The following is a 57,671-nucleotide window of genomic DNA, read 5'->3' as shown; positions in this document are numbered from 1 at the left end:
GGCCGCAACGACCGTGCCCTCGACGATCTCGTCGGTATGTTCGTCAACACTCTCGTCCTTCGCACCCAGGCCGAACTCGATCGGCCTTTCACCGACCTGCTCGCCGACACACGCGAGCGGGACCTCACGGCGTTCGCACACGCAGACGTGCCGTTCGAACAGCTGGTGGAAGTACTCAATCCTTCACGTACCACGGCTCACTCGCCACTCTTTCAAGTGTTCTTCGCCTTCCAGAACATCGAGCGGGCGTCGCTGGAGTTACCCGGACTGAGTGTCGAGCCTCTGATTCCCGGCGTCCGACCCGCGATGTTCGACCTCAGCCTGGTCCTCGTCGAACGCTTCTCGCCAGACGGCTCGCCTGCGGGCATCGAGGGCGAGTTCTCCTACGCCACCGATCTGTTCGACTCGACGACGGTGGCCTCGTTCGTGGATCGATTCACCCGGATTCTCGACGTTGTGACGGCGGATTCGGCAACAGCTGTGGGAGACGTCGAGATTCTCGACACCTCCGAGAGATTGTTGGTGCTCGACGGCTGGAATCAGACCCCGCATCCCCTGGACGTGGATGCGGGTGCGTCGTTGGTGTCGTTGATCGATGCACAGGTCGCACGGACGCCCGACCGTATTGCGGTTCTGTCCGAGAACCATTCTCGGACATTCCGGCAGCTCGATGCGAGAGTGAATCGTCTGGCACGCAAGCTCATCAGCACCGGTGTAGGACCCGAGTCATCGGTGGGTATCGGAATTCGCCGCAGCATGGATCTCGTTGTCGCGGTGTGTGCCGTGGTGAAAGCGGGCGGGACGTATGTGCCGATCGATCCGGATCAGCCCGCCGAGCGCAATGCGTATGTCCTCGACACAGCGGCAGTGGAGTGTGTACTGACGACCGAACGCGATGGTTTCCGGGTTGCGGGAAACCATTCCGTCGTGTGCGTGGACACGGTCGATGTATCGGGGTTCGATGAGTCTCCGGTATCGGATTCCGATCGGTTGTCTTCGGTGCATCCGGGCAATGCGGCGTACGTCGTCTTCACGTCGGGTTCGACCGGGCGTCCGAAGGGTGTGGCCGTATCGCATTCCTCGCTGGTCAATCAGCTGTTGTGGCTGACGGACAGGTTCGCGTTGTCCCGCGATGACGTGGTGTTGCTGAAGACACCACTCACGTTCGACGTGTCGGTATGGGAGTTGTTCTGTCCCTTGATCACAGGTGCGCGTGTGGTGGTCGCAGACGCCGACGGTCATCGCAATCCGGAATATCTGGCCCGAGTCATCGACGAGGAGGGTGTGTCATTGGTATCGTTCGTGCCCTCGATGTTGTCTGTGTTCGTCGACGGTCTCGTGGCCGGAAGTTGTGGTTCGTTACGGGCGGTCCTCGTCGCGGGTGAGGAGTTGCCGGTACACACGATGGAACGGGTGCGCATCGGGTTGCCGGGCGTGTCGGTGCACAACCTGTACGGTCCGACCGAGTTCACGGTCCATGCGACCGAGTGCGCGATCGATGGCGAGTTCGATTCTGCGGTGCCGATCGGCCGGCCCGTGTGGAACGCGTCGGCATACGTGCTCGATTCGCGGCTACGACCGGTGCCGGTGGGTGTCCCGGGCGAGTTGCATCTGGCAGGTGTCCAGACGGCACGGGGGTATGTCGGCCGTCCGGAGTTGACCGCGGACCGGTTCGTGGCCAACCCCTATGGCGCGGAGGGCGACCGGATGTATCGAACGGGTGACCTCGTCTCCTGGCGTGCCGACGGTCAGTTGGCGTACCTCGGGCGCACAGACTTCCAGGTGAAGGTCCGCGGGCAGCGAATCGAGTTGGGTGAGATCGAGTCGGCGTTGTCGTCCGGTGTGTCGGTTGCCCGGGTGGTCGTGGTGGTACACCGCGACGAGCACGCCGGCGACCGACTGGTGGCGTACGTGGTGCCGGTCGCGGGTGAAGTGATCGACGTCGACACCGTCAGGGATGCCGTGGCACGAGACGTGCCGAGCTACATGGTGCCGTCCGCATTCGTAGTGCTCGACGAGTTGCCGGTGACAGCGAACGGCAAGTTGGATCGGAAAGCGTTGCCTGCTCCGGTGTTCGGGATGCGGAAGTTCCGTAGACCGTCGACCGCGCTGGAGGAAGTCGTCGCGAACGGGTTCGCGAAGGTACTCGGTGTGGACCGGGTCGGTGCGGGGGACAGCTTCTTCGAGTTGGGGGGAACCTCTCTCCTGGCGACTCGTGCGGTGTCGGAACTGAACAGTCACTCCGGTCTGGAAGTGCAGTTGCAGTGGATGTTCGCCGATCCGACCCCTGCCGCCATCGCGCGTCGGGTCGAAGCCCGCACTGCCGGCGAATCGGCGTCGGGCTTCGAGGTTGTAGTTCCACTGCGCGCCGCGGGATCCGAACCGCCCCTCTTCGGTATTCATCCGGCGGGAGGATTGGCGTGGTTCTACGGCGGCCTCGTCTCCAGCCTGGACACGAATCGTCCCCTCTACGGGGTGCAGGACCCGCATGTGGTCGCCGGAGAGCCCAGCGCGGAGTCGGTGGAAGAACTCGCGGCGCGGTACGTCGCCGAGATCCGCCGGATTCAACCGCACGGCCCCTATCACCTTCTCGGATGGTCCCTCGGCGGCGACATCGCCCATGCGATCGCGGTTCGACTGCAGGACGCCGGAGACGATGTCGGACTCCTCGCGATCCTCGACAGCGCCATCGGTTCGGCCGAAGATCTGGAAGTGCTCATCCCTCGCGAGGCGGACAGCGGACATCCGGTGACCGACCTACTCGGCGGTTGGCGCGAGTTACTCGACCTCGGGGCCGATGCGAGAGCGACCACTCGCGAGGACGTCACCGCATCGATTCGCACTCAGCTGATCGCCTCCGGGATGGTCACTGCCGAACGGGTCGACAAGATCATGGACAGCTTCCTCACCTCGGAGCGGCTCGCCTTCGCGTACCGCCCACGGGTGTTCAGCGGCGACATCGCCTTCTTCACGGCCGGGAGGGGCCGGGTCGACAAGGACGCAGCGGCGAGGACGTGGGAAAAGTATGCGTCTGGCGTCGTGACCAACACCGTCGTCGACGTCGGCCACCTCGAGATGACGCACCCGGAAGCTTTCGCCGTGATCGGTCCTGCTCTCAACCAGCTGCTCCACCCGTGAGTGGGAAAGGAGTCTGTGGACTCGTCAACCACTCACGGGCGGGAGGCCTGGTGGACCGCGTCGAGCACGCGGTCCAGGTAACCGAGGGCCGCCCGCACAGCGGCCTCCTCGTCGCGGGCGGCGATCGCGTCGACGACGACACGGTGGTCGTCCGTGGTCAGCGACGGGGGGTGGATCCCCTCGGTGTAGTCGTAGGTGGCCCGGGTGGGTTCGAGGATGCCGGCGAACAGGTCGGACAGCACCGGATTGTGCGCGGCCTCCACGACCCCGAGGTGGAACGCGAGGTCGGCGTCCGCGAACCGGGACGGCTGATCCGTCGTCCGTTCCCGCTCTTCGAGTAGCGCGGACAGGGACCGCAGGTCGTCGTCCGTGCGGCGCGCGCACGCCAGCCGGACGGCCTCGGTTTCGAGGGCCCGCCGGACCTCGAACACGTTCAGCATCTCTGCGACCGCGACCTGCCGGCCGAGCAACCCGCCGATGTCGGTGCGTGCCCGCACGAACGTCCCCGACCCCCTCCGGATCTCGAGGATGCCCGTGGACGTGAGCGTCTTGATGGCCTCGCGCACGGTGTTGCGTCCGACCCCGAGCAACGCCATGAGCTCGGGTTCGGTCGGGATGCGCTCGCCCACGGTCCAGTCGCCCTGGGCGATCCGGCCACGCATCCAGTCCAGGGACTGCTGATACGCGGACTCGCGGCGAACCACTGTCATGTACTCATCCTCACACCTCGCCGGCTCGCGCCTCACGACCGGCCCGCCTAATATACGTAGGACGTCCCATGTATTCGGACAGCCCGAGGAGGCGACCCCCACGTCCACCGCTCACGCCGACACCGCCCCGCCCGCAATCCCCCGCACGACCAGCCGACACTTCCACGGCCTGAACTACCTCCTCGCCGTCCTGCTCCTCGGCGCCAACATCCCCACCGCGCTGTACGGCCTCTACCGGTCTGAATTCGGCTTCACCCCGATGGTCCAGACGCTGATCTTCGCCGTCTACGTCGCCGGACTGCTGCCCGCGCTGTTGTTCTTCGGACCACTGTCGGATGCGCTCGGACGGCGCTTCGTCCTGCTCGTGGCGATTGCGTTCAGCTTTCTCGGTGCGGTGATCCTGGCGTTCGCGGATGCGACGGTCTGGTTGTTCCTGGGTCGGATCGCGCACGGCGTCGCAGTCGGTGCATGCTCCGCAGCGGCGTCCGCGGCCCTGCTCGAGCACGAACCGTCCCGCAACTTCCGGCGGGCCGGACTGGCCGCCACCCTCACGACCGCCCTCGGCGCGGCCATCGGACCCCTCTTCGGCGGGGCGATCGCGCAGTACCTGCCGCACCCGCTGACGTTGCCCTACGTCGTGTTCGCGGTGCTCCTCGTTCCGGCACTGATCATGACGCTCCTCCTCCCGACCTCCGCGCCGCGCGGTGCCCGGCCCACACAGCTGTTCCAGATCCCCCACGTTCCGGCGCCGATCCGGCGGGTGTTCTGGCTGTCGTCCCTCGGCGTCGCTCTCGCGTGGGGCGCCGTCGGCCTCTTCCAGTCGGTGGTCCCGACGTGGATCGTCAGCCTGCTCGGCGTGAGCAACCTCGTGGTCGCGGGCGGTGCGGCGGCGTTGACCATGATCGCCTCCGTGACCGCGCAGCTCCTCGCGAACCGGCTCGCCGCGTCGACGTCGCTGTGGTGGGGTGTCGGGGCGGTCGGCGTCGGCATGCTCGGACTGCTGGTCGTCGACTTCCTCCCGTCGCTCGCGCTGCTCTGCGTGGTCGCGGCGGTGATCGGCGCCGGGCACGGGCTGTCGTTCGCCGGGGCCATGCGCGCGGTGAACGCCGCGGCCACCGAACATGCCCCCGACGCGCACGGCGGCACCCTCGCCGCGTTCTTCACCGTCAATTACGTCGGGCTGGCGGTGCCGTCGATCTGCGCCGGCATCGCCATCACCGTCCAGGGCATGCACGTCGCGCTCGTCGAGTTGTCGATCGTGGGGGCGGTGCTGTGCGCGGTCCTCGGCGTTCTCGGCACCCGCCGGGCACGGCGTCAGCCCTGACGCAGTGAAGTTTCTCGGCCGGTCGTTGTTCCACCAGATCCCGTCGATCGTCTGCGCCGCACTCGCGCAGAGGTATTCGACGCGTGATCGCGAGAAGTCGGCCAGTACTGTGGGGTGAGGACGTGAACGCCCCATGCCTGAGTCACTTCGCCGCTGCGAGTTCCGCTTCTACGAGGAGCTGAACGACTTCCTGCCGCCTCTGCGACGCAAGCGGACCTTCGAGCACGAGTTCGACGGCACACCGTCGGTGAAGGACCGCATCGAGGCGCTGGGCGTCCCGCACACCGAGGTGGATCTGATCCTCGTCGACGAGGTGTCGGTCGATTTCGGTCATCTCCTCCGCGGCGGCGAACGGGTCGCCGTGTACCCGACGTTCGAACGTCTCGATCTGACCGGGGTCACGAAACTGCGTCCGAGGCCGCTGCGGGAACCGATGTTCGTCCTCGACGTGCATCTCGGCCGCCTCGCCGGCTACCTGCGACTGCTCGGCTTCGACACCCGCTACCGCAACGACTTCGCCGACCTCGAACTGGTGGACATCTCCCTGGCGGAGCATCGCATCGTCCTGACCCGGGACAGGGGTGTGCTCAAACGGTCGGCGCTGACGCACGGCGCGTTCCTCCACGAAACGGACCCACGCAGGCAGTTGCGGGAAGTGCTGGACCGCTTCGACCTTCGGTCGCGGATCGCGCCGTTCACGCGGTGCTCGCGCTGCAACGGGCTTCTCGCTCCGGTGCCCCGGGACGAGGCGCTCGCCGAGGTTCCGCCGGGCGTCGCGCGGCACGAGCACGAATTCAGTCGGTGCCGGGAGTGTGCGCAGCTGTACTGGCCGGGAAGCCATCTGCCGAAGTTACGCCGGCGCCTGTCGGAGGTCGGGGTGATGCTCGAGGTGGATTCTCAGGACGCGTGACGCAACTGCAGGCCGAACTCCGCCGAGCACGAGCAGTCGCCGAGTTCGTCGCAGTCGATGATCAGGGCGTGCCGTACCTCGGACAACTCGGTGCACGACTCGTCCGTGCATTCGGCTGCGTAGAGCGTGTGCACGATCAATGTTCCGTGACAGGTGTCGATCACGTGTGCTGTCCTCCTCACTTCTCGTTCCCCACCTCTGTTGATACCACCCGTCCCCGACAGTCCCGGGAGGTGCGCGGGGTGTGTCGGCAGGGGTGTGTCGGCTAGTTGCGCTCGACGTCGATCGGGTGGGTGGCGAGCAGGGCGAGCGGGAGCGGCTGACGGCGCAGCACCTGTGCCCATACGTCGATGCGGGCGGGAGCGACGACGTCCGAGGCGAGGGCGGAGATGACGATCCAGTCGTCGCGCTGGAGTTCCGAGTCGAGCTGACCGTACGTCCAGCCCGAGTAGCCGGCGAAGATCCGGACGCCTTCGACGAGCGGGGCGATGACCTCGGGGTCGGAATCGAGATCCACCATCACGACGCGACCGTGGACGCGGCGCAGACCCGCCACGCCGTCGGCCTGCGCGCCCGTGCGCAGCGTCGCGAGGCACAGTGCGGCGTCACGCTTGACCGGTCCGCCGACGTACAGCGCGGACGGGCGGGCGGCGAGCGGCGCCCACTGGGGCAGCACGTCGTGCACCGCGGTTTCGCTGGGACGGTTGATGACCACGCCGAGGCTGCCGGCGTCGTTGTGCTCGATCACATAGATCACTGTGCGACGGAATGCGGGTTCGACGAGATCTGTGGACGAGACCAACAGGCTGCCGGGGCGGACCACCGGTTCCGTCGACGCCGTTCGATCCTCGGGTTCTTCTGCGTGCGCCACCAGAACATCATCCCACCGCGGCGGACGCGATGTGACGGAGGACGCGACCTGCGTCCGGTTCGCCGGTTTACGCCGCGGGGAGGCCCGCCGTGTCGGCCATAACCGCGAGCTGGTGCTCGAACAATGCCGCGGGTGTGGTGAACGTGTCGGCGCCGTACTGCCCGAACACCTCGAAGTTCACCGCCCCGAACAGCGCCGACCAGACCAGCACGCCGCGCGCCAGCAGATGGTCTGGGGTGGCGAGCCCGAATTCGGCGCGGATGCGGTCGAGGTCTGCCGCGAGTTCGTCGTCGATCGGCGCCGCCGGGTCGGCCTCGAGCTTGCCCGCCCGATACGCGTTGTCGAGGATCCCGACGAGTGCGTAGATCACCCGCGTTCCCGGAGAGGTGGTCTGCTCGCCGGGCGCGTCGTAGCCGGGAACCGGGCTGCCGAACAGCAATCCGTAGCGGGCGGGTTCGCGCAACGCCCATTCACGCACCGCGCGTCCGAGCGCCAGGAATTGTTCCCGCGGATCGCCGGTGGACGCCACCGCCGCCTCTGCCGCGTCGCCGAGTTCGTTGTAGCCGTCGACGAGGAGAAGCGTCAGCAGTTCGTCGCGGCTCTTGACGTACCGGTACACGGCCGACGACACCACGCCGAGATCCCGCGCGACGGCCCTCAGCGACAGCGCTGCCGCCCCCACCGCGGCCAGCTGCTCGCGACCGATCCGGGTGATGTCCTGCAACGTCTGCTCTCGGGCGCGTTCTCGTGGTGTTCCTGGCATGGGTCCAAGGGTGGCAATTTCAGAGAGCGGTGTCAACAAACGAGAGCACTGCTCTTGACAATGGACGCAGAGGGGAGCATTCTCGAATCACACAGAGAGCAGTGCTCTCGGATAAAGGAAATCGACTCACACCCAGCGGGAGCAGAAATGTCGAACATCGAAATCGTCACCGGAGCAGGACCCGTCGGCTGGAATGTCGCCCGGCAGCTCGCCCAGCAGGGACGCCAGGTCCGGGTCCTCACACGGTCGGGCAGCGGCCCCGACCACCCGCTGATCGAGCGGCGGAAGGTCGACGTCTCCGACGCCGCCGCGCTGCGAGACGCATTCGACGGAGCCACCGCCGTCTACCACTGCATCCATGCGGCCTACAACGCCGACGCCTGGGAGCGCGAACTCCCCGCCGCCGAGCAGACCGTCCTCGAGGCCGCCGGACACGTCGGCGCGGTCGTCGTCTTCCCCGAGAGCCTCTACTCGTACGACACCTCGCAGCAGCCGATGACCGAGCACACCCCCCGTTCCGCCGACTCCGGCAAGCGCGGCGTCCGCACCCGGCTACTGAAGGCCAGGGCCGAGTCCCCGACACCCACCGTGAGCGTCGTCGCGTCGGACTTCTTCGGACCGCAGGTGCTGAACGCGCACGCAGGCGAGCGCATGGTGCCCGTCGTTCTCGCCGGCAAGACGATGCGCGTGCTCGGCTCCGCCGACCTGCCCCACTCGTTCACGTACGTTCCCGACTTCGCGGCCGCGATGATCGCCGCCGCCCACGACCCCGCACTGTGGAACACGGTGCTGCACGCACCGACCGTCCCGGCCGTCACCCAGCGGCAGATGGTCGAGGCCTACGCGCACGCCGCCGGGGTGCCCGTCCCCAAGGTGAGCACCCTGCCCGGCTGGGTGATCCGCGGCGGCGGGCTCGTGCACCAGGGCAGCCGCGAACTCGCGGAGATGCTGTACCAGTTCGAGGAACCGTTCGTCATGGACTCGTCCGAGAGCGAGGCCCGGCTCGGCCTGACCCCGACGCCGCTGGATCAGGCCGCCGAGGAGACCGTCCGGTGGTGGCAGGAGAGGACGGTCGCCGCCGCCGGATAGGGTCCTGTGAATGGCGAAACAGCTCGGGGACCGGCGCGAGGCGTGGCGCAGAACGGCGTACACCCTCCGGCGGTCACCCGGGCTGGCCCGTCTCGCGACGGTCCGGTTCGCCAGCCAGCTGGGCGACGGCATGTTCCAGGCCGCGCTCGGCGGCGCGATCCTGTTCAACCCGGAACGAGAGACGGATCCCCTCGCGATCGCCGCCGGTTTCGCGGTACTGCTGCTCCCGTACTCGGTGATCGGCCCCTACGCCGGCGCGCTCCTCGACCGCTGGGACCGCCGCACCGTGCTGCTGTGGGCGAATGTGCTGCGCGGACTGCTCATTCTGGTGACCGCCCTGCTGCTGGCGATCGGGACCGGTGAGTCGGCGCTCCTCCTGCTCGCCCTCGCCGCCATCGGCGTGAGCCGCTTCGTGCTCGCGGGAGTCTCGGCCGCACTGCCGCGGGTGGTGCACCGGTCCTGGCTGGTGGCCACCAATTCGGTGCTCGCCACCACCGGATCCGTCGTCGCCGCACTCGGGGCCGCGACGTCCGTCGCCATCATCTCCTTCGTGGGCGCCGGCGACCGCGGTTCCGGAATCGCCGTGGCCACTTCCGCCTGTGGTTCCGCGGTGGCGGCGTTCGCGGCGTCGCGGTTCCACCACCGGCTCCTCGGTCCGCATGCCGACGAGAAACCCGAATACGGTGCGGTCCGCGCCGTCGCCGCCGGACTGCGGAACGGGACGGTCGCCGTGTGGCATTCGCCCGGTGTCACGACCGCGATGATCGGGATAGGAACGCACCGCATCGTTTTCGGCGTCAACACGCTGATCATGGTTCTGGTGCTACGCGACACCGCCACCGTCAGCGCACTGCCGGGCGGTCTGGCCGGCTTCGGCGTCGCTGTCGGAGCCACCGCCGCGGGCATGCTGATGGCGGCGATCTCGACGCCGTTCCTGATCCCGCGGATCGGACGGTCCCGCACCATCCTCGGCGGCCTGATCCTCGCACTCGTCGTGCAGTGCACGCTCGTCGCCACGCTCACCCAGGTGTCGCTGCTGTGCGGCGCGCTGCTCCTCGGATTCGCTGGGCAGTCCATCAAACTCAGCGGCGACGCGGCAATGCAGATCGAGATCGAGGACGATCGCCGGGGCCAAGTGTTCGCGCTGCAGGACACGGTGTTCAACGTGGCCTTCATTGCGTCCATCGCCGCGGCGTCCCTCGTGATCGCCCCCGACGGCCGGTCACTCGGGCTGGTGCTCACCGGCGGCGCGGTCTACGGTCTCGGGCTGGCCGGCGTCCTGCTCAACTCCCGACGCCGACCTGCCTGAGAACCCGGACTATTTCGCATCCGGCAGCGGAACGTTCTGCAGGCGGACCTGGCCACGCGCCACTTCCTTGCCGGTGTCGGCCGCAGTGATCACCACCGACCACAGCTGCTGCACCCGACCCTGCTGGAGGGGCACCGCGACCACGTCGACCCGGCCCTCGGTGCGGGCCCGCAGGAAGTCGGTGCCGTTGTGCACTCCCACCGCAAACTGACCGCGGTCGGCGACCGCCGTGCTCGCGCCGATGCTCGCGGCCGACTCGACCGCCGTCGTGTACACGCCGCCGTGCACCACACCCCACGGTGTGTGGTGGTCGGCGGACAGGTCGATGTGGCCGACCACCTTCGTGCCCGACACCTCGTCGAGTTCCAGTCCGGCAGCGGCGACGAAGGCGCTTGCCGCCGCTCGGGTCAGATCAGTCATGGCGCGTTCTCCTCGTCGAACACTCGGTTAGTTTGAAAACCCAACCCACCTTGCCCGGCTTCGGCCCTGACGTCAATGGTCCCGGCGGTGCCGATCATCGGATCGGGGCGCCACGTGTGCACCGCCGCGATCACCGGTGGCTCCGCCATCGTCATCTCGACATCCCAGATTCCACACCCGGACGGATCGGTGAAATAGCGCGCCTCACCGTCGGCGTCGTAGTCGAGCACCGAACGATCGGCCACACCGTCACCGTCCGAATCCCACATCGCGTCGTCCAGGAGGCCGTCGCCGTCGAAGTCCAGGCGCACCGCGTCGACGTCGCCGGACGCTCCCAGGTCGAGATCGGCGGGCGACGTCCACGCCGTCGGAGCGTCGGCGCCGGTTCCGAACGAATACTCGAGAGGATCCATATGAAGGTAGGACGCACCGCGGCCGAATCCGGTTCCACCGGAGCCGAAAATTCTCGAATTCCTCTGCGACCGTGAGACCGCACTGTGACCGGACCGCGACCGGACGGGCCGGGCACGTTCACTGAGAGCACCGTCCCCGGGTGTTATCTTCAACCCGAGCATGCAGGTCGGTCCACCATCACTCCGACCACCGATGTGGAGGGGTCCCGTGGTCGAGAAGTCATGGTCTGTGGCTGGAGTGCCGCTGTGCGTCGCCGCCGTCGTGGCCGCGACGATCGGCTTCACCGCCGCCCCGGCGGCAGCCGACACCACGCCCTGGCTGCCGGTGAACGCCTGCGACGAGACCGGATACAACCCGGCTAAGGAGCCTCCAGGCCCGGCCGGTCCACTGCTGCCGCCGGTCCCGCCGACGGTGAGCATCCCGATCCCGTACCCCGACTTCGTGCCCGTCCCCGTTCCCGGACCTCGCGTCGAGCAGACCCGCGTCGCCCAGGACCTTCCCGCCGACCCGTGCTCGGATCCGTGCCCCGACCTCACCGACGAGGTCGACGAGCCCGAGGCCGAGCCGGGATCCACCGGTTCTGCGGGCTCGTCAGGGTCTTCGGGTTCGGCAGGGTCTGCGGGCTCGTCAGGGTCTTCGGGTTCGGCAGGGTCTTCGGGTTCGGCAGGCTCGTCGGGTTCGGCAGGCTCGAGTGCGCTGCCCATCCCGAAGATCTCGATCGATCCGCGGCCCGAGACCATTCCGATTCCCATACCCGGCGGTCCCGGGCCCGAACCGCAGCCCGCGCCCCCGGTCGAGGTCAATCCGGCCGAGCGCGGTTCCCTCACCGCGTCGATGGAAAAGCCCCGCGTCGGCGACGTCCGGCTGGTGTCGCAGTTGACGGGACACGGGTCGGAGAACCGCACCGACAAGCGCTGGCAGGTGGACGGCACCGACCTCGGTATCACGTGGGAGACGAAGCCCGGCGAGGTGGCAGTCGCGTTCGGTGACACGTTCGGCAAGGACTGGGCCCCGCCGGGTGCGTTCGGCGAGGACTGGCGGAGCAACGTTCTCGGCCACAGCACCGACACCGACCTGTCCGACGGCATGACCATCGACAGCATGGTCCAGGACAGCCGGTGCCACGCCGCCGAGATCATCGACAGCAGGCACATCAACAACTTCGAGACGACCACCATCCCGACGTCGGGGTTCGCGATCGGTGACCGTCAGTACCTCAGCTACATGTCGGTGAAGCGCTGGAGCATGATCCCCGGCATGTGGTACACGAACTACGGTGGCATCGCCTACTCCGACGACAACGGGCAGACCTGGACCAAGGACCAGCACGCCAAGTGGGACAACATCTTCGGCGCCCGGTTCCAGGTGTCGGCGATGGTGCCGCAGGGTGACTACGTGTACATGTTCGGCACCCCCAACGGCAGGATCGGCACCATCGGCCTGGCCCGCGTCCCCGTCGACCAGGTGCTCAACACCACGTCGTACCAGTACTGGTCGGACGGCACGTGGACCCCGGTATCCCGGCACCTCGCGACCCCCATCGTCGGCGGTGTCGCCAGCGAGTTGTCGGTGCGCTACGACCAGGCCGCGGACAAGTGGCAGATGAGCTACCTCGAGCCCGTCGGCGGTTCGATCGTCCTGCGGCAGTCGTCGAGTCCACAGGGTGTGTGGTCGGAGGACGCGACTCTCGTCGACACGGCCGACTACCCGAAGGCGTACGGCGGCTTCATCCATCCGTGGTCGACGGACCAGGATCTGTATTTCACGATCTCGGAGTGGGACAGCTACAACGTCTACCTGATGCACGCGTCCCTGCACCCGTGAGTACTTATTAACCGCGGGCGGTTAACAAGTACGCACGGCGTGGAGGGCGACCTCGGTGGCCTTGACGACGAAGAACACGTCCAGGCCAGGCACGAGATCGAGTTCTGCGACGGACGCCGCTGTCACGTCCGCGCTCAGTTCGAGCCTGCCGCCCGCCTCGGCCGCGCGCACCCGGACCGTCGGCCCCCGCACCTCGATCTCGGAGATCGAGACCTGGAAGACGTTGCGGGGACTACCTTCCGGCGACCGGCGGTGGACGGCCACCGAGTGCGGTGCGAACACCGCGACCGCCGGGGCGCCCGGCACGAAGTCGGCGTCGGGCAGGCCGTGCATCCGGACGCCGGTCTCGGTCTCGAAGCCGTCCTGTGCACCGAACACGGGTACGAGGTTGAGTCCGGCGATCCGCGCGGCGAATGCGCTGCGCGGACGCGTCAACACGTCTCGCACCGAACCGGATTCGACGACTTGACCGCCCTCGACGACGATCACCCGGTCGGCCAAGGCCAGTGCGTCGAGGACGTCGTGGGTGACCACGACCGCGGTCCGGTCGCCGTCCCGCAGCACCTGCCTGAGCAGCACCCGCAGGGCAGGGGCCGCGGCCACGTCGAGGGCCGACATGGGTTCGTCGAGCAGGAGTGCCTGCGGTTCCGCGGCGAGTGCGCGAGCGACCGCGACCCGCTGCGACTGCCCACCGGACAACTCGTGCGGACGACGGTCGGCGAACTGGGTCGCGTCGACCGCGTCGAGCCACTTCTCGGCGATCGCCCGCGCTTCCCGGCGTCCGCGACCGGAACTGCGCGGCGCGAACGCCACATTGGCGGCCACCGTCAGGTGCGGGAACAACAGCGCCTGCTGCGCGAGCAACGCGATGCCGCGCCGGTGCGGCGGCAGCGCGATGCCGCGGTCGGTGTCGGTGAGCACCCGCCCGTTCAGTTCGACCCGTCCGGCGTCGGGGCGCACCAATCCCGCCACCACTGAGAGCGCCGTCGACTTGCCGGCGCCGTTCGGTCCGAGGACGGCCAGCACCTCACCCTCGGCTAGGTCGAATCCCACCTCGACGCCGCGGGCATCGACCCTCGCCTCGACGCTCAGGCCGGTCACAGCGCGGCCCTCGACGCCCAGCCCCGCGAACCCACCACGATGACGACGGCGACCACGACGAGCACCAGCGACAGCGCCACGGCCGCATCGGCATCGGTCTCGCGCTGCAGGTAGATCTCGAGCGGCAGGGTCCGCGTGACGCCCTGCAGACTGCCCGCGAACGTCAGCGTGGCCCCGAACTCGCCGAGCGCCCGGGCGAACGCCAGCACCGCGCCGGACACGAGTCCGGGCAGCACCAGCGGAAGCGTCACCCGCCGGAACACGGTGGTGGGACTCGCACCGAGTGTCGCGGCGACGTGCTCGTACCGCCGGCCCGCGGTCCGCAGCGCCCCCTCGAGGCTCACCACCAGGAACGGCAGCGCGACGAACGTCTGTGCGAGCACCACGGCCGTGGTGGTGAAGGCGATGTGGATGCCCGCGACCTCGAGGTGCTGCCCGATGAGACCCCTCCGGCCGAACGTGTAGAGCAGGGCGATACCCCCGACCACCGGCGGGAGCACCAACGGCAGTAGCACCAGCGACCGCAACACGTTCAGGCCACGAAAACTACTGCGGGACAGTACTACTGCCATGGGAACACCCAGCAGGATGCACAGTGCGGTACTCGCGGCGGCGGTGCGCAGACTCAGTTCCAGCGCCGCGAGTGAGGATTCCGACGTGACCAGTTCGAAGAAGCGCGACCAGTCGACGCTCGCCAGCATCGCGAACAGCGGCAGGACGACGAACAGGCCGCCCAGCGCTGCCGGCACGAAGATCCAGCCCGGCAGGCCGGACGGAACTCTGACGCGCGCCGCTCGGATCACGGCTGGGCGAATCCTGCCTTCGCCAGCACTGCCTGACCTTCGGGTCCGGTGACGAGGTCGATGAAGCCCTGCGCCGCTTCCGGATTCTTCGAGGCGGACAGCGCGGCAATCGGATACGTGTTCACGGCCTGTGCGGCCTCCGGGAACGCCACGGCCGTCACCTTGTCGCCCGCGCCAGCCGCATCGGTGACGTACACGAGTCCGGCGTCGGCCTGACCGGCCGTCACCTTGTTCAGTACGTCGGTGACCGACGACTCCTCGCTGACGGGGGTGAGGTCGACACCCGTTGCGGTCTCGACCTTCTGCGTCGCAGAACCACACGGAACCTGCGGGGCGCACGTGACCACCAGCGTTCCCTCGCGGTTCAGATCCGCGAAAGAGGCGATGCCCTTGGGGTTTCCGGGTGCTGTCACGATGGTCAGCGTGTTGGTGGCGAAGTCCACGGGACTGCCCGCGACGAGGCCGGCGTCGACCACCTTCGTCATGTTGTTCGTGTCGGCGGACGCGAACACGTCGGCCGTGGCACCCTGGTCGAGTTGCGCGGCGAGGTCGGAGGAACCCGCGAAGCTGAACTCCACGTGGGATCCGGGGTGCGCGGTCTGGTACATCCCGCCGAGTTCGGTGAAGGTGTTCTTCAGCGACGCCGCGGCGAACACCGTGATGTCGCCGCCCTCCGCGGATGCCGACGTGGACTCCGCGGAGCCGGACTCGGAGTTGTCGTCGTTCGAACCGCAACCGGTGATCAGGGCGAGACCGAGTGCGGCCGCGGCCACTCCGGTCGCGCCCCTGCGCCAGGACATCTTCATGAATCTCCTCCAGGTGTTTCGACGATCACCGTGGTCGACTTGACGACGGCTACCGCGACCTTGCCGGGCTCGAGCCCCAGGTCGCGGACGGCTTCACTGCTCATGAGCGACACGATGCGGAAGGGCCCGCACTGCATCTCGACCTGGGCCATCACCTTGTCCATCACGACCGCCGTGACGATGCCGGTGAACCGGTTGCGCGCCGAGGACTCCGACCCGAGCAGGTCCGGGGACTTGGCCGCGTTGGCGCGTGCGAACTCGGCAAGCGCGACGCCGTCGATCACCTTGCGGCCCGACTCGTCCTTCTCCGCGGCGAGGCTGCCGTTGTCGATCCACCGCCGGACCGTGTCGTCGCTGACTCCGAGCAGTTCCGCGGCCTGGCGTATCCGAATACTCGTCACGCCGAGATCCTAGGCACCGGCGTCGACAACGGTCAGGTCGGTCAGGTCCGACACGTAGCGGCCGCCCTTCCTGTCACCGGGAACGACGAGCCGGGGTTGGTCCAGTGGTTGTCCGTCCTCCTCGTATGCGACGAGGACGGGTGTCGCGGCGAAGTCGGGGGAGAACTCGCCGAACGACACGACGGCGACGTACCCGTCGGACGCTGCCGCCCTCACGACCAGGCGAAGGAGCGGATTCTTCGATTCGGCTTCACGAGGATCGGCGCTGTCCACCACGTCGGACAGCAGTGCGCCGACATAGGTGTGCGCCTGAGGTCCCTTGCTGCTGTCGAATTCGACGCTCTCGGTGTGAGGCGCATAGCCCCGCAGCGCCGCATCCGTCAGTTCCAGCGGGTGGTCGACGGCTCCGGCGACTCGAACCCCGTCGGACGCGGCGGCGGGCGCGCTGGTGGTCGGCGCCGTGCTGTCCGCGGTGGGCGTGGAGCATCCGGACAGGGCGACAACCGCACCTGCGGCGAGAAGCAGCGCAAAGCGCCGCACATGCGTCATGACCGACATACTATGTCGGCAAATACGGACCGATCAAGAGCAGGTTTCCGCAAATGCGGATCAGTACACGTCCCGCACGTAGCGTTTGTCGGTGGAAAGCTGCTTCATGTACAGCTCGGTGTCCTCTTCGTCCAGACGCCCGTGGGTGCGGACGACTTCGCGGACCGTCTCGTCGACGTCCTTGGCCATCCGGCTGGCGTCGCCGCACACGTACAGGGAGGCACCCTCCTGCATCCAGCCCCACAGCTTGGCGCCGTGTTCGCGTATGCGGTCCTGCACGTAGATCTTCTGCCGCTGGTCCCGGGAGAACGCTGCATCGAGGTGGGTGAGAAATCCGTCGCGGTGCATAGCTTCCATCTCCTCGCGGTAGTAGAAGTCGGTTGCCTCGTGCTGCTCGCCGAAGAACATCCAGTTCTTGCCCGTGTGACCCAATTCCCTACGCTCGTGCAGGAATCCGCGGAACGGCGCGATGCCGGTGCCGGGTCCGACCATGATCATCGGTGCGTCGGCGGCCTGCGGGGGACGGAAGTGCGCCGACTTCTGCACGAAGATCGGCACGTCGGCGTCGTCGCAGTGATCGGCGAGGAACGTGGAGCACACCCCGGAGCGGTTCTTGCCCTCGTGGTTGTAGCGCACCGCGGAGACGGTCAGCTGCACCTCACCGGGGTCGACCTTGGGACTCGACGAGATCGAGTACAGCCGCGGCTGGAGGCGTTTGAGGACGCCCAGCCACTCGTCGGCGTCGGCATCGACCGCGTACTGCGCCAGCACATCCATCGACTGCCGCCCCCACAGCCACTGCTGGAGCGCGATCTTGTTCTGCGGGCGCAGCAGCCGCGCCAATTCGGTGTCCTGGGTGCGGCTCTGCACGAACCGCAGCAGTTCGGGGGTCACCTTGGTGATCTCGAGCTTCGTCCGCAGCGCCTCCCGCAGCGTCATCTCGGGCAGGTCCGGCAACGTGACGGGCGTGTCCGGGATCGAGCGGGTGACCTTCAGCCATTCGTCGACGACGGCGTCGCTGTTGGTGGGCCAGACACCGAGCGCGTCGCCGGCCTCGTAGGAGAACTCCGGATCGCTCACCTCGAAGCCGAACTGCCGCACGTCCTTCGACGATCCGGCCGCGCTGAGCGGAATGTTCCTCGTCAACCGGGTGACCAACGGCGTCTTGCGCGTGAACGTCGCCGCCTTCTTCGCCGCGGGCCGGGCCGGCGCGGCCGGGGTCGCGGTCGCACCGTCGGCCGCACGCTCGCGAACGAGGTTCTGCACCTGGGTCAGCCACTCACGGGCCTGGTCCTCGTAGTCCGGTTCGCAATCGACCCGCTCGGTCAGCCGTTTCGCCTCGAGCTGCTCCAACCGCGCGTCGAGTCGCTTGCCGTGCCCGCAGAAGTCGTCGTAGTTCGAGTCACCGAAAGCCAGGACGGCGTACCTGGTCTGCGACAGCCTCGGGGCCTCGTCGCTGCTGAGAGCCGACCAGAAGCTGCTGCCGTTGTCGGGGGCGTCGCCGTCCCCGAACGTGCTGGTGATGATCAGGAGATCACGGACGTCGGCGAGGCCCGCGACGTCGTAGTCGTCCATGCTGACCAGGCGGGTGCCGTGCCCGGCGGCCTCGAGTTGACCGGCGCATTCGGCGGCGAACTCCTCCGCGTTGCCGGTCTGCGACGCCCACACCACGACCACCGGGTGCTGGACCGATTCAGCGTTCGCGGGACTCCCGTCCGGCGCCGAAGTGCCATCCGGAACTTCGGAGCGGGAGAACAGACCCGCCATGAGCCCGTCCAGCCACACCCTTTTCGACCCGGAGATCGGCGCAGTGCGCGGAAGGACTGGAACGCCCTGCAATTCGGTGGACTGCAAACCGGCCAGCAGACCGGCGAGGTACATGCGTTCGTGTTCGTCGAAACTGGGTGAGGCGGAGTCGTCCAGTCCGAGAATGCGGCTCATCTCGGCGGCAGGCGAACCCTGCGCGAGGGTGAGAGCCCCGCCCGATTCCGGGACCTCCGGAGCGGACACCGGGGCCACCCGGGTCAGGGACACGGCGCACGCCTTGAACTCCGGCTGGAAGGACGTGGGGTCGACGGCGTCGTTGGTGACGGCGTTGATGCTGAGATATTCACCGAACGAGTCGTTCCAGTGGAACGGGGCGAAACACCCGCCGGGCAGCACGCGGTCGCTGACGACGGCGGGAAGCACCGCGCGGCCGCGCCGGGACGCGACCTCCACCTTGTCGCCGTCCGCAATCGACAGCTTCTGGGCGTCAGCCGGATTGATCTCGACGAACGGGCCGGAGTTCAACTTGTTGAGCTTGGCGACCTTGCCGGTCTTGGTCATCGTGTGCCACTGATGTTGCAGCCGTCCGGTGTTGAGCACGAAGGGGTAGTCGTCGTCGGGCATCTCGGCGGGCAGCATGTGCGGGCGTGCGAAGAAGGCCGCCTTGCCGCTCGCGGTGGCGAACGCGAGCCGAGGGAGTGACCCGTCGGGAGCCGACAGCAGGTTCTGGCTGACGCCGTCGTTGACGTAGCGGATCGGGTTGCGATCGGTGCGGTCGCCGGGCGGGCTCGGCCACTGCACCGGCGTCTCCCGCAGACGGTCGTAGGTGACGCCGCGCAGGTCGTAGCCGGTCTTGGGATTCCAGGTGCGCTTGATCTCCTCGAACACGTCCTCCGAGGACTCGTAGGTGAACGCGTCCGCGTACCCCATCTCGGCGGCGACGCGGGCGATGATCTGCCAGTCGGGCAGCGCCTGACCGACCGGGTCGACGGCCTGCTGCAGCAGCGTGAGGTTGCGCTCGGAGTTGATCATCACCGAATCCGACTCCGCCCACAGCGCCCCGGGGAGCAGGATGTCGGCGTATCCGTTGGTCTCCGTGTCGAGGAAGACGTCCTGGGTGATCACGAGCTCGGCGGCCTCGAGGCCTTCGATCACGGTTCGCCGGTTCGCCACGGTGGCAACGGGATTGGTGCAGATGATCCAGCAGGCCTTGATCTCGCCCGCCACCATGCGCTCGAACATGTCGACGGTGCCGGTGCCGACCTCGGTGCGGATGCTGCCTTCCGGCAGCTCCCACAGGTCCTCGATGAACGCCCGGTCGTCGGCGGCGAGCACCGACCGCTGCCCCGGCAGGCCGGGACCCATGTACCCCATCTCGCGGCCGCCCATCGCGTTCGGCTGACCGGTGAGGGAGAACGGGCCGCTGCCCGGACGGCAGATCGTCCCGGTGGCCAGGTGCAGGTTGCAGATCGCGTTGGTGTTCCACGTGCCGTGGGTGCTCTGGTTCAGGCCCATCGTCCAGCAGCTCATCCAGTTGCCGGCCTCGCCGATCCACTGGGCGGCCTGACGGATGTCGGATTCGGGGATACCGGTGATCTCCGCGACCTTCTCGGGGGTGTACTCCTCGAGGAACTCCGGCATCACCTCCCAGCCCTCGGTGAATTCGGCGATGAACTCGGGATCGGTGTGCCCGTTCGTCACGAGCAGGTGCAGCAGGCCGTTGAGCAGCGCGAGGTCGGTGCCCGGGGCGATCTGCATGAACAGGTTCGCCTTGTCGGCGGTCGCGTTGCGGCGTGGGTCGACGACGATCAGCTTGGCGCCGGCCTTGACGCGGTCCATCATCCGCAGGAACAGGATGGGGTGACAGTCCGCCATGTTGGCGCCGATCACGAAGAACACGTCGGCCTGGTCGAAATCCTGGTACGACCCGGGCGGGCCGTCCGCACCCAGCGACTGCTTGTAGCCGGTGCCCGCGCTGGCCATGCACAGCCGCGAGTTCGACTCGATCTGGTTGGTGCCGACGAAACCCTTCGCGAGTTTGGTGATGAGGTACTGCGCCTCGATGGACATCTGGCCGGAGACATAGAAGGACAGGGCGTCCGGGCCGTGCTCGTCGAGTTGTTGCTTCAGTCGGCGGGCGGTCTCGCTGATGGCGGCGGCGACATCCACCGAGGTGGGTGCCTCCCCGCGCTCGTCCCGCACGTATCCGGTTTCCATGCGACCACCGGCCACGAGCATCTCGGCGCTCGTCGCACCCTTGGTGCAGAGGCGGCCGAAGTTGGTGGGATGGTCCTTGTCGCCGGACGCCTTGAGTACTCGGCGCGCATTCGTCTCGGGATCTATCCCGACCTCGAGCACCATGCCGCAGCCGACACCGCAGTACGAGCAGGCGGTCTTCACTGTGGAAGTACCGGCTTTCTGCTGCTGCATCGACTAGCTCCTCACCTGCACGGTCGCCGCGTGTCCACCTGGCTCACGACCTGTATCAATGGTGCCGACAGGCGTGTTTCGTCGGGATTAACCCCGGTGAGCGTTCGATGACGTCTCTCGCACCCAGGGTGCGGCGCAGTGGTGAGTCCGTTCGGACGAGTCGACGGAGCGATGTGACCGTCGCCACATCTACGGTGGGTAATCGGTCAGGTTCGGAGTACGACCGACGGAGGAGTCAGCCCTTCTGCGCGGCCCACCACGACAGCAGTTCGGCCTCCGCGTCGTCCCGGCTGAGGGGACCGCGATCGAGCCGCAGCTCCTTGAGGTACTTCCAGGCCTTCCCGACGTCCGGGCCGGCCGGAATGCCGAGCAACTCCATGATGGCGTTACCGTCGAGGTCGGGGCGCACCCGCGCGAGGTCTTCCTGCTCGGCGATCCGGGCGATCCGCTCCTCGATGTCGTCGTACGTCGCCTGCAGAGCGGCCGCCCGCCGCTTGTTGCGCGTGGTGCAATCGGCGCGAACCAGCTTGTGGAGGCGCGGCAGCAGGGGACCGGCGTCCGTCACGTACCGGCGCACGGCGGAGTCGGTCCACTGCCCCTTGCCGTAGCCGTGGAACCGAAGGTGGAGGAACACGAGCTGCGAGACGTCGTCGACCATCTGCTTCGAGTACTTCAGGGCCCGCATCCGCTTGCGGACCATCTTCGCGCCCACCACCTCGTGGTGGTGGAAACTGACGCCGCCGCCCGGCTCGTTGCGCTTCGTGTCCGGTTTGCCGACGTCGTGCAGCAACGCCGCCCACCGCAACACCAGGTCGGGGTCGCCCTCCTCGAGGTCGACGGCCTGCTTCAGCACGGTCAGCGAGTGCCAGTACACATCCTTGTGCTGATGATGCTCGTCGATCTCGAGCTTCATCTGCGGCACCTCGGGCAGCACGTAGTCGGCCAGGCCCGTCTCGCACATCACGTTCATGCCGTCGATCGGGAACTCGCCGAGGATCAGCTTGTCGAGTTCCGCACGCACCCGCTCGGCCGTGATCCGCTCGATCTGCGACGCCATGTCGGTGATCGCCCGATGCACCCGCTCGTGCAGGGTGAAACCCAGCTGGGACACGAACCGCGCGGCCCGCAACATGCGCAGCGGGTCGTCGTTGAACGAGTTCTCCGGCGCCGACGGGGTGTCGAGCACCCCGGCGAGCAGGGCGTCCATGCCCCCGAGTGGATCGACGAAGTCCTGCGAACCGTCCGCACCGATCCGCACGGCCATCGCGTTGACCGTGAAATCGCGCCGCACCAGGTCGTCCTCGAGTTTCGACCCGAACTGGACGACGGGATTGCGCGACACCCGGTCGTAGGCGTCGGCGCGGTACGTGGTGATCTCGATCTGCTGCCCGGCCTTGGCCGCGCTGATCGTCCCGAAGTCGATGCCCGTGTCCCACTGGTTGTCGGCCCAGCCCGACAGCAGTTTCTGCACCTGCTCCGGCCGGGCGTCGGTGGTGAAGTCGAGGTCGGTGCCGAGGCGGCCCAGGATCGCGTCCCGGACGCTGCCCCCCACCAGGTACAACTCGTGACCGGCGGCGGCGAACCTCTCACCGAGCGGCGTCAGGACTTCGGACAGCTCGCGCAGCGTCACCGCGGCACCGGCAAGCAGTCGCGTACGGCGCTCGTCGTCGAGAGAAGGGGCAGTCACGTCCAGGAAGCTTACCGAGGTGCGCAAATAGCGGGATACGCATACACGCTGTCACCTCGCAGTTCGGTTCACCACGGGAGTGTCACGAAGCGTCTCGGTTCGGGTGCGGCGTTCAGGTGGAAACGGCAAAGCCAACTACTATCGATGGGGTGTCTGCTGCCGAACGTGCGAACAGGAGTCGCCGCAACTCGCGGCGGCGCGGCGCCGTCGGCAAACCCGCGAAACCCCACATGAGGACGGTTCGGGAAACCTCGGCGGGGGGACTCGTCGTCAACGGTCTCGGCGGGCCGCGGGAGAATCTGTGCGCCGCGCTGATCGGTCGCACGGACCGTCGCGGGCGGCTGCTGTGGTCGCTGCCCAAGGGGCACATCGAACAGGGTGAGACCGCGGAACAGACCGCGATGCGTGAGGTCGAGGAAGAGACCGGCATCCAGGGCACCGTCCTCGCGTCGCTCGGCAGCATCGACTACTGGTTCGTCACCGAGGGCCGCCGCGTCCACAAGACCGTCCACCACTATCTGCTCAGATGCCTCGGTGGGGAACTGTCGGACGAAGACGTGGAAGTCACCGAGGTAGCGTGGGTGCCGCTCGCCGAGCTGGGATCACGCCTGGCCTACGCAGACGAACGGAAACTCGCAGAAATCGCCGGTGACTTGATCTCCAAGATGACGACCGCCCCGACCGCACCCGACCTGAAGCTCCAGAAGGGGCCAGACGCCGGATGAGGATGGCTTTGCGTCGGGTCGGTGCCGTGACGTTGACCGCACTCGCGGTCGTTCTGGCTCCCACCAGCACCGTTGTGGCGACCGCCCAGGATCCCGTGCCGCCCGAGAGCGCCGGGACCCAGATGGTCGACGAGGATCCCGAGTTTCTCGAGCTGCACATCGACAACGTCACGCCGTCCACCGTCACCACTACCAGCGACCCGTTCGTCACGGTCACGGGCTCGGTGAAGAACATCGGCGACCGCACGGTCCGCGACGTCAGCGTGCGCATGCAGCGCGCCCCGGCCGTCGCGAGCAGCGAGGGCCTCCGCACGTCGCTGACCCTCGATCAGTCCCGGTACGACACCGTCGGCATGTTCGACACGGTGGCGGGGCGCCTCGACGAGGGGCAGAGCAAGCAGTTCACGCTGTCGCTGCCGCTGCGCTCCGACACCGACGTGTCCCTCGACATCACCGAACCCGGCGTGTACCCGCTGATGGTGAACGTCAACGGCACCCCCGAGTACGGCGGGGCCGCGCGCCTCGACGACGCCCGCTTCCTGCTGCCCGTGTTCGGAGTTCCCGGCAGTCCGGCCGTTCCGCCGGACATCTCCAGCCCGGTCGCCGTCACCATGCTGTGGCCGCTCGCCGACCGGCCCCGGCTCGCGGCGGGTGTCCCGGGCTCGGTCACCGAACCGGTCCGTCTCGTCGACGACGAACTCGCGACCTCGCTCGCGGACGGTGGCCGGCTCGACGAACTCCTCGCAGCGGCCGAGTTCGCCACCCGGGAGAGCGTCGACCGCGACCACACCCTCCGGGACAGTCTGTGCCTGGCGGTGGACCCGGACCTGCTGATCACCGTCGAGAACATGACCCGCGGATATCTGGTGGTGGACGATCCTTCCGACCCCACCGGTTCCGCCCACGAGGGGACGGGCAAGGACGCCGCGTCCGCGTGGCTCGAACGGGCCCGGTCGCTGGCCGCCACCATGTGCACCACGTCGGTGCCGTTCGCGCAGGCCGACCTGGCCGCGATCACGGAGGTCGCGAACCCGGACCTCACCGCCACCGCCGTCGAGGCTCCCGCCGACATCGTCGACAACGTGCTGGGGGTGACGTCGCTGCGCAATTTCGTGTGGAGCGACGCGGGCGTGCTCGACGACGCGACCGCGCAGATGCTCCGCGGGGACGAAGCGACCACCACGCTCGTAGCCGCGAACTCCGTCGACACGACCGCACCCCGCGACAGCGCCCACGTCATCGAGGCGACACCGGCCCCGGTTCCCGTCCCCGGGAACGGGGGAACCGGGGGAACCACCCCGGCCGCGGCCGAGACGTCCACGGCCACCGGAAGCGTCGACGCCCTGCTGTTCGATCCCTCGGTCGGCACGGCCCTCGCCGCCATGGGGACCACCCCGCAAACCCCGTCGTACACCCCGGAACGCGCCCGGTACGACCTGTCGGACGATTCGCAGACCGCGCGACTGCAGGACGCTCTCGGCGCGGTGTCGTGGTCTGCCCTCGAACCCGAGGCCGCACGGGCCTCCGGCACACCCCGCTCGCTGATGGTGGTGCCGCCGCAACTGTGGACGGCAGGCGCCGACGACGCGAAGACGCTGCTGTCCACGGTGTCCTCGCTGATGCGGTCGGGGCTGGCCACCTCCCGGCCGTTACCCGCGCTGCTGGGACGTCAGCCCGGATCACCGGAGGTCGCCGCCCTGGAGTACCCGGATCAGGCCGCCGAGGACGGCGTCCCCGCCCGCCTCCGCGACGCCGCGGCAACGCAGATGCCGCGCATCGAGGCGCTGAACGCCGCGCTGGTCGACGACCCGCAGGCCCCCCTCACTCCGGAACGGTTCACGGCGCCGCTGCGAGAGGACCTCGTGCGGTCGATGAGCCTCGCCCACCGCCGCGACGACGAACGGCGGTCCGCGGAAGAGGCGGCCGACCTGCGCGCCGACGAGGTGGCCGAAACCATGGACGACATGTTCGGCGCCGTCACCGTCGTGTCACCCGGCGGCGTCTACACACTGGCGTCCGAACAGAGCCCCCTGCTGCTGGTGGCCCGGAACGACCTGCCGGTCGGGATCACGGTGCGCCTGCAGGTGGATGCGCCGTCGGGGATGACGATCACCGACATCGGGCCCACCACGCTGCCCCCGCGCGGCAGTCGCACCCTCACCGTTCCCACCGAGGCCAACGACTCGCGCAAGCTCGTCGTCAAATTCTCTCTGACCACCGCCGATGGACAGCAACTGGGAGAGCCGACCAGCGTGACGGTACGGTCCAACGCGTACGGGCAGGCGTTGGCGATACTGACAGCATGCGCGGGTGCTCTGCTGCTGTTCCTCGCCGGCCGCCGGCTGTGGCATCGATTCCGCGGCCAGCCGGATCCAGCTGACGAAGGGTACGAACGTTCATGACCGGGAACTTGCCCAGTAGGGGCCAGAGGCTTCCCGATCGCTCCCATCCCCGGGTCGCCCCGTGGGAACGGGACCACTGGGCTCGGGAGATCCGGCCGGACGAGGCGCCGACGGTGCAGTTCGCGGCCATCCGGGTCGACCCCACGCCGCCTCCGGTCCGGGATTCCGGTCCGTCGACCGCGCCGCAGAAACAGAGCAATTCCCGTCTTCTCGCGTCCACCGGTTCCATCGCGGTCGCGACGCTCGTCAGCCGCATCACCGGATTCGCCAAACAGCTGCTGGTCCTGACGCTGCTGGGTGGCTCGGTGGCCAGCTCGTTCACCGTCGCCAGCCAGATCCCGAACATGATCTCCGAGCTCGTGCTCGGAGCCGTGCTCACCGCGATCGTCGTGCCCGTCCTGGTACGTGCCGAGCGCGAGGACCCGGACCAGGGTGCGGCGTTCGTACGGCGCCTGTTCACCGCGACGTGCGTGCTCCTGGGGACGGCGGCGCTCCTCGCGACCGCCGCGGCACCCGTACTCACCACCCACGTCTTCCTGTCGGCGGACGGCAAGGTGGACACGTCCCTCACCACAGCCCTGTCCTATCTCCTCCTGCCCGCGATCCTGTTCTACGGACTGTCGGCGCTGCTCACGGCCATTCTCAACACCCGGCAGGTGTTCAAACCCGGGGCCTGGGCTCCGGTGCTGAACAACGTCGTGATGCTCACCGTGCTGGTGATCTACTACGCGACCCCGGGGGAGATCACCCTCGACCCGGTGCGGATGAGCGACCCGAAGCTGCTGGTCCTCGGTGTCGGCGTCACCCTCGGTGTCGTGGTGCAGGCGATGAGCCTGGTGCCGGCCATCCGGCGCGAGGGCATCTCGCTGAAACCGCTGTGGGGCCTCGACGACCGGCTCAAGCAGTTCGGCGGCATGGCCGTCGCGATCGTCCTGTACGTGTTGATCAGCCAGGCCGGCATGATCGTCGCCACCCGCATCTCGTCGCACGCCGACGCGTCGGGTCCCGCGATCTACAACAACGCGTGGCTCCTGCTGCAGCTGCCGTACGGCGTGCTGGGCGTGACGGTCCTCACCGCGATCATGCCGCGGCTCAGCCGCAACGCCGCCGCCGACGACACCCCCGCCGTCGTCGACGACCTGTCCGTCGCCACCCGGCTGACGATGATCTCGCTCGTCCCGATCATCACGTTCCTCACGTTCGCGGGCCCCGAGATCGGTCAGGCGCTGTACGGGTACGGCAACTTCGGTTCGGGCGACGCCGAACGCCTCGGCCAGGCCGTGAGCTGGTCGGCGTTCACCCTCATCCCGTACTCGCTCGTGCTGATCCAGCTGCGCGTCTTCTACGCGCGGGAGCAGGCGTGGACACCCACCTGGATCGTCCTGGGCATCACCGTGGTGAAGATCGCGCTGTCCGCGCTCACCCCGATGATCGCCTCGAGCGACGACCAGGTGGTGATCCTGCTCGGCGTGGCCAACGGCCTCGGCTACATCACCGGAGCGGTCGTCGGCGGATATCTGCTGCACCGCAGCCTCGGCAACCTGCAGATGGCCAACGTCGGGAAGACGGTGTGGGTGGTGGTGCTCGCGTCCATGGCGGGTGCGCTCGTCATGCTCGGCGCCGACCGACTCCTCGGGCTCGACCGGCTCACCAGTTTGTTCGGCGGCCCGGGCTCGATGGTCCGGGTCATGATCAGCGGCGTCCTGATGCTCGTCGTCACCTTCGTGATCCTCTGGTTCGCGAAAATCCCCGAGATCGTGTCCATCACCGTCGCCGTCACCCGCAAGGTTCGTGCCCTGCGCGGTCGCGGCGCGGCGCCGGAACCGGAGGTCGACCCGCTCGCAGACGCCGAAACAGAACTGATTCCCGTGGTCCGTGCCACACCGCACGACGTCGGAGGACAGCCGCGTGGTATCGAACGACCCGGTGGACTCCCGTACCCTGGACACGAGCGGGTCGGAGCGCCGCCCGGTACTGGTCGGAGTTGGGCATTCGAAAATGAAGGAGTGAGGGTGAGCGACGACGACGTGGCCGGCAGCAAGAGAGCCGGAGGTTCTACGGTGCAAGCGTCCGAACGCGATTCGGCCGCCACCCCCAACGGCGTCGACGCCCCTACCACCCGGATCTCGTCCGAGTCGGCCTCCGCCGGCTCCGCGAAGTCCGACAAGCAGGCCGGCGCCGACGCACCGCAGAAGAAGGACGCAGCCACCTCCGCGGGCTCCACAGACACTCCGAAAACGGGTCAGAGCAAGGACACCGGCGATCGCAACGGTGCCGACGCCGAGACGAAGGCCGCGCCGAAGACTCCCGCCGACGAGGCAAGCGAATCGCGCGGAGACACACGTCACATGGGCGCTGCGCCCGCACGGGATCTCAGCTACGACACCGGCGTGATCCCGATCACACCCGCGCCCGGACGTGAGCCCGGCGCAGGCCCCCGTCGTACTCCCCGTGGCCCCAAGCTCATTCCCGGCGCCTCCGTCGCGGGCGGCCGGTACCGACTGCTGACACCGCACGGCGGTTCGCGCGGCCTGCAGTTCTGGCAGGCACTCGACGTCAAGCTCGACCGCGAGGTCGCTCTCACGTTCGTGGACGCCGAACAACGCTCCACCTCGGCCGGTCCCGAAGGCCCGCAGGCCATTCTGTCCCGCACTCTGCGACTGGGCCGGATCAATTCCCCGGGTCTCGCCCGCGTGCTCGACGTGGTCCGCGGCAGCTCGGGCGGCATCGTCGTCGCCGAGTGGACCCCGGGCCGCTCGTTGCGGGAGATGGCCGACACCAAGCCTTCTCCGATCGGCGCCGCCAGTGCCATCCGTGCGCTCGCCGCGGCCGCCGAGACCGCGCACCGCGCCGGTGGGGCACTGTCCATCGATCACCCCGACCGCGTCCGTATCAGCATCAACGGCGATGCCGTGCTGGCGTTCCCGGCCACACTCGCCGATTCCGACTCGAGTTCCGACGTGCGCGGTCTGGGCGCCATGCTCTACGCCCTCATCACCGCCCGCTGGCCGCTGGGCGACCCGTCCGCCCCGGCCGGTGATCCGTCGGGTTCGCCTCGCCCCGGCAGCGTCGGCGGCATGCGACTGGCCGACCGCGACTCGAGCGGGCAGCCCATCGGACCGCGGGTGATCCGGCCGGAGGTCCCGTTCGAGATCTCCGCGGTGGCTCTGCGGTCGCTCGAGCCGAACGGGGGAATCCGCACGGCCGCCACCGTGCAGCACATTCTCGATCAGGCATCCGTCGTCAACGACAAGACAGAGTTCATCCCCGTGCTGCGCCTCGGGCAGCGGGGCCCCGGCCCGTCCGGTCACGCTCTCGCCGACCCGGAAGCACTGGAGGCGGAGAAGAAGAAGTCCAACCGGATGATCGCCGCGCTCGTGGGCCTGGCGGTCGTCACGATCATCGTGCTGGCGCTCCTGGGCTTCTGGCTCGCGACGTTCCTCACGGGCAGCAGTTCCGACGCGCCGCTCACCGAGCAGGACTTCGGCCTCACCACTTCGGCCGAGCCGCCGCCCAATCCCGAGTCACCTGCACCCGCGCCCGCCCCTGCGGCGAACGTCGCACCGATCACGCCTTCCGGGGCAACGGTGTTCTCGCCGCAGGGCACCCCCGACTCCGCCGCCAACGCCCGGCTGGCCGTCGACGGCAACCCGTCCACCGTGTGGAGCACCGACTCGTACTTTCAGCCCTTCCCCGCGCTGAAGAACGGTGTGGGCCTGATGGTCACGCTGGACGAGCCGACCACCCTGTCGAGCGTGTCGATCACCTCGCCGACACCGGGCACCAACGTCGAGATCCGCAGCGCCCCGTCGGAGAACCCGACCCTCGACCAGACGCAGGTGCTCGGTTCGAAGGTGCTCGGCAACGGTGTCACCGACATCCCGCTGAAGTCGGAGGGGCCCACCAAGAACGTGCTGGTGTGGATCACCGGCCTCAGCAATTCGGGTGGCAAGAATCAATCGTCCATCGCGGACATCGGTTTCAACGCCGCGACGTAGACGGCACCCGGTGCTCGCGGACCGGCGAACTGAGCTAACATCCGCCGGTGCGAATCTTCCGGGGGGATTCCGAGGGTGAGCCCTCGGACGTCGACCTGTTGGCGGCGCACGTCGCCGGCGACCGGCACGCATTCGAGACACTGCTCGGACGCCACTACGACCATCTGTGGCACGTCGCCAAACGCACCAGTTACACCGCGGAGGATGCCGCGGACGCGTTGCAGGAAGCGCTGCTGTCCGCGCATCGCAACGCCGGCTCGTTCCGCCGGGACGCCGCGGTCCGGAGTTGGCTGCACACGATCGTCGTCAACGCCTGCCTCGACCGCATCCGCCGCAACAAGGCTCGTCCGGCCGTGTCCCTCTCCGCCGAAGAGGACGACGAACCGCGCGACACCCGCGACTACGTGTCCGAGGTGGAACTCAGCCTGGTGGTCGAGCGCGCTCTGGCGCAGCTCCCACCGGATCAGCGGACCGCGATCGTGGCCGTCGACCTCGAGGGCCGCTCGACCAGCGAGGCCGCGATGCTCCTCGGGGTTCCGGAGGGCACCGTGAAGAGCCGCTGCGCCCGGGGCCGGAAGAAGCTGGCCGCCTCGCTCGAATATTTTCGGGTGGAGGGGAACCGATCATGACTCCGGGGCGTCAAACCGTAGTAGGAGCGGGGCAGTATCCCGGCGTCCCGGACCACAATGAATCGGTGAGGAGGTGCCATGGCCGACCGTGAGTTCCACCCCTCCGACGCCACGCTGCCCGAACCGCCATATTCCGAAGACCTGCTGGCCGATCTGCATGCCGGGGTGCTGCCGGAGTCGGTCAGCGATCGGCTGTGGCCGCTCGTCCGGAACGACCCGCAGGCCATGGCCGTCATCGACGCACTCGACCGGGTCACCGATCAGCTCGGCGCGCTCGGGCGCGATCATTCCGTTACCACCCCGATTCCCGACGACGTCGCCGACCGCATCCAGCGCTCCCTCGCCGCGGAGCGGGCCGCGTCCACCGTGGTGCCGCTCGCCGGGCGACGGAAGTGGGCGGCGGTGGCCGCGGGAACGTTCGCGGCGGCGGCAGCGGTCGTGGTGACCGTCGCGGTGGTCACGCCGGGCAGTCGGTCACCCGAGCAGCCGCCGGTGGCCCTGCCCGGTTCCGAAACGTCCTCGACGCCGCCGGTTCTCGACCTGGGGAGCGACCCCGATTCCGGACGCCTCCTCACCCTGATCGGTTCGCGGCAGCTCGGACCACTCGAGAATCCCGCGGTTCTCGCAGAATGTCTGCGCGCCAACGGTATCGAGCCGTCCCGTGCCCTCCTGGGGTCCGGTGAGGTCCGGCTCGACGGCGAACCGGGGGTCCTGCTTCTGGTGGCGGGGCCGCGGCCGCCGCAGATCACAGCGATGGTGGTGGGCCGCGAGTGCAGTGCGGGCGACCCTGCGACACTCGACGTCACCGATATCGGTTGACGGTCAGGGGTTTTCGCTCTCCGAACGCGCGACCGGCATGAGCAGTTCCAGGATCTTCGCGCGGAGTTCCGGAGTGTCGTCCTCGACGGCGATCAGGCTCGTGAACAGTGCGGCGCCGGCGGCGAGCACCAGCACGGCCGTCGCGGTGTTCGACTCACCCGGGCCCTCCTCGCGCCCGAACAGCTGAGTACTGGGCCCGCTGAATCCCCGCCAGAGCGCGGTGCGGAGATCGTCGTGGTCGCGGATCGCGGCCAGCAGGCCCGGCGTGGCCGCTCGCACTTCCGGGCGGGAGAACAGTTCGGCGCTGCCGGTCACCACCCAGCGGATCCAGCCTTCGCGATCGGTGCCCTCGAACGGCGTCAGGTCCGGTGTCGCGCCGAGGATGGCGTCGAGCACCAGATGCGCCTTCGACGGCCACCGCCGGGTGATGGACGCCCTGCTCACCCCGGAGCGGGTCGCAATGGCCCGCATGCTGAGTTGCTCCCAGCCCGATTCCACGAGCATCGCACGGGTGACGGCGAGGACGTCGGTGTCGATCCGCGGGTCGCGCGGGCGGCCGGTTCCAGTTGCATTCATTGGTTCGAATTGTGGGACAGAGGTGCCTTCCGCGCTATATCGTACCTATTACGAGTCCAGTGGCATCGTAATTCGAACAGGACGGACACATGAAGATCGCGGTCACCGGCGGCACCGGATACGTCGGCGCGCACACGACGCTGACGCTCCTCGCCGACGGGCATTCGGTGCGGTTACTGGTCCTCCCCACCGAGTGTCCCGACACCCTGCTCGACGCGGCCGGTGACGCCGCCGCGCGGATCGAGCGGGTGGTCGGCGACATCCGCGACCCCGACGTGGTGGCGGGCCTCCTCGACGGCTGCGACGCCCTGCTCCACGCCGCCGGGGTGGTGGGCACCGACGACCGTCGCGAACAGCTGATGTGGGAGATCAACACGCAGGCCACCGCCGCGATCCTCACCCGGGCGGCCTTCCTCGGACTCGACCCGATCGTCCACGTGGCGAGCTTCAGCGCCCTGTTTCCGTCACCCGACGCCGTCATCGGACCGGACAGTCCGACGGCGGCGGGGCGCAGTGCGTACGGCCGCACCAAGGCGGCTGCCGATCGCATCGCCCGCGCACTCCAGGACGCCGGCGCCCCGGTGGTCATCACCTACCCGACGAGCGTCGTCGGTCCCGGGCTCGGGTCTACGAAAGGTGTCACCGAGCAGGGCTGGGGCGCGCTCGTCAGCGGCGGGGTGGCACCCCGATTCGACGGCGGCATGCAGATGATCGACGTGCGGGACGTGGCCGCCGTCCACGCCGCCGCGATGCAACCCGGCCGCGGCGCCCGGCGATACGTCTGCGGCGGCGAGCTCATCGAGTTCAACCAGCTCATCGACATCCTCGAGCGGTCCTCCGGGCGCCGACTTCGCCGCATCCCGTTGTCGGGTGCCACGTTTCGCACGATCGGCCGGTTCGCCGACGTGATCGGCAAGCTCACACCCCTCAGCGCCGGACTCAGTTACGAGGCCGCGTGGCTCCTCACCGCTGCCACCCCCACCGACGATTCCAGAACCCGTGAGGAACTGGGCCTCACCTGGCGTCCGGCCCGCGCCGCGCTGGCCGCGACCTTCGGCTGAGCACCGTCCCCACCAACTCCACGCGAAGGCAGACCACCATGACCGTTCCAGCACCGCACCCCGGCATCTGGGAGCCGGCTCGCCTGGGCCCCCTGACTCTGCGCAACCGCATCGTGAAGGCGGCGACGTTCGAAGGTGTCATGCCGCACGGCCGGGTCACCGACCAGCTCGTCGACTTCCACGCAGAGGTCACGCGCGGCGGCGCCGCCCTGACCACCGTCGCCTACTGCGCCGTCTCACCCGGCGGACGCGTCCACGCGAATACGCTCGTGCTCGACCGCGCACACGTGACCGACCTGCGCCGCCTCACCGACGCCGTCCACGCCGAAGGGGGACTGGTCGCGGCCCAGATCGGTCATGCCGGTCTGGTCGCGAACCCGCTGTCCAACCGCACCAAGACGCTCGCACCGTCCACTCGTCTCAGCCCACCGGCAATGGGCCTGGTGAGGGGTGCCACCAGGGACGAACTCGACCAGGTCACCCGCGACTACGAAGACGCCGCACGCAACGCCGTCGATGCCGGCTTCGACGCGATCGAGGTCCACCTCGGGCACAACTACCTCCTCAGCTCGTTCATGAGCCCGAACCTCAACAAACGCACAGACGAGTACGGCGGCAGCCTCGAGCGGCGGGCGGCCTTTCCCCGCCGGGTGATCGAGAGTGTGCGCCGCGCCGCCGGCGACTCCGTGGCCGTGACGGCGAAATTCAATATGGCGGACGGTGTCCCGAAGGGGCTGTGGCTCGACGACAGTCTGCGCATCGCCCGGCTCCTCGAAGCCGACGGCCACCTCGACGCGTTGCAGCTCACCGGCGGCAGCTCTTTGCTCAACGGAATGTACTTCTTCCGGGGCGAGGTCCCGATGGCGGAATTCGTTGCCTCCCAGCCCAAACTGGTCGGCTGGGGCCTGAAGGTGTACGGGCCGCGGATCTTTCCGACCTACCCGTTCGAGGAGGCGTTCTTCCTCCCGATGGCCCGGCAGTTCCGTGCCGCGCTGTCGATGCCGCTCATCCTCCTCGGCGGCATCAACCGGCTCGACACCATCGAGAACGCACTCGGCGAAGGGTTCGAATTCGTCGCGATGGCGCGGGCCCTGCTCCGCGACCCCGACCTCGTCAACAAGTTCCACGACCTGCACGTGCCCGAGGGGCTCTGCATCCATTGCAACAAATGCATGCCCACCATCTACACGGGCACACGCTGCGTCATCCGGGAGACTCTGCGCTGATCAGCGACCCTGTGAGGGGAGCGACCGGTATCACCTGCAGTCCGGGAACAACACCCTTTAGTCTGGTGTTGATCCATACGACTGAGCACCCCTCACTACTGGAAGGCCCGCATGACCACTCCATCGACGGTTCATGAACTCATCATCGTTGGTTCGGGACCTGCCGGATACACCGCTGCCGTCTACGCGGCGCGCGCGGAACTCGGACCGCTGCAGTTCGAGGGGACCCAGTTCGGTGGCGCCCTCATGACCACCACCGACGTCGAGAACTTCCCCGGATTCCGTGAGGGAATCATGGGCCCCGACCTGATGGACCAGATGCGCGAACAGGCCAAGCGCTTCGGTACCGACATCCGCACCGAGGACGTCGAGGAACTCGACCTCACCGGCCCGATCAAGAAGGTCGTCGTGAACGGCGAGACCTACCAGGCGCACGCCGTCGTGCTGGCAATGGGCGCCGCAGCCCGCTACCTCGGCATTCCGGGTGAAGAGAAGTTGCTCGGCCGCGGCGTCAGCGCCTGCGCCACCTGTGACGGATTCTTCTTCAAGGACCAGGACATCGTCGTGGTCGGCGGCGGCGACTCCGCGATGGAGGAGGCCACCTTCCTCACCCGCTTCGCCCGCAGCGTCACCGTGGTGCACCGCCGCGAGGAGTTCCGTGCGTCCCGCATCATGCTCGAGCGCGCCAAGGCGAACGCGAAGATCCGGTTCGTGACCAACGCGGCGCCCGTCGAGGTGCTGGGGGAGAACAGCGTCACCGGCCTCGTGATCCGCGACACCGTCACCGGTGAGACGTCCACGCTGGACGTCACCGGCATGTTCGTCGCCATCGGTCACGATCCGCGCAGCGAACTGGTCAAGGGTCAGGTCGACCTCGACGAGGCCGGATACGTCATCGTCGAGAACCCGTCCACCGCCACCTCACTGGACGGTGTCTTCGCCGCCGGCGACCTGGTGGATCACATCTACCAGCAGGCGATCACTGCCGCCGGCACCGGTTGTTCCGCCGCGATGGACGCCGAGCGCTGGCTGGCCGAGCGCGGCGACATCACCGCCAACACCGTGGCCGCCGCCGGCCAACCGGTCGACGCCTGAGCACCCCACCCACCCACCGACCACCTCGAGTAAGGGAAATCCCCGTGTCGAACACCGTCACCATCACCGATGATTCGTTCCAGCAGGACGTCATTTCCAGCGACAAGCCCGTCCTCGTCGACTTCTGGGCCACCTGGTGCGGCCCGTGCAAGATGATCGCCCCCGTCCTGGAGGAGATCGCCGGTGAGCACAGCGACAAGCTGACCATCGCGAAGCTCGACATCGACGCCAACCCGGGCGCTGCCCGCGACTTCCAGGTCATGTCGATCCCGACGCTGATCCTGTTCAAGGACGGCAAGCCGATCAACACGATCGTCGGCACCAAGGGCAAGGCTGCGCTGCTGAAAGAGCTCGCCGACGTTCTCTGATCGACACCCGAACACCCCGCGCGATTCCCGATTTTGTGGGAATCTCTGAGACAATCGATCGATGTGCTCCAGTCGCATCAGCTAGACCGACCGGGCACATCGATCGTTTTGTTTGTACCGAGACTCGTTTGTACTCGTTGATTCGGACTGAGAGGCCCTGAAACATGCACCGACTCCGTCACGGCGACCATGGTCCGGCCGTCGCTGAGATTCGGGGCACTCTGGCCGGTCTCGGTTTCCTGCACAACGGTGTCGCCGACACCCGCCGCGAGAGCACCAACGGTTCGCACTGGATCGCTCCCGACGCCGTGTTCGACCATCACCTGGACAGTGCCGTGCGGGCCTTCCAGCAGCAGCGTGGGCTTCTCGTCGACGGAATCGTGGGTCCTGCCACCTACCGGTCCATGAAAGAGGCGTCCTACCGCCTCGGGGCGCGGACGCTGATCTACCAACTGTCCGCACCGCTCTACGGCGACGACGTCGCCACCCTGCAGACCCGCCTGCAGGACCTCGGCTTCTACGTGGGGCGCGTCGACGGCTTCTTCGGTCCGCAGACCCACGACTCCCTGTCCTCGTTTCAGCGGGAGATCGGCATCGCCGCCGACGGCATCTGCGGTCCGGCCACCCTCCGGTCGCTCGAACTGCTCGGCACCCGCGTCACGGGTGGCTCGCCGCACGCGATGAGCGAAGAAGAAATGGTTCGCAGCTCCGGACCCCAGCTGAGCGGCAAACGGATCGTCATCGATCCGGGTCTCGGTGGCGACACCTACGGGACCATCGTGCGGTCCCCGTACGGCACGATCTCGGAGTCCGACATCCTGTGGGACCTCGCCAGCCGCCTCGAGGGCCGCATGGCCGCGACGGGCATGGAGACGTTCCTGTCCCGCCCACACCACGCGAATCCCACGGACATCGAGCGTGCATCCACATCGAACGCGTTCGATGCCGATCTGATGATCTCGTTGCGCTGCGATGGAAACACCAGCCCGTCCGCCAACGGTGTCGCGAGCTTCCACTTCGGCAACTCGCACGGTTCGACGTCGATGATCGGTCAGGTTCTCACCGGCTTCATCCAGCGGGAGATCGTGGCCCGCACGCCGTTGCAGGACTGCCGCACCCACGGCCGCACCTGGGACCTGCTGCGCCTGACCAACATGCCGACCGTCCAGATCGACCTCGGCTACCTCACCAACGACTTGGATGCCGCGGTGCTCTCCAACCCGCGGGCGCGCGACGCCATCGCCGAGGCCATCCTCATCTCCGTGAAGAGGCTGTACCTGCTCGGCCAGGACGATCAGCCCACCGGAACGTTCACTTTCGCCGAGCTGCTCGCCGAAGAGCTGTCGTCCTCCGAACGTTCCTGATTACCGTTCCTTATTATCCGTTCTCGAGCGCTCAGTGCGCTCCCACGGGTGTGCGTTCGCCGATATCGACCATGCTCACCGTCGCGGTGTGAATCAGCCGCTCCAGCGCTGCCTCCACGTCTTCCTTCCACCCGTGGTCCCGATTCAGCTCGAGCCGGAGTCGCGGGAACCGGTGATGAGGAGCGACGATTTCGAAGCCGTTGTCCTCGAGGAAGTCGGCCGGGATCATGCACTCCTCGGGGGAGCACTCCCGGGCCGCGGTGGCCGAGGCAACACCGTGCGTGTCGATCGGTCCGGTTCCCTCGGTGTTGCGGATCCCGAACGCTTCGAGTGCCCGGACACCCCGCCGCACCAGATCGGCAACCACAGCTTGGATCAACGTGGTTCCCAAATTCTGTTCCTCGCCGGCAGGTTCCAGCCGGAGGCTGGTGAGGAGGACGGCGTCGGCACCGACCGGAGCGGTCGGGAGAAGTTGCGCGCGCGGCACCGTGCGAGGGGGAGCGTAGAGGGCGCTGCCGACAGGCTTCCCGTCCATGACGGCGACCTGTCCGCACGACCCCCATTCGAGCATGACCATCGACAGCCATGCTTCCTTCTCGAACTCCTGGTCGCAGAAGCCGCGCGAGCTGTGGATGGCCGCCGGATCCATTTCCCAGAAGACACAGCGACGAGCGTGGGCGGAGAGTTTATCCAAGCCGTCGAGAGTGAGCGATGTGACGTGAGTCGACACTGGCTAGCTCAGCCTCCAAATGTCACTACCGCAGATCATGCGACATCCTCTGGTATTCAATAGTTTTCGCCCCCGATAGTTCTGCTGCAGTCGGTCCGCCGACGACCACCGTCACAGTGACGGATCATCTGCGGGTACTTCTACCTCTGTCAGGCGCTCACGAATCGGCCTTCTGTGCCTCCATCATTCCAACGATCCTCTGAAGATCGTCCACCGATCCGAACTCGACCACAATCTTTCCTTTGCGCTTACCGAGGCTGACGGTGACCCGTGTGTCGAACGAATCCGAGAGCCGCTCGGCAACGTCCTGCAGACCCGGCATCTGGATCGGCTTGCGACGCTGGGCTGGCTGCACCTGATCGTCGCTGCGGTTGGCGAGCGTCACCGCTTCCTCCGTCGCGCGGACGGACATCCCCTCGGCGACGATCCGCGCCGCCATCACCTCTTGCGCGTCGGCTCCTGCCTCGAGCGACAGTAGAGCGCGAGCTGCTGGTCGCGGTACTGAATCGCGGAGACACCCGGCTTCAGGTCCGTCTTGGACCTGATCTTGGCGAACTTGACCTCACCGGCGCTGATCGGAATCGACAGCGACCCACCCAGGCCGAGCGAGTCGAGACCGAGATCGGCACTCAGACCACCATCGAGGCCGGTGATGTCGGCCTGGCAACCCACGATGTAACCGGTGGTCAGCGTCGCGCCTTCCTCCGGGATCTCGCCGCCGAGCTCGGCGAACACGTCACCCGACACCCATGCAACGCGGCCCGCGCCATTGGCGGCCAGCGACGGAGAAACCAGAGCGCTCTCGGCGTTGCGGGCGATCTTGGCCGTGACGCTTCCGGCGTTGACGACCTTTTCGCCACCCGGCAACGGCACGAAGGTGTCGGCGTTGGCCGCACCGGTGGACATCAGGCCGAGGACTACAGCCGCAGCGGCGCCGAGGCCGGCAACGCGGGCTCCCCGGCGCAGCACTGATTTACGGATTGTGCTCATTCATTCCCTCATTCGTGATTGCGACAGCGAGCCGACAGCACGTCATCGCACGGGGTCGGTGGCGATCTCGTGCGATGACGGAACATGTTGTCGAACAGGTGAATTTGTGGGGTCGGCAGGTGGGCTGCCGGCGGACCGAGCGGGCTATCGCCGCAGTACCGCCTGGGCTGCCGAACGCCCGGTCCTGACTGCGCCCTCCATGTAGCCGGAGACCCAGTAATCCGACCCGGCGACGAAGAACGGCGGTTCGTGCGCCGCATGTAGCGGGCCGATGGCGGACAGATCACCGGGAGCGTAATGCGCCATGTATCCCAATGAGTATGGCTTGATCGACCATTCCTCGGTGAACAGTGCCGTCGGGTGGGCGGCAGCCTCTCCGTACATCCGTGACAATGCCGTGCGGGCGTCCACGTCACGCGCAGCCTGATCTCCGGCGAGGTGAAACGCCAACTGCGCCGGCGGCACGAGCGCGGACAACACACCCGGCCCTTGCACCCAGGTGGATCCGAGAAGTCCATCACCGTAGGCGGATCCGCTCTGACCCTGACTGCGCCAGAATGAAGTCTCGTACGCGGCGACCACTTTCGCGGTGAGCGAGTTGCGAATCCGGTGAAGGGATTCGAGGCGCCGGGATGACAGACCGCTGATGGCGACCCGCCTGAGAGGAGCAACGGGAATCGCGCACACCACGTTCGCGGCGGCGACCGTGCGACCGCCGCGGAGTTCCACGGTGACCCGGTGGGGCTCGACGTGGAGAGCGGTGACGGCGCTCGACAGTTCGATTCGGTCTCCGAGCTCGGCAGCCATCCGATGCGCGACCGTTGCGCTACCCTCCGCAACCGTCGACCGAGTCCACTGGTCGATGTCGTAATACCTCTCGAGGGCGGTCGGGCCGACAGAAGCCATCTTGCGCAGTTCGGCCAGGAGCGAAGTCCGTGCCGTGCCATCCGCCGCCAGCCCCGCCTTGGCCAGCTCGAACATGCGACTCACCGCGGGTCGAGCCGCAACCTCGTCGAGCCACGTGGCGAAGGACAGGGAGTCCAGCACGTTCGCGTCGGGATGTGCCCACGGGTTGTCGGGCTGAACTTGCTTCGCGAGAGCGACCATCATCTGAGTCACACGCTCGTAGTCCGCAACATCTTCTTCGGTCATCCAGGTTGCCAGGTCGCCACGGATGACGGTTCCGTCGATATCCCACACCGTCTGCCCGGGTTCGGAGATGTAGCTGTCACGCAGCGACAATCCGAGTTCGTTCACCAGGCCGATGTACGACGTGTGGGAGTTCCCGATCAACTCGCCGCCGAGCTGAACGATCCGACCATCGTCGAGTCGGGTCTGTTTGACCCGGCCCCCGACGCGATCCCGGGCCTCGAGGACCCGGACATCGGCACCTCCATGCATGAGATCCCGCGCGGCTGAGAGGCCGGCGAGCCCGGCCCCGAGGACTACCACGTCCAGCATTGTTTCTCCGCTTCGTGATGTTCGAACCACAGTGTGGCTCATGGTGTGTGAGGCCTGGGCGCGACTGCGAGGCCAGAAGTGCGGGAGACGCGGCACGAATGCCGGCGGCGCTGCCCACCTGCAGATTTCGGCGACCGGCGCCGAATCACCGCCCTGTCGGGTCGGTGCGGAACAGCGCAGGTCGGGGATGAGTGCTGTCAGCCGGATATCATTCGCGGCTCGCCACCGGAGCGAGAAGTTTCGAAGAATGAAATCAGCTTCCGCATGACGAGAACTGTATCTACCGGGGGATATGGTCGTCAAGACCCGGATTCCTGTCAGGCAGGCACCGGTTTCCCGGCCTGGTGGACAGGGCCGCGGCCGTATGTGACGCCGTGGACGTTGTGTCCCGCTCGGCGGGGATGCCGTCCCAGCCCGGCCGGGGTGCTAGTAGCTTTGCGTGCATGTCCACTTCAGACGTGCGCGCGCAATCGGAAGCCTCGCCGAGCTCGGTCAAGACCCTCGCTCGCGGTCTGGAGATTCTGCAGCTCTTCTCGGAGGATGATCCGGAGTTGAGTCAGAGCGACATCGCGTCACGGTGTGGCCTGCCGATGCCGACCGTCCACCGATTAGTGGGGACGCTGGTTGGTCACGGGTTCCTCGAGCCGGTCGCGGGCGGAAGAAATCTGCGATTGGGCAGCACGCTGCTGCAGCTCGCGGGACCGTTGATCGCTCGCAGCGATCCGACCGTGGTTATTCGTCCGAAGCTGCACGAGTTGTCGAATCAGTCGGGTGAAACCACGAACTTGGCCATGTTGCTCGGACCGTGGGTGGTCTACCTGGATGGGGTGACCGGATCGCGCATGCTCACGCCGCAGGCGACGATCGGTGCGCGGATCTCCGCGCACAACACCGCGCTGGGGAAGGCGTTGCTCGCCCAGTTGGACGACGCGGAGGTCAAGGAGCGGATCGGTGAAGGTCCGTATCATCGGACGACGAAGCGAACCGCAGCCGATTGGCCCGAGCTGAAGAAGCGGCTGGACGAGGTTCGCAAGACCGGGATCTCGATCTCGGACGAAGAGTACGAAATCGGCCTGACCTCTATCGCGATCGCATTGCCGCCTCAGTCGGACGGGACCTTGCGCGGGATCAACATCTCGTTGCCGCTCAGTCGCGCGACCGAGGAATTCCGGGTTACGGCGATTGCCATGTTGCGCGACGTGGCGGCAGCGGTCTCGGCGCGCTAACCGCTTCGACCCCGAGTCGTTCCAGGCCGCAACTGACTGTTGACGGCCAGTTCTTGCCGTCCGTACTGTTCTCGCTATGCGAAAGTCAATTTCTCTCCCTGAAAGTAATGGCGCAACGGGGAGGGTGGAGTCGACCTTCTTGGTGACCCGTGAGGTGCGGCGCGAAGCCGACGGCATCTCTTCGTTTCGCTTCGAACGCGCTGATGGCGGCACCGTGGAGGCCTGGGAACCCGGCGCCCATCTGGACTTCACCCTCCCGTCAGGTCTCACTCGCCAGTACTCGTTGTGCGGCGATCCCTCGGATGACCGCAGTTACCTGGTCGCAGTGCTCGACCAGCCCGAGGGGCGTGGCGGGTCCCGCGAGTTTCACTCGGCGATCGCCCCCGGGGCGACGATCGAGGTCCGCGGACCGAGGAATCATTTCCCCCTCGTCGACGCCGAGTCGTATCTGTTCATCGCCGGCGGCATAGGCATCACGCCGATCCTCCCCATGGCCCGTGCCGTGGCGGCAGCGGGGAAGCGCTGGCGAGTTGTGTACGGCGGCAGGACGACCGAGTCGATGGCCTTCCTCGAGGAACTTCGACAGCTGCAGGGTGACACGGACTTCGTGCCGGAATCCTCGTGCGGCCGGATCGATTTGGCGGGGGCGCTCGCTGCCGCTCCGGTTGGTACGCAGGTCTACTGCTGTGGTCCGGAACCGTTGCTGCGGGCAGTCCAGGAGTGCTGCGCGAACCATGCGAATGTGGGCGCCGTGCATTTCGAGCGCTTCGGAAGTGCTCGTCTTCCCGGTGACTCGACGCCCCGAGCCGACGATGCCGGCGCCACGTCCGGACTGGCGCGGTTCGAGGTCGAGCTGGCCTCGACCGGGACGACGGTCGTGGTGGAGGAGGGGGACTCGATTCTCGATCGGGTGCTCGAGGTCGTCCCCGGCTGGCCGTGGGCCTGTCGCGAAGGGTATTGCGGCAGTTGTGAAGCCCGTGTGGTCGAAGGCGAGCCGGAGCATCAGGACGACGTGCTCACGGACGAGGAACGAGCTTCCAACGCGGTCATGATGATCTGCGTCGGGCGTTCGTGCTCGCCGCGCCTGGTTCTCGACATCTGACCTTCGCATGGGCGCCCAATTTTCATTGACACTCGCCAATCCGCAGAGCTATTCTCATTGAGCAAAAGTTACTTCCATACAGTGAAACCAAATGGAGTTGAGGCAAGCCTATGACTACGGCAGGCTTTGAGATCGCAAACCCCGCTCTCACGCTCGAGGACACGGCTGCAACGGCAGCCCGCTTGGCGCAGGAGTTTGCAGTCAGCGGCTGCGGAGTGCCGAGCAATCAGGGTTCACCTTCCGACGCCGACTCCCGCGAGGCATATGCCGCATACGGGAAGGCCGGGCTCATCGGGATGCACTGGCCGCAGCGTTATGGCGGACGCGGGCTGGACGCACTGTTCACATTCGCCGTCGAGGAACAGCTCGGATACAACTGGCTGCCACTCTCGAGCTACCTCCTGTCGGTGAAAACGATTGGGAATGCCCTACTTCAGTTCGCCAGCGAGGAAATGTGCCAGATCTTCCTCCCGCAGATCGCCTCCGGCGACATGATCTTCTGCCAAGGGTTCTCCGAGCCCGAAGCGGGCACCGACCTCGCGTCACTTCGCACCACGGCGCGCCGCGACGGTGACCGGGTCATCGTGAACGGCCGCAAGATCTGGACATCGAGCGCCGAACACGCCGACTGGGTGTACCTCGCAGTCCGCACCGGTTCCACCGACGCACGTCACCGTGGACTTTCCGTCTTCCTCGTGGACATCACCACGCCGGGCATCGTCGTGGACGTACACAAGACGCTGGGAGGCGGAACTCTCGGCGAACTGACGTTGACGGACGTGTCCATCCCGGCCGATCAGATCGTCGGCGAGGAAAATGCGGGTTGGGAAATTCTCATGGGCACACTCGATTTCGAGCGGGTAACCAGTGAGAAAGTCGGCATTGTCCTGCGTCTTCTCGACGACATGGAGCCCCTGGTCACGTCGCCGAAGGATCGCGAGATTCTCGCAGGGCTCCGCGGCGACGCGCAGATCGCGCGCCTGCACGGACGCCGCGCCACGGAGCGGCTCGACGCACGACAGGACGCGAGCGCCGAATCCTCGATGGCCAAACTGTCGATCGCCTTGCTGCTGCAGGAACTGGCAGACGCGGCGGTCGAGGTGCTCGGACCCCGTGCACTGATCGAAAGCGGCCCGGGCGCAGTGCTCGACGGCAAACTCGCGGCACTTGCCCGCGCAGCAGCGGCGACCACCATCGCGGGCGGTGTTTCGGACATTCAACGCAAGAACATCTCCAGGCGAAGGGTAGGCGCAGCGTCATGACCGTACCGACCGCCAAGCCGCTCGCCGGTCTGCGTGTGCTCGACTACGCGCAGTACGTCGCGGGCCCGTTCGCGGCGATGATGCTGGCCGATCTCGGCGCGGAAGTCATCAAGGTGGAACCCCCGAACGGTGACGCCTGGCGGCACTACGAGCCGTTGACGCCGGATGGCGGACGATGGTTCATCTCGCTGAATCGCAACAAGAAGTCGGTGGTCGCAGACCTGAAAACGGAACGGGGACAGGACTTCAGTCGTGCGTTGATCCGTACCGCGGATGTCGTGATCCACAACATGCCCCCGGAACGGGCCTTGCGGTTCGGTTTGGACCGCGACACCGTCAAATCCGTCAACCCCGACGCGGTGTGGTGCTGCGTGTCGGCATTCGGCACCGACGGGCCCGAGTCGCAGACCCTCGGTTACGACTTGATCGCGCAGGCGGCGTCCGGGCTCCTGCTCGCCGACGCGCGCAGCGGTGATCCCGTACCACGTCGATCCGGTGGGATCGCCATGGCCGATCTGACGGCCGGCCTGCTCACCTTCGCGGCGGCGCTTGCCGGTCTCACCGACCGCTTCCGGCGACACGACGAGACCGGTGTGTCCAAAGGTTTCGAGGTGTCGCTGCTCGGAGCGTCGTTGGCCGTGCAGGTACAGCGGTTCGTGTCGGTCGGAGGCAGCGAGTTCGACGACGCGCCCGCTGTCTGCGACGAGACGAGACTCGAGCAACTGGCCGAAACGGTGACGGAGTCGGACGAACTGGAGCCGTACTACCGTTGCTACGGCGCCTCGGACGGATTCATTGCGCTGGCCTGTCTCAATCTGGCGCAGCGCCGGAAAGTCCAGGCGCTACTCGGTATCGACGACCCATGGGCGGTCAACCCGCAGGCCGAGCCCGCCGACCAGACGGAACGGGAGATGCGGAGTTCACTGAAACGCCGATTCGCCGAGGTGATCAAGACGGATACCGTCTCGCATTGGATCGCGGCATTCGAGGAACTCGGCGTTCCCGCCGGGCCCGTTCGCGAGATCACGCAAGCGCATTCTCTACCGCAGGTGCGCGCCAACGGACTCGTGCAGACGATCGAACAACCCGAGATTGGTCCCGTCAGCGTATTGGGATCGATCTTCAAGATCGACGGACAGGCCCGACCCGACGCCGGCTCTGCACCGCGTCTGGGCGAACACACTCAGCAGCTGGCCGAACTCGTCAGCGCAACACATACTTCGGAAGGGATCGCGACAGCGCGATGACTGAAAACGTAACGATGACGAAAGACGATGTTCGAGAGTTCGCGTCCTCGGTGAAGAGTATCTGCAGTTCTTTCCCGACGACGGGATACTGGGCGCCGGATCGTCCCTCGGACGATCGCGACGCTGCGGTGCGCGAGAACCTCTCGCGCGCAGGCTGGTTCGATCTGGCCTCGGAACCGCAGGGAAGCGTGTTCCTCGGCGCCGGCGCAGTCGAACTCGGCCGGGCACTGGTCTCCGTCGACTGCATCGATGCCCTTCTCGGCCACGGCGTGGCCGTGGCATCGTGGGAGAACGGCGACGTCACCCTGGCGAGGTACTCACAGCCGGGCGACACCGTGTGGCTCTGTGGTCGCGGCGCGGCGCAGCTCGTCGAGGTGGTGGAAGCCACTCCGGTCAACTACATCGACGCACAGGGCGTCTCGATCGTGTCGACCACTCCGATCGCACAGGAGGCCGTCCCGTCCGCGAGTGTGGACGCCTGGTACGCCGCGATGACGGGCTACACCGCTGGTCTGGCTGCGGGCGCGCTCGAGCTGGCACTGAACCATGCGGAGAACCGCATCGCCTTCGGAAAGCCACTGTCCGCCCTGGATTCGGTGGCGAAGAAGCTCGCGGATGCGGCGACCGCGACCGAGGGGCTCCAGATGGCGGCAGAGGACCTGCCGAGTGAGTTCGTCGTGCGGCGTGCGGTCGGCACGGCTGCGGGCGTCGCCAAGGACTGCCACCAGATCCTCGGCGCACTGGGATTCACCCTCGAATTCCCCCTGCAGCGATACTCGCGGCGAATCAAGGCGCTGCGTTCCTGGACACCCCAGACCGTGGTGGCGCTGGAAGCGGCACGCGAGGGTGTCCGATGACCCGGCACGATCCGCGCACCATCGTCATCACCGGCGGAGCAAGTGGTATCGGATTCGGCATCGCTCGGCGGATGGTCGACGACGGTCACCACGTCGTCCTGGTCTCTCGTGACATCGACAAACTCCGCAGCGCTGCCGAGCGGCTCGAGGACGGGCCCGGCACCTGTGCCGTCCACGCAGTCGACGTGAGGGATCACGACGGCGTCGCCGCCCTGTTCGAGTCGCTTCCCGGTGTGGACGCGTTGGTCAACAACGCGGCAGGCAACTTCACCGCGCCGACCGTGGATCTGTCGTTCGGTGGTTTCCGGGCGGTCGTCGAGATCTCCCTCTACGGCACGTTCAATGCTTCGCAAGCCTTCGCGCGGCGTCTGATCCGGGAGTCGCGGCCGGGGGTGATTCTCAACATCGTCGCGAGTTATGCGTGGACCGGAGCACCGCTGGTGGCCCACTCCGCTGCCGCGAAGGCCGGGATGATCGCTTTCACGAAGTCCGTGGCACGCGAGTGGGGGCCGGACAACATCCGCGTCAACGCACTCGCCCCCGGTTTCGTCCCGACCGACAACGCGGTGGCCGGCATTCTCTCGACACCCGGAGCGAAGGAGCGAATGCTGGAACTGATCCCGATGGGCCGGTTCGGCACGCCGGAGGACATCGGCGACGTCGCGGCATTCCTGCTGGGTGACGAATCGCGATACGTCACCGGGGCGGTTTTCGCCGCCGACGGTGGCCGATCGGTCGGAGTCTCGATGCACGACGGCGGGGACAGATCCGCCGAAACAGAACGAGCGGTAGCCACCGCGGGAAGGGGTTGAGTCATGACCGATACGGTTGCAACGGAGAGCTTCTCCGTGAGTACGGACGAGACGGCGCGAGTTGCAGGACACCTGGAGGAAGGGAAGACACTTCCCCTCGAGTGGTACACCTCTCCCGAGGTCGCCGAGGCGGAGAAGAAGGCGATCTTCGCTTCCAGCTGGCACTACGTCGGCCGCGCCGCAGATGTCGAAGAGACCGGGATGTTCATCACCGCCGACATCGGCGACGTCCCCATCGTGATCGTTCGCGACCGGGATGGATCGCTGAATGCCTTCCACAACGTGTGCCGACACCGCGCGGCCAAGGTTGTACTCGACGAGAAGGGGCAGCGCCGAACACTGCAGTGCCACTACCACGCCTGGACGTACGGTCTGGACGGAAGTCTCAAGGGCGCACCGCGTTCGGCGTCCGAGGAGTGCTTTCCGCAACAGCAGTTGGGACTGCGCAAGGCGTCCGCCCAGACGTGGGGACCCTTCCTGTTCGCGCATCTCGACGACTCCCCGGCTGATCTCTTCGACCAACTGGGTGAGGTGCCGGACCTGATCGCGGCTGCCGGGATCGACGTGGACGAGCTGAACTTTCACTTCCGGTCGGAGTACGACATCGCCTGCAACTGGAAGGTCGCGATGGAGAACTACCTGGAGTGCTATCACTGCCCGACCGCGCACCCCGGATTCAGCGACGTGCTGGACACCCAGATGGATGCCTATCAGCTCGAACTGGAGCACACCTTCGCGTGGCAGAACGGACCGCTGCGTCCGCTGCCCGGCAACGCGGTCCCTCGCTCCGAGGGGTACACGGGACGAGATGGAGCGGTTCCGGAAGGTCGATACTTCGCCATCTTCCCCAACCTGAAGATCAACATCAATCCGGGGTTGCCGAACCTGTCGATCGGCCCGATGGTGCCGACCGGTCCCGACGAATGCCACGGGATCCTCGACTACTTCTTCAGCGCGGACGTCTCTCAGCAGTGGATCGATAACATGCTGGTCTTCGACGATCAGGTCGGCGTCGAGGATCGTGTACTGGTGGAGTCGGTACAGCACGGCATCCGTTCGGGGTCGCTGACCGAAGGGCGGATCATGCTTCAGTCCGAGGCGCTCATCGGCGGGTTCCAGAAGTGGGTGCTCGAGAGGTACTCGGAAGGGACCCGAGGCGCGTGACCTTCGAACTCGCGCCCGGTTCGGCTGCGGTTCGGTACGACTGCCTATCCATCGGCGGACAATGGCGTCCGCCGGTGGACTCGGCGGTCGCCGAGGTGGTGAACCCGGCAACCGCCCGGGTCTGCGGCGAGGTCGCCATCGGCGGCGCAGGTGATGTCGACCTCGCCGTCGACGCCGCCCGAACCGCGGGGCTCCGATGGTCGCGCACATCACCCCAGGTCAGAGCCCAGCTACTTGAGGCTGTTGCGGAGCGCATTCGACTGCGACGCAACGAATTCGCAGAGTTGATCAGCCTGGAGATGGGCGCGCCGGCAGACAACGCGCGCGACACGCAGACCGATCTCGCGATCGCGGTCTTCGAGTCCTACGCGAAACTCGTGAACGAATTCGAGTGGGAGGAGGTGCTGGGGAACTCGCTGATCGTCCACGAGCCGATCGGGGTCGTGGCGGCGATCACCCCCTGGAACTACCCGCTCTACCTCGCGTCGGTCAAGATCGCCGCGGCCCTCGCGAGCGGGTGCACGGTGGTCTTCAAACCGAGCATCGACGCACCGCTCGACGGGTACCTGCTGGTCTCCACGATCGAGGAAGTCGCACGCGAATGCGGTGCACCTGCCGGTCTGGTCAATCTCGTCCCAGGTCACGGGTCCGTGGTGGGCGCGGCGCTCGTCGCGCATCCGGACGTGGCCGCCGTCTCGCTCACCGGGTCCACGAACGCCGGTCGGCAGGTGTCGATCGCCGCCGCGCACTCGATCAAACGAGTCGGGCTCGAACTCGGCGGCAAGTCCGCGGCGATCATCGTCGACGATGTCACTGACCTTGCCGGGGTGCTGTCCGGTGCCCTGACCGATGTGTTCTTCAACTCGGGTCAGACGTGCACGTCGTGTGCCCGCATTCTCGTCCCTGCCTGCCGGTACGACGAAGCCGTGGAGTTGTCGGCCGATATCGCGTCCCGTTGGACGATCGGCGATCCACGACTCGGGGGCGATCACATCGGGCCCGTCGCGACGCGTGCGCAATACGAATCCGTGATCGGCCATCTCGACGCCGGCCTCTCCGAGGGCGCACGTCTCGTGGTCGGCGGAGCATGCCCGCCGGACAGGATTCCTGCCGGGATGGAGAACGGATTCTGGATTCTTCCGTCGGTCTTCTCCGACGTCGATCCGGAAATGACAATTGCGACCGAAGAGATTTTCGGGCCGGTCGCCCTCCTGATTTCCTATGAAGACGACGACGATGCCGTGCGGATCGCCAACAGTTCGATATACGGGTTGAGCGGTGCGGTGTGGTCCGATGACAACGATCGCGCACTGGCACTCGCGCGCCGTCTCGAGACGGGTCGCGTAGTCGTCAACGGTGGACCGTTCAACGTGCTTGCGCCGACCGGCGGGTACAAGCAATCGGGTAACGGTCGAGAACTCGGAATTCACGGTCTCCGTGAGTTTCTCGAGGTCAAAAACATTCAGCGCTGACTCCGGATTTCCGACGAAAATCTCGGTGTCGATTCCGTGTGAAGCCTTGTGGCGCCGGTCACTTCAGCGCTACTATGAATAACGAAAGCGGCTTTCACAGATTGAAAGCTTGCAGGCCGGGGTGGTGAGAACCTACCGACTCGAGGCCCTAGAAGGAGCGGATCCGTGAGTTTCGATGCAGTCAGTCGCCGAAAATTTCTCGCGCTCGGCGGCGTGGGCGCAGTAGCGCTCGCACTGGCGTCCTGTGGACGCACCACAGTCCCCGGCGCTCAAATGGTCGGACCCCCGTCCGGTGTGCCGGCGGCGCCGCCGGGACCCGGCGATGTCGTGCACGGCCGCAGCGGTGGAAGTGTCGTCACCGCGTGGACCGCGGAGGGCAACTCCTACGACGCACAACTCGGCTACGACCTGCATTCGTGGGAGGCGGTGACGAGCCTGCTCTATCTCCCGCTGTTCCGGTTCGAAGGACAGGCGGGAGGGGCCGCGCCCGCAGCGGCAGCCGCGCTTCCGGAGATTTCCGAGGACGGCACTCGGTACGTCATTCGACTTCGTCCCGACGTCAAGTTTCACAATGGACGGCCCGTCGTCGCCGACGACTACGTGTACGCGTGGCGGCGACTCCTCGATCCGGCGACAGAGTCTTGGGCCTCAGGCTATTTCGGCTCGATCGTGGGAAGTGAGGACTATCTCGCCGGCATCTCGACCGCGCTTCCCGGCGTCTATGCGCAGGATGATCTCACCCTGATCGTGGAGCTGTCGGCGCCGGACGTGACGTTCACAAGTTTGATGGCCCAGCCCTATGCGGCGGCCCTGCCGAGGGAGGAGGTCGAACGCCTCGGTGAGGAATTCAGCCGGACGCCCGTGGGCAACGGACCCTTCATGATCACGTCGTACGACACCAAGAACCGGCGGTCGGTGTTCGTCCGCAGCCCCTACTATCCGTGGCCGGGACTGCCGTTTCTGGACGAGGTCGTCTACCGATGGGGCATCGATCCCTCGATGCAGTTCCTGCAACTCCAGAACGGCGATGTCGACATCCTCGGCGAGGGGCTCACGCCGACCATCGCCGAGCGGGTGCAGGGTAATCCGGAACTGCGAGAGACGTACACGAAGTTCATCCCCGTTCTGGGGGCGGGCTGGGCGGCTCTCAACGTCGCGACCGACAAGCTCGCGGATCCGCGTGTCCGGCAGGCGCTCAATTGGGCCACCGACAAAGACCAGTTGGCCAAATACTCGCGCGGACTGCAGAAATCCTGGGGGGCGATAATTCCCGAGGACGAACCCGATTACCAACGAATTGTTCCGCCGTACTCGTACGATCTCACGCGCGCGAAGGCGCTCCTGAAAGACGCCGGCGTCGATTCCCTGGAACTCGAATTCTTCTGCAATGACGACGACTATTGGAAATCCGCCAGCCTCGTATTGCAGCAGCAATGGGCAGAGATCAATGTAGACCTCAACATCACGACGCTCAGTAACGCCGCATTCTGGACGGCTTTGGACAACGGCGAGGCGGATGTTTTCGGCCGGCAGTTCTACCAGGTTCAGCCGACGGGACTGGATATTCTCGCAAGCAATTTTGTGACAGGGGCGTCGTCGAATTTCCAGGGATATTCCAATCCTCGAGTCGACGACCTGGCGGGCCGTTCACTGGCGAGCCTGACGCGCGAAGAGAGCAATGCGCACCTTGCGCGCGCCGAAGCGCTCGTGGCCGAGGACGCGCCGGGTGTATTCATCGGCAGTCTCCAGTTCTATGCGATGCGGTCGCCGCGGGTCCAGAACTACCAAATGCGGGCCGAGACCGGCACCTACTACGACCGAATCTGGGTGTGATGTGAGTACCATTGTTGCGGCAGCCGTCCGGGACGAACACGTCGAAGTGCCTGCCAAACCGGCGAGGACGGTTCGGCGAAGCAAGTTGCTCTACATCGGCCTTTCCCTACTCGGCCTCCTCATTCTCTTCGCAGCCGTCTCGCCGCTGTTCGGATCTCCCTATGTGCTCCACCGGGACGGCCTGACGGATCTGGGAAGCCCCCTGGGCATCCTGTCACCCGGCCACCTCGCGGGCACGGACTCGCTCGGCAGGGACCTCCTCGCCCGGAGCGCGTCGGGACTGCGGGCGACGCTCGTGATCGCGATCGCGGCCAACGTCACGTCGATGCTCGTCGGCACGGTGGTGGGTCTGATCGCCGGATCGTTCGGACCCGTTGTGCAACAGGGACTCATGCGGGTGGTCGACGTGTTCCTCTCGATTCCCATCGTGCTGTCCGGACTGGCTCTGGCCAGTATCGTCGGCCGCGGAATGTGGGGCATCGTCGTCGTGGTGACGGCCCTCTACTGGGCGTGGACCGCGAGACTCGTCTACGGCGAGGTACTGCGTTTGCGCGGTAGAGGATTCGTCGAGGCCGCCGCGGTCCACGGCGTCGGCAAGCTGACGATCCTGCGGCGGCACATCCTCCCGCACATCTCCACCGTTCTCCTCAACATCGCGGCACTCAACGGCGCAGCTGTCGTGGTGATCGGCGCCGGACTGTCCTACCTCGGCGCCGGCATCCAGCCGCCGCAGCCGGAACTGGGCAATCTTCTGGCCAGTGGGTCCACCGCGATCGACTACGCGCCGCATCTGTTGCTGGTACCGCTTGTCCTGACCATCGCCACGGTTCTGTCGTTCGTGCTCATCGCCGAGGGCATCAACCGTCGCAACTCTCTCTCGGAGCGGCAATCATGGCTCGATATCTGATCACACGGGTGCTCTATGGTGTGCTGACCATAGCGCTGGTGATTCTCCTGACCTTCATGATCCAGTACATGCTTCCCGGCGATCCCGCCCGCACGATTGCCGGGCCACGGGCAAGCGAGGAGGTACTCGCGGCCGTCCGGGAACGGCTGCATCTCAACGATCCACTCGTCCTGCAGCTATGGCAGTACTACTCGTCGGTGTTCACCGGAGATCTGGGCGAGTCCTACACACGACACCGCCCGGTGCTCGACCTGATCCTGGAGAGACTGCCGGCCACCGCACTACTCGCGGTCACGGCACTGGCCGTGGAGATGATTCTCGGTGCGTCCCTCGGGCTCTGGGAGGCGCTGCGTCCCACCCGGAGCTGGGCCCTGGCGGCCACCAATGTCGCCCTGCTGTCGATTCCGCCGTTCGCGCTGGGATTCCTGCTTCTGCTCGCCTTCGGCTACCTCGTCCCGATCTTCCCGGTGGACGGCGGCACCGGGTTCTCGCACCTGGTGCTTCCTGCGCTGACGCTCGGGGTGCTCGGCGCCCCGTACTACGCGAACGTCGTTCGAGACGGCATGAAGGATGCCCTCGCGTCGTCGTTCACGCGAACGGCTGTCGCCAAGGGCCTGTCGAGGCGCTACGTCGTGTCCCGGCACGTCGTCCGCAACGCACTGCCCCCGTCGATCACGATGCTCGGGATGGACGTCGCGATCATGTTCTCGGGCGTCGTCTTCGTCGAGGCCATCTTCGGCTGGCCGGGAATCGGCGCCCTGCAGACCGAGGCATTCGCCGACGTCGACCGACCGGTGCTGACCGGCACGGTGATCGTGGCCGCTGTCCTCGTCGTTCTCGGAAATCTTGCTGCCGACGTCATCCGAGCGTTGATCGATCCCCGAGCGAAAGTGGGCGCACTGTGAATGCACCGTCGGGCGCTCCGAGCGCAACCGCGGTCGGCCCGGCCCTGGCCGCACCGCGTGTCATCGGCAGTGATGTCGTCGTCAGCGATCTGTCGATCTCCTACGGCAGCTACTGCGCGGTCCGCGACGTCGGTTTCGAGATCAAGGCGGGCACCACGATGGCCCTCGTCGGCGAGTCGGGCTCCGGGAAGTCGACGATAGCGCTCGCAGCGAGCAGGCTTCTGCCACGCGGCACGACGATCGATTCCGGCTCGATCTGCGTGAACGGCAGGGACGTCGTTCGGATGCAGGGGAACGAACTGCGCGAGATGCGCGGCGATACAGTGGCCTACCTCGCCCAGGACGCCCTGGCGGCTCTCAATCCCGCGGTTCGCATCGGGCGGCAGGTGAGCGAGATCTACAGCGTTCGCGGGGGTGACAGGAAGGCCGTTGCGGAAGCGAAGGCGATCGCCGCCCTGGCCCAGGTCAACATCAACGATCCGGAGAGAGTGGTGAGGATGTATCCCCACCAACTCTCCGGGGGTATGCGCCAGCGGGTCATGATCGCCATGGCGCTGGCGTTCGAGCCCGCACTGCTGATCGCTGACGAACCGACCACGGCGCTCGATGTCACGGTGCAGGCCGAGATTCTCCAACTGATCGTCGATCTCCAGGCGCGAAACGGCCTGACGTGCCTCTGGATCACCCATGACATGTCGGTGGTCGCCGAGATGGCGGACTCGGTCACCGTGCTGTACGGCGGCCGGATGCTCGAATCGAGCGACGTGTACTCGATGTTCGACACTCCGCGGCAGCCCTACACGCGCAAACTGCTCGACTGTTTTGCCAGCGGGCGTTCCGCGAAGCCGAAAGAAGCGTTCAGCGCGATTCCCGGAAGCCCTTCCGCGCACTCGACCACGTCCGGCTGCCCATTCGCATCACGATGTGACCGAGCAGATGACGTCTGCGTCTCGGAGACACCCCGGTCGGTCGAACTCGCCCCCGACCACTGGGTGGCGTGTCACCACCCACTCGACATCGAGACCGAAGACGACGTCAAGACGCCGGCACTCGCCGCTAGCAGAGGTGGACAATCGTGAGTAGCGTCGATACGCCCCTGGTCGAGGTCCGTTCGGTGTCCAAGAGTTTCGGCTCGGCCAAGGTGTTGGACGGGGTGTCCTTGCTCGTCGAGCGTGGCAAGACCACCAGCCTGGTCGGCGAATCCGGTTCGGGGAAATCCACCTTGGCGCGGATCGTCACCGGCCTGGAGACATTCGATTCGGGAGAGCTGCTCTTCAGTGGTGCGCCCCGTCCGCGCCGGGGGAAGGCGGCACGCGAGTTCCGGCGCACCGTGGGGGTCGTCCTCCAGGACCCGTACGACTCGATCGATCCGAGATTCACGGTCGGTGAGGTCGTCGCCGAGCCGCTGCGCGCTCAGAAGCGTTACCGCGCAGGAGGAAAAGAACGGGTCCGCGAACTACTCGACCAATGCGGAATGTCGGAGGTCGGAACGGACGCTCACGTTCATCGGCTGTCCGGCGGACAGCGACAGCGAATCTGCATCGCCCGTGCGCTGGCGACAGATCCCGACTTCATCGTGTGCGACGAACCTACGTCGGCCCTCGATGTGTCCGTACAAGCCCAGATCCTGAATCTACTTCTGCGGTTGCAGCGCGAACGCGGTCTCGCCTACCTCTTCATCACGCACGACATCGACGTGGTCCGGCGGATCAGTGACCGTGTCGCGGTGATGCACCGGGGCCGAATCGTCGAGAGCGGATCCGCGCACGACGTCACGCAGAATCCGCAGGACGCCTACACGCAGCGACTACTGTCCGCGGTCCTGGGTTCCTCACCGCACACACGAAAGCTCTCGTACCCGTACTCGTCACACACCTCCTAGGACGGACATGTTCGAATTCACCGCAATCGATTCCTCACTCGCGATGAGCGACGGGGTCCCGCTTGCGTTCACGTTGTACCTGCCGGTCACCGACGAGCCGGTTCCCGTGCTACTCGAGGCGTTGCCCTACCGCAAGGACGATCTGCTCGAACGGGTGCACTACCAGCGATTCTGCGCAGAGTTCGGGTTCGCCGTCTGCCGGGTGGACGTGCGCGGCACCGGTTCGTCGGGCGGACTGGCCACGGACGAGTACCCGCTCAGCGAACTCGACGACATGGCGTCCCTGATCGAGTGGCTCGCCGGACAGGAGTGGTCGAACGGATCGGTCGGTATGTTCGGCTGGTCGTACAGTGGCTTCAATTCCCTGCAAGTGGCGGCCGCCCGTCCGGCAGCGCTGAAGGCGATCGTGCCGATCTACTCCTCCGACGACCGCTTCAACGACGACGTGCACTACATGGGTGGCGCGATGCGTGCCCTCGACCTCGTCGACTACCCGTCGTTCATGATCGCGATGAACGCCATGCCACCGGTCCCGTCTCTGTGGGACGGTGACTGGCGCGAGGAGTGGCGACACCGGATCGAGAGCAATGAGCCGTGGGTCTTCACGTGGCGAAGTGAGCAGCGCCGGCAGCCGTACTGGCAGGACGGATCGGTTCGACCCGACTACGCCCGCGTCACATGCCCCACGATGATCGTGGCCGGATGGGCGGATGGCTACCGCAACAATACGTTTCGCACGGTAGAGGCTCTGGAGAATGCGGGGACCCCGTGGAAGCTGCTGATCGGTCCGTGGAGTCACATGGGCGCGGAGCTGTCCCTTCCCGGTCCCTGGATCGATCTGACCGCAGAGATGGCCAGGTGGTTCGATCGTTGGCTTCGCGACGAGCAGAACGGGATCGACGCCGAACCGCAGGTCACGATCTTCCACCGGCGCTCGACCGCGCCGGAACCGGATCTCCGTGAGGTCAACGGGACGTGGCGGGATCACATCGGACCACCGCTGGCGGACACGAAGACGCTCGAATTCGATCTCGGCACCGGTTGCGTCACCCATGCGGTGATCGGTGACGTCGGAACCGCCGCGTGGAACAGCTGCGCGGGATCGCTTCCCTGGGGCCAGCCGACGGACCAGAGGTATGACAATGCCGCGTCGATGACATGGGATTGGCCCGCGGACGACCTTCATCTCTACGGTCACCCACGCCTGCAGCTGCGAGTGCGCGCCGACCAGCCGGTCGCGTTCGTCTCCGCCAAGCTGTGTGACGTGGCCCCGGACGGGACGTCGTCACTGATCACGCGCGGCTTGCTGAACCTCACCCACCGCGGCGGGTACGACAGCGATCCCGTGGCGCTGGAGCCCGGCGAGTGGGTGGATGTCGAGATCGAACTCGAAGCCACCGCATGGAGTCTCGACGACGGCAGGCAGCTCCGTCTCGCCGTCACCGGAAACGACTGGCCGAACGTGACGGCGCCGCCGCGGCCCGTGACTCTCGAGATCGACCGCGACGCGTCGAACCTGCTGTTGTCGGTGATGGAGTCGATCGACGACCTTCCCGAGTCGAACCTGCCCCATGTGCATCCCGAGTCGTTGCAGACCGGCGACGGCGTGACCTGGAGAGTGGAGCGTGACGTGCTGGCGCGCACGACCACCTGCCGCACGGCACACGGTTCGCGCTGGACGAGCACCAAGGGCTTCGCCTGCAGCGAGGAGTACAGCGGAGAGGTCACGCTCGATCTCCGCACATTCGATCAGCGCATCGAGGCGTTCGCCCGGTTCGAGGTCGACTATCCCGAGGATCGGACTGCGACACAGTCGACGATGACCGTGTCGACGTCGCCCACCCATTTCGACCTCGACGTTTCAGTCGAGGCCTTCGACGACGGAGAACCGTTCGCGCAGAAGCATTGGCACCACACCGTTCGCCGAGACCTCGCGTGATCGCGACCCGCTACTCGACACGCGAGGTCGAGGACCCGAATGGACAGATCCCAGCTGACAACTCTCGACCGTCCCGATCGATTACCCCTTCCCGTTGGAGTGTTTGATGTCTTCTTTTCCTGTTTCCGGTGAGCTCGCTGTTCGCGCTGCCGAGGTCCTGGCGCGGCTCGGGGCCGACGCCCCGTCCAGTCCCGATGGTCCTGTGGTGTCGCGGAGTCCGATCAATGGTGAGGTGATCGGCCGGCTGGAGGCCAGTACCGCACGCGAGGTCGACGACGCCATCTCGTCGGCGGCGCGCACGTTCGCCGACTGGCGGCTGGTGCCCGCACCGCAACGCGGGGCGGTCGTCGCCCGCCTCGGGCAGCTGCTGACCGAACACAAGGACGACTTCGCCTATCTGGTCACCGTCGAGGCCGGCAAGGTCACCTCCGAGGCGCTCGGTGAAGTGCAGGAAATGATCGACATCTGCCAGTTCGCGGTCGGACTCTCACGCCAGTTGTACGGCAAGACGATGGCCTCCGAACGGCCGGGACACCGACTGTCGGAGACCTGGCACCCCCTCGGGGTGGTCGGGGTGATCTCGGCATTCAACTTCCCCGTCGCGGTGTGGTCGTGGAACACCGCGATCGCCCTCGTCGCCGGAGACACCGTGGTGTGGAAGCCCTCGGAGATCACCCCACTCACCGCGCTCGCCTGCGACGCACTGCTGCGCCGGGCCGCCGCCGACGTCGGCGCCCCCGCCGGCATCCATCACCTGATCCAGGGCCCGCGCGAGGTCGGGGAACGACTCGTCGACGATCCCCGCCTCGCCCTGCTCAGCGCCACCGGATCGGTGCGGATGGGCCGCGAGATCGGCCCCCGCGTCGCCGCCCGTTTCGGGCGGAGCCTGCTCGAACTCGGCGGCAACAACGGGGCCGTCGTCACCGAACACGCCGACCTCGACCTCGCGGTACGCGGCATCGTGTTCTCCGCCGCCGGCACCGCCGGACAACGGTGCACCAGCCTGCGCCGACTCATCGTGCACTCCTCCGTCGCCGACGAACTCGTCGACCGCATCGGCAAAGCCTACGAGCAGCTTCCCATCGGCAGCCCCCTCGACGAGACCACCCTCGTCGGCCCCCTCGTCCACCGGGCGGCGTTCACCGCCTTCGAAGACGCCCTCGCGAAAGCGAAAGCCGACGGCGGCGAGATCGTCACCGGCGGCGGAACCTGCTTCGCCGACCAACTCGACGACGCCTACTACGTCGAACCGGCCCTCGTCCGGATGCCCGCGCAAACCTCGGTCGTGCACGAGGAAACCTTC

General features: G+C 66.9%; 46 protein-coding genes and 4 pseudogenes (2 of these 50 cut by a window edge). 32 read left to right on the top strand and 18 right to left on the bottom strand.

Going from position 1 to position 57,671, the window contains the following annotated elements; translation table 11 throughout:
• On the top strand, window positions 1-3,138 hold the 3' end of the coding sequence (locus RJ1_RS14630; protein ID WP_439958213.1) for a non-ribosomal peptide synthetase. Its footprint begins 14,961 nt before the window's first position; 3,138 of the gene's 18,099 nt are visible here — the last part of the coding sequence; its start codon lies off the left edge, out of view; the stop codon is at window positions 3,136-3,138.
• A gap of 32 nt (window positions 3,139-3,170) precedes the next feature.
• Here RJ1_RS14630 and RJ1_RS14625 read toward each other — a convergent pair whose 3' ends face one another.
• On the bottom strand, window positions 3,171-3,848 hold the full coding sequence (locus RJ1_RS14625; protein ID WP_073360955.1) for a FadR/GntR family transcriptional regulator: 678 nt from the start codon (window positions 3,846-3,848) through the stop codon (window positions 3,171-3,173).
• A gap of 68 nt (window positions 3,849-3,916) precedes the next feature.
• Here RJ1_RS14625 and RJ1_RS14620 point away from each other — a divergent pair.
• Window positions 3,917-5,172 (top strand): annotated as a pseudogene (locus RJ1_RS14620) (MFS transporter).
• 133 nt (window positions 5,173-5,305) lie between these two features.
• Window positions 5,306-6,082, top strand: coding sequence for a Mut7-C RNAse domain-containing protein (locus RJ1_RS14615; RefSeq protein WP_073360953.1), 777 nt, complete (start codon window positions 5,306-5,308; stop codon window positions 6,080-6,082).
• Here the strand turns inward: RJ1_RS14615 and RJ1_RS14610 are convergent.
• The 3 genes from RJ1_RS14610 to RJ1_RS14600 form a co-directional block, all read right to left on the bottom strand.
• Window positions 6,070-6,246, bottom strand: a complete 177-nt coding sequence (locus RJ1_RS14610) for a hypothetical protein (RefSeq protein ID WP_240319866.1) — start codon at window positions 6,244-6,246, stop codon at window positions 6,070-6,072. The two genes, RJ1_RS14615 and RJ1_RS14610, sit on opposite strands and share 13 nt — an antisense overlap.
• A 101-nt stretch (window positions 6,247-6,347) precedes the next feature.
• A complete protein-coding gene (locus tag RJ1_RS14605) occupies window positions 6,348-6,953 on the bottom strand; it encodes a YqgE/AlgH family protein (protein WP_073360950.1) in 606 nt (201 codons plus the stop codon).
• Window positions 6,954-7,020: 67 nt separating this feature from the next.
• Window positions 7,021-7,716, bottom strand: a complete 696-nt coding sequence (locus tag RJ1_RS14600; RefSeq protein ID WP_073360949.1) for a TetR/AcrR family transcriptional regulator — start codon at window positions 7,714-7,716, stop codon at window positions 7,021-7,023.
• Window positions 7,717-7,863: 147 nt separating this feature from the next.
• On the opposite strand from RJ1_RS14600, the gene RJ1_RS14595 reads away from it, so the two are divergent.
• Window positions 7,864-8,805, top strand: a complete 942-nt coding sequence (locus RJ1_RS14595) for an NAD-dependent epimerase/dehydratase family protein (protein WP_073360947.1) — start codon at window positions 7,864-7,866, stop codon at window positions 8,803-8,805.
• Between the two features lie 10 nt (window positions 8,806-8,815).
• A complete protein-coding gene (locus RJ1_RS14590) occupies window positions 8,816-10,114 on the top strand; it encodes an MFS transporter (RefSeq protein ID WP_073360946.1) in 1,299 nt (432 codons plus the stop codon).
• Window positions 10,115-10,123: 9 nt separating this feature from the next.
• Here the strand turns inward: RJ1_RS14590 and RJ1_RS14585 are convergent, their stop codons facing one another.
• On the bottom strand, window positions 10,124-10,534 hold the full coding sequence (locus RJ1_RS14585; RefSeq protein ID WP_073360945.1) for a PaaI family thioesterase: 411 nt from the start codon (window positions 10,532-10,534) through the stop codon (window positions 10,124-10,126).
• 164 nt (window positions 10,535-10,698) lie between these two features.
• Window positions 10,699-10,947, bottom strand: a pseudogene (locus RJ1_RS47695) (hypothetical protein); the annotation flags it as partial.
• A 229-nt stretch (window positions 10,948-11,176) separates the two neighbouring features.
• Here RJ1_RS47695 and RJ1_RS14575 point away from each other — a divergent pair.
• Window positions 11,177-12,772 carry a glycoside hydrolase family 183 protein gene (locus RJ1_RS14575; protein ID WP_174694984.1) on the top strand — a complete coding sequence of 532 codons (1,596 nt, stop codon included), beginning with the start codon at window positions 11,177-11,179 and terminating at the stop codon, window positions 12,770-12,772.
• A 21-nt stretch (window positions 12,773-12,793) separates the two neighbouring features.
• Here RJ1_RS14575 and RJ1_RS14570 read toward each other — a convergent pair whose 3' ends face one another.
• The 7 genes from RJ1_RS14570 to RJ1_RS14540 form a co-directional block, all read right to left on the bottom strand.
• Window positions 12,794-13,873, bottom strand: a complete 1,080-nt coding sequence (locus RJ1_RS14570; protein WP_073360940.1) for a sulfate/molybdate ABC transporter ATP-binding protein — start codon at window positions 13,871-13,873, stop codon at window positions 12,794-12,796.
• A complete protein-coding gene (locus tag RJ1_RS14565; RefSeq protein WP_073360939.1) occupies window positions 13,870-14,676 on the bottom strand; it encodes an ABC transporter permease in 807 nt (268 codons plus the stop codon). Before RJ1_RS14565 ends, RJ1_RS14570 begins: the two co-directional genes overlap by 4 nt.
• On the bottom strand, window positions 14,673-15,482 hold the full coding sequence (modA, locus tag RJ1_RS14560; RefSeq protein ID WP_073360937.1) for a molybdate ABC transporter substrate-binding protein: 810 nt from the start codon (window positions 15,480-15,482) through the stop codon (window positions 14,673-14,675). Before modA ends, RJ1_RS14565 begins: the two co-directional genes overlap by 4 nt.
• On the bottom strand, window positions 15,479-15,883 hold the full coding sequence (locus tag RJ1_RS14555; protein ID WP_073360936.1) for a TOBE domain-containing protein: 405 nt from the start codon (window positions 15,881-15,883) through the stop codon (window positions 15,479-15,481). Before RJ1_RS14555 ends, modA begins: the two co-directional genes overlap by 4 nt.
• A 9-nt stretch (window positions 15,884-15,892) precedes the next feature.
• Window positions 15,893-16,432: a molybdopterin-binding protein gene (locus RJ1_RS14550; RefSeq protein ID WP_073360966.1), complete on the bottom strand. Its 540-nt coding sequence runs from the start codon at window positions 16,430-16,432 to the stop codon at window positions 15,893-15,895.
• A gap of 60 nt (window positions 16,433-16,492) precedes the next feature.
• Entirely contained in the window at window positions 16,493-20,629 is a 4,137-nt protein-coding gene (locus RJ1_RS14545; protein WP_073360934.1) for a bifunctional nitrate reductase/sulfite reductase flavoprotein subunit alpha, read from the bottom strand.
• 235 nt (window positions 20,630-20,864) lie between these two features.
• Window positions 20,865-22,316: a CCA tRNA nucleotidyltransferase gene (locus RJ1_RS14540; protein WP_073360932.1), complete on the bottom strand. Its 1,452-nt coding sequence runs from the start codon at window positions 22,314-22,316 to the stop codon at window positions 20,865-20,867.
• A 149-nt stretch (window positions 22,317-22,465) separates the two neighbouring features.
• Here RJ1_RS14540 and RJ1_RS14535 point away from each other — a divergent pair, with 149 nt between their 5' ends.
• The 5 genes from RJ1_RS14535 (at window position 22,466) to RJ1_RS14515 (ending at window position 30,889) form a co-directional block, all read left to right on the top strand.
• A complete protein-coding gene (locus RJ1_RS14535) occupies window positions 22,466-23,041 on the top strand; it encodes an NUDIX hydrolase (RefSeq protein WP_073360931.1) in 576 nt (191 codons plus the stop codon).
• A 2-nt stretch (window positions 23,042-23,043) separates the two neighbouring features.
• On the top strand, window positions 23,044-25,443 hold the full coding sequence (locus tag RJ1_RS14530; RefSeq protein ID WP_073360929.1) for a DUF6049 family protein: 2,400 nt from the start codon (window positions 23,044-23,046) through the stop codon (window positions 25,441-25,443).
• Between the two features lie 113 nt (window positions 25,444-25,556).
• Entirely contained in the window at window positions 25,557-29,441 is a 3,885-nt protein-coding gene (gene murJ / locus RJ1_RS14525; protein ID WP_073360928.1) for a murein biosynthesis integral membrane protein MurJ, read from the top strand.
• A gap of 47 nt (window positions 29,442-29,488) precedes the next feature.
• The gene (gene sigM / locus RJ1_RS14520) at window positions 29,489-30,070 is read left to right on the top strand and encodes an RNA polymerase sigma factor SigM (protein WP_073360926.1); all 582 of its coding nucleotides are present in this window, start codon (window positions 29,489-29,491) and stop codon (window positions 30,068-30,070) included.
• 78 nt (window positions 30,071-30,148) lie between these two features.
• Window positions 30,149-30,889 (top strand): RsmA family anti-sigma factor, encoded by a 741-nt coding sequence (locus tag RJ1_RS14515; RefSeq protein WP_073360925.1) that lies wholly within the window; start codon window positions 30,149-30,151, stop codon window positions 30,887-30,889.
• A 3-nt stretch (window positions 30,890-30,892) separates the two neighbouring features.
• Here RJ1_RS14515 and RJ1_RS14510 read toward each other — a convergent pair whose 3' ends face one another.
• Window positions 30,893-31,465: a TetR/AcrR family transcriptional regulator gene (locus tag RJ1_RS14510; protein WP_073360923.1), complete on the bottom strand. Its 573-nt coding sequence runs from the start codon at window positions 31,463-31,465 to the stop codon at window positions 30,893-30,895.
• A gap of 89 nt (window positions 31,466-31,554) precedes the next feature.
• Between RJ1_RS14510 and RJ1_RS14505 the strand changes: the two genes are divergently transcribed.
• The 5 genes from RJ1_RS14505 to RJ1_RS14485 all read left to right on the top strand — a co-directional run bounded on the left by RJ1_RS14505 (window position 31,555) and on the right by RJ1_RS14485 (window position 36,579).
• A complete protein-coding gene (locus RJ1_RS14505; protein ID WP_073360922.1) occupies window positions 31,555-32,526 on the top strand; it encodes an NAD-dependent epimerase/dehydratase family protein in 972 nt (323 codons plus the stop codon).
• A 38-nt stretch (window positions 32,527-32,564) separates the two neighbouring features.
• The gene (gene nox / locus RJ1_RS14500; protein ID WP_073360920.1) at window positions 32,565-33,752 is read left to right on the top strand and encodes a 4,4'-dithiodibutanoate disulfide reductase; all 1,188 of its coding nucleotides are present in this window, start codon (window positions 32,565-32,567) and stop codon (window positions 33,750-33,752) included.
• Between the two features lie 111 nt (window positions 33,753-33,863).
• The gene (trxB, locus tag RJ1_RS14495) at window positions 33,864-34,847 is read left to right on the top strand and encodes a thioredoxin-disulfide reductase (RefSeq protein ID WP_073360919.1); all 984 of its coding nucleotides are present in this window, start codon (window positions 33,864-33,866) and stop codon (window positions 34,845-34,847) included.
• Window positions 34,848-34,891: 44 nt separating this feature from the next.
• Entirely contained in the window at window positions 34,892-35,215 is a 324-nt protein-coding gene (gene trxA, locus RJ1_RS14490; protein ID WP_005249122.1) for a thioredoxin, read from the top strand.
• A 164-nt stretch (window positions 35,216-35,379) separates the two neighbouring features.
• The gene (locus RJ1_RS14485; RefSeq protein WP_073360917.1) at window positions 35,380-36,579 is read left to right on the top strand and encodes an N-acetylmuramoyl-L-alanine amidase; all 1,200 of its coding nucleotides are present in this window, start codon (window positions 35,380-35,382) and stop codon (window positions 36,577-36,579) included.
• Window positions 36,580-36,610: 31 nt separating this feature from the next.
• Here the strand turns inward: RJ1_RS14485 and RJ1_RS14480 are convergent, their stop codons facing one another.
• The 4 genes and pseudogenes from RJ1_RS14480 to RJ1_RS14465 form a co-directional block, all read right to left on the bottom strand.
• A complete protein-coding gene (locus tag RJ1_RS14480) occupies window positions 36,611-37,309 on the bottom strand; it encodes a GNAT family N-acetyltransferase (protein ID WP_073360916.1) in 699 nt (232 codons plus the stop codon).
• A gap of 157 nt (window positions 37,310-37,466) precedes the next feature.
• A pseudogene (locus RJ1_RS14475) lies at window positions 37,467-37,796 on the bottom strand (DUF1016 N-terminal domain-containing protein); the annotation flags it as partial.
• Window positions 37,748-38,299 (bottom strand): MspA family porin, encoded by a 552-nt coding sequence (locus tag RJ1_RS14470; protein ID WP_240319867.1) that lies wholly within the window; start codon window positions 38,297-38,299, stop codon window positions 37,748-37,750. The gene RJ1_RS14470 and the pseudogene RJ1_RS14475, both read right to left, overlap by 49 nt.
• A 144-nt stretch (window positions 38,300-38,443) precedes the next feature.
• Window positions 38,444-39,760 (bottom strand): flavin monoamine oxidase family protein, encoded by a 1,317-nt coding sequence (locus tag RJ1_RS14465; protein WP_073360915.1) that lies wholly within the window; start codon window positions 39,758-39,760, stop codon window positions 38,444-38,446.
• 401 nt (window positions 39,761-40,161) lie between these two features.
• Between RJ1_RS14465 and RJ1_RS48820 the strand changes: the two are divergent.
• The 16 genes and pseudogenes from RJ1_RS48820 to amaB all read left to right on the top strand — a co-directional run.
• Window positions 40,162-40,395: pseudogene (locus RJ1_RS48820) on the top strand (helix-turn-helix domain-containing protein); the annotation flags it as partial.
• Window positions 40,396-40,431: 36 nt separating this feature from the next.
• Window positions 40,432-40,986 (top strand): IclR family transcriptional regulator, encoded by a 555-nt coding sequence (locus RJ1_RS14460; RefSeq protein WP_162850351.1) that lies wholly within the window; start codon window positions 40,432-40,434, stop codon window positions 40,984-40,986.
• A gap of 142 nt (window positions 40,987-41,128) precedes the next feature.
• Window positions 41,129-42,088 carry a PDR/VanB family oxidoreductase gene (locus tag RJ1_RS14455; protein ID WP_073360964.1) on the top strand — a complete coding sequence of 320 codons (960 nt, stop codon included), beginning with the start codon at window positions 41,129-41,131 and terminating at the stop codon, window positions 42,086-42,088.
• A 110-nt stretch (window positions 42,089-42,198) separates the two neighbouring features.
• Window positions 42,199-43,350, top strand: a complete 1,152-nt coding sequence (locus RJ1_RS14450; RefSeq protein ID WP_073360914.1) for an acyl-CoA dehydrogenase family protein — start codon at window positions 42,199-42,201, stop codon at window positions 43,348-43,350.
• Entirely contained in the window at window positions 43,347-44,597 is a 1,251-nt protein-coding gene (locus RJ1_RS14445) for a CaiB/BaiF CoA transferase family protein (RefSeq protein WP_073360912.1), read from the top strand. Before RJ1_RS14450 ends, RJ1_RS14445 begins: the two co-directional genes overlap by 4 nt.
• Window positions 44,594-45,454, top strand: a complete 861-nt coding sequence (locus tag RJ1_RS14440; protein ID WP_083400597.1) for an acyl-CoA dehydrogenase family protein — start codon at window positions 44,594-44,596, stop codon at window positions 45,452-45,454. Before RJ1_RS14445 ends, RJ1_RS14440 begins: the two co-directional genes overlap by 4 nt.
• Window positions 45,451-46,266, top strand: a complete 816-nt coding sequence (locus RJ1_RS14435; RefSeq protein ID WP_073360910.1) for an SDR family oxidoreductase — start codon at window positions 45,451-45,453, stop codon at window positions 46,264-46,266. The genes RJ1_RS14440 and RJ1_RS14435 overlap by 4 nt, the downstream gene beginning before the upstream one ends.
• A 3-nt stretch (window positions 46,267-46,269) precedes the next feature.
• Complete coding sequence (locus tag RJ1_RS14430; protein WP_083400598.1) at window positions 46,270-47,430, top strand: aromatic ring-hydroxylating oxygenase subunit alpha; 1,161 nt, start codon at window positions 46,270-46,272, stop codon at window positions 47,428-47,430.
• Window positions 47,427-48,902: an aldehyde dehydrogenase family protein gene (locus RJ1_RS14425; RefSeq protein ID WP_073360908.1), complete on the top strand. Its 1,476-nt coding sequence runs from the start codon at window positions 47,427-47,429 to the stop codon at window positions 48,900-48,902. Before RJ1_RS14430 ends, RJ1_RS14425 begins: the two co-directional genes overlap by 4 nt.
• A 294-nt stretch (window positions 48,903-49,196) precedes the next feature.
• Window positions 49,197-50,735 (top strand): ABC transporter substrate-binding protein, encoded by a 1,539-nt coding sequence (locus RJ1_RS14420; protein WP_162850352.1) that lies wholly within the window; start codon window positions 49,197-49,199, stop codon window positions 50,733-50,735.
• Window position 50,736: 1 nt separating this feature from the next.
• Window positions 50,737-51,642: an ABC transporter permease gene (locus RJ1_RS14415; protein WP_073360905.1), complete on the top strand. Its 906-nt coding sequence runs from the start codon at window positions 50,737-50,739 to the stop codon at window positions 51,640-51,642.
• Window positions 51,627-52,547 carry an ABC transporter permease gene (locus tag RJ1_RS14410; protein WP_073360904.1) on the top strand — a complete coding sequence of 307 codons (921 nt, stop codon included), beginning with the start codon at window positions 51,627-51,629 and terminating at the stop codon, window positions 52,545-52,547. Before RJ1_RS14415 ends, RJ1_RS14410 begins: the two co-directional genes overlap by 16 nt.
• Window positions 52,544-53,626: an ABC transporter ATP-binding protein gene (locus tag RJ1_RS14405; protein WP_083400600.1), complete on the top strand. Its 1,083-nt coding sequence runs from the start codon at window positions 52,544-52,546 to the stop codon at window positions 53,624-53,626. Before RJ1_RS14410 ends, RJ1_RS14405 begins: the two co-directional genes overlap by 4 nt.
• Window positions 53,623-54,429 (top strand): ABC transporter ATP-binding protein, encoded by an 807-nt coding sequence (locus RJ1_RS14400; RefSeq protein ID WP_073360902.1) that lies wholly within the window; start codon window positions 53,623-53,625, stop codon window positions 54,427-54,429. Before RJ1_RS14405 ends, RJ1_RS14400 begins: the two co-directional genes overlap by 4 nt.
• A gap of 7 nt (window positions 54,430-54,436) precedes the next feature.
• Window positions 54,437-56,368 (top strand): CocE/NonD family hydrolase, encoded by a 1,932-nt coding sequence (locus RJ1_RS14395; RefSeq protein WP_073360901.1) that lies wholly within the window; start codon window positions 54,437-54,439, stop codon window positions 56,366-56,368.
• Window positions 56,369-56,474: 106 nt separating this feature from the next.
• On the top strand, window positions 56,475-57,671 hold the 5' portion of the coding sequence (gene amaB / locus RJ1_RS14390; RefSeq protein ID WP_073360899.1) for an L-piperidine-6-carboxylate dehydrogenase. 333 nt of this gene lie beyond the right edge of the window; 1,197 of the gene's 1,530 nt are visible here — the first part of the coding sequence; it begins with the start codon at window positions 56,475-56,477; its stop codon lies off the right edge, out of view.

Source organism: Rhodococcus jostii NBRC 16295, assembly GCF_001894825.1.
Taxonomy (GTDB): domain Bacteria; phylum Actinomycetota; class Actinomycetes; order Mycobacteriales; family Mycobacteriaceae; genus Rhodococcus_F; species Rhodococcus_F jostii.
Note: the sequence above shows the minus strand (reverse complement) of the source record. Positions and strands in the feature narration are given on the sequence as shown.

Bases quoted from the DNA above. Each gene is read 5' to 3' on its own strand.
- RJ1_RS14445 (WP_073360912.1), top strand. From the start codon at position 43,347: ATGACCGTACCGACCGCCAAGCCGCTCGCCGGTCTGCGTGTGCTCGAC.
- RJ1_RS14470 (WP_240319867.1), bottom strand. From the start codon at position 38,299: ATGAGCACAATCCGTAAATCAGTGCTGCGCCGGGGAGCCCGCGTTGCC.
- RJ1_RS14485 (WP_073360917.1), top strand. From the start codon at position 35,380: ATGCACCGACTCCGTCACGGCGACCATGGTCCGGCCGTCGCTGAGATT.
- RJ1_RS14625 (WP_073360955.1), bottom strand. From the start codon at position 3,848: ATGACAGTGGTTCGCCGCGAGTCCGCGTATCAGCAGTCCCTGGACTGG.
- RJ1_RS14615 (WP_073360953.1), top strand. From the start codon at position 5,306: ATGCCTGAGTCACTTCGCCGCTGCGAGTTCCGCTTCTACGAGGAGCTG.
- RJ1_RS14505 (WP_073360922.1), top strand. From the start codon at position 31,555: ATGAAGATCGCGGTCACCGGCGGCACCGGATACGTCGGCGCGCACACG.
- nox (WP_073360920.1), top strand. From the start codon at position 32,565: ATGACCGTTCCAGCACCGCACCCCGGCATCTGGGAGCCGGCTCGCCTG.
- RJ1_RS14410 (WP_073360904.1), top strand. From the start codon at position 51,627: ATGGCTCGATATCTGATCACACGGGTGCTCTATGGTGTGCTGACCATA.
- RJ1_RS14395 (WP_073360901.1), top strand. From the start codon at position 54,437: ATGTTCGAATTCACCGCAATCGATTCCTCACTCGCGATGAGCGACGGG.
- RJ1_RS14510 (WP_073360923.1), bottom strand. From the start codon at position 31,465: ATGAATGCAACTGGAACCGGCCGCCCGCGCGACCCGCGGATCGACACC.
- RJ1_RS14515 (WP_073360925.1), top strand. From the start codon at position 30,149: ATGGCCGACCGTGAGTTCCACCCCTCCGACGCCACGCTGCCCGAACCG.
- RJ1_RS14430 (WP_083400598.1), top strand. From the start codon at position 46,270: ATGACCGATACGGTTGCAACGGAGAGCTTCTCCGTGAGTACGGACGAG.
- RJ1_RS14465 (WP_073360915.1), bottom strand. From the start codon at position 39,760: ATGCTGGACGTGGTAGTCCTCGGGGCCGGGCTCGCCGGCCTCTCAGCC.
- trxB (WP_073360919.1), top strand. From the start codon at position 33,864: ATGACCACTCCATCGACGGTTCATGAACTCATCATCGTTGGTTCGGGA.
- RJ1_RS14550 (WP_073360966.1), bottom strand. From the start codon at position 16,432: ATGACGCATGTGCGGCGCTTTGCGCTGCTTCTCGCCGCAGGTGCGGTT.
- RJ1_RS14530 (WP_073360929.1), top strand. From the start codon at position 23,044: ATGGCTTTGCGTCGGGTCGGTGCCGTGACGTTGACCGCACTCGCGGTC.
- RJ1_RS14595 (WP_073360947.1), top strand. From the start codon at position 7,864: ATGTCGAACATCGAAATCGTCACCGGAGCAGGACCCGTCGGCTGGAAT.
- RJ1_RS14545 (WP_073360934.1), bottom strand. From the start codon at position 20,629: ATGCAGCAGCAGAAAGCCGGTACTTCCACAGTGAAGACCGCCTGCTCG.
- RJ1_RS14450 (WP_073360914.1), top strand. From the start codon at position 42,199: ATGACTACGGCAGGCTTTGAGATCGCAAACCCCGCTCTCACGCTCGAG.
- RJ1_RS14435 (WP_073360910.1), top strand. From the start codon at position 45,451: ATGACCCGGCACGATCCGCGCACCATCGTCATCACCGGCGGAGCAAGT.
- modA (WP_073360937.1), bottom strand. From the start codon at position 15,482: ATGAAGATGTCCTGGCGCAGGGGCGCGACCGGAGTGGCCGCGGCCGCA.
- RJ1_RS14440 (WP_083400597.1), top strand. From the start codon at position 44,594: ATGACTGAAAACGTAACGATGACGAAAGACGATGTTCGAGAGTTCGCG.
- RJ1_RS14585 (WP_073360945.1), bottom strand. From the start codon at position 10,534: ATGACTGATCTGACCCGAGCGGCGGCAAGCGCCTTCGTCGCCGCTGCC.
- RJ1_RS14600 (WP_073360949.1), bottom strand. From the start codon at position 7,716: ATGCCAGGAACACCACGAGAACGCGCCCGAGAGCAGACGTTGCAGGAC.
- RJ1_RS14590 (WP_073360946.1), top strand. From the start codon at position 8,816: ATGGCGAAACAGCTCGGGGACCGGCGCGAGGCGTGGCGCAGAACGGCG.